This is a genomic window from Nostoc sp. (assembly GCF_036917415.1).
Taxonomy (GTDB): domain Bacteria; phylum Cyanobacteriota; class Cyanobacteriia; order Cyanobacteriales; family Nostocaceae; genus Nostoc.
Genome location: NZ_JBALDJ010000104.1, coordinates 1 through 43,933 on the forward strand (window position 1 = coordinate 1; position 43,933 = coordinate 43,933).

Genomic DNA, 43,933 nt, shown 5'->3' on the forward strand with positions numbered 1-43,933 from the left:
TGTAGGGTTTCGGCATATGTACAGCGATCGCGCTCCCAGCAAAAGGAAAGAAACTATTTCTAGTTTATGCCCAAACCGCCTTGGCGGTTGCTATAGATAATTTAGATATTAATCCAGTATTTATACCGAATTAGACTACGACCCCTTCCAACTCCTCATCTGTCAATTCATATAATTGCCGCAACTTATCTAATTTATCATCATCAGCTTCCCAAAAACCCCGTCCATGCGCCTCCAACATTCTCCCTAAAATATTGCGAAAAGCTTCAGGATTTGCTTTACGTAATTTATCCGCCATCTCTGCGTCTAACGCATAAGTATCTGCCGCTTGGTCATAAACCCAATCATCAGTAAAATCGGCAGTACCACCCCAACCAATCAACGCCGTCATCCGTTGGGAAATTTCAAAAGCACCACCAGAACCTTGATTCGCCATCGCTTGCGCCCATTTGGGATTTACCAACTTAGTGCGGTATTCCATTCGCAGCAAATCATCTAAATTGCGCGGTGTAGTATCCTTCGAGAAACTTTCTACAAAACTGGTTGTAACCTTCTTCCCGCCTTGTTTTTCTGCCGCCCTTTTCAAACCGCCCGTATTAGCGTAATATTCTTGAATATCGGTTAAACCATATTCTACCGAATCGATTTCTTGAACAATGCGATCGCTAGTTTTTAACAACGTATTCAAAACTTCTGGTCTAGCTTGACCTTTATCTTCTCTCCCGTAGCTAAACACATTGCGACTTTGCCAAGTATTGCCTAACTCCTCACCAGATTCCCAATTTCCATCCACAACCCTATCATTCACCAAAGAACCAAAATCACCTGCCGGATTAGAAAACAATCTCGCCGATGCATTTTCCACCCCTTGGGCTTTTAAAGCTAAAGCGTGTTTCCTAATAAAATTTTGATCTTCCGGTTCATCAGCATCAGCCGCCCGTTGAAATAAATCATCTAATAATTCGATGATATTGACAAAACTATCCCGGAAAATCCCAGACAAATTACCCAACACATCAATGCGGGGATGTCCAACCTCCGCCAAAGACTTTAATTTATAACGAACAATTCTACCAGTTCCTTCCTTAACAGGTTCAGCCCCCACCAATTCCAACAAAATCCCCAAAGATTCGCCCTTAGTTTTAATCGCATCCAATCCCCATAACATCACCGCCACCGTTTCAGGATATTTCCCATATTCATCCAAATGCTGCACAATAATTTTTTGAGCAATTTCTCGTCCCCGTTCATAAGCCGCAGGTGAAGGCATTCGATAAGGATCTAAAGCATGAATATTCCTCCCAGTCGGCAAAACACCAGCCCCATCCCGTAACAAATCCCCACCAGGCGCAGGCGGAATATACTCCCCATTCAATCCCCTTAACAAATTCGTTAACTCATCCGTAGATTGCATCAACAAATCCGTGATTTGCTTTTCCTCCTCTTCTCTGTGTTCTCTGCGCCTCTGCGGTTCGTCTCCAAAATAAGCCTCCAAATAAGACCCCAACTCCTCCTCATTCGGCTTTTCCCCCAACGTATGCAACCCCGAAGAAAACAACCGATTTTCTAAAACCTGCAAATATTCATACAACTCCACCAAATAATCATCAAAAGCATGACCGCTAAACATCCGCACATTTTCGGGAGTAAACGCAATCCCCAACTTCTTAGCATCCTCAAACGGACAATCAGCATCCAACCCAGAGTCCACAACTTTTTTACAAATCCCTTCCTTCAAAACATAATTCTTTTGCGGGTCTTCCCGATACTCCGAAATCAAATCTCGCAACGCCACCAACTCCTTATACAAACCTGCGCGTCCATAAGGCGGTACATTATGAGAAATTAACACACCATAACCGCGACGTTTTGCCAACATCGATTCAGACGGATTATTCGCCGCATATATATATAGATTAGGCAAATTTCCTAACAGAATATCCGACCAAGAATAACCTGTATTACCTAACGGAGAACCAGGCAACCATTCCACCGTCCCATGCATTCCAAAGTGAACTACAGCATCAGCTTGAAACTCATTTTGTAACCATTTATAATAAGCAGCATATTGCGGATGTGGCGTTAAATCCCGTTCAAACATTAAACGCATCGGGTCGCCTTGTATCCCCAAAGGTGGTTGCACACCTATCCACACATTGCCTAATTGCACACCGCCAATTTGAAAATCATCGCCATAAGTTTTAATTCCAGTTCCCGTGAGAGATTTCCATTGTTTTTCAATACGGGAAGTTTGCAGATATCCCAGCCATTTTTCTAAGGTACGGACGTTAATAGACGCGGGGATATTTTTTGTATCATCAATTTCATCCGCCTCTTTCACCCAGCGAATCAATTCTTCCCCATCTTCTGGTAAATCTCCCACGGTATAACCTTGTTCTTTGAGTGCGTGGAGAAACTTCAGCAAACTACGCGGCACATTTAATAATGCAGCTGTCCCCGCAGCACCATAACCTGGAGGAAACCCATATAAAACGATCGCAATCTTGCGTTCTGATGCAGGTTTTTGCCGCAAAGCCACCCAAGTTTTTACCCTACCAATTAATCGCTGCACCCGTTCGGGAACCAGATAAATATTTTCACCCACCAAACCACCGAGAGGAACAGTATCAATAGCCCCATCCAATTCTGGTAATGCGTACAACACCACACTTTGCAATCCGCCGACACCTTGGCGCGTCCACGAGGAAATATCTTGAATTAATAATGGTGCAGCAACAATATAAGGTACATTCTTAGCAGTGAGGATGCGCTTTGCTACTTCTATTTGACGGCCTGCTTCCATTGAACCAGCCGGGCCACCCACCAGAGGAAAGCCAATTGTCGAAACGATCGCATCTACTTTTACTGCTTCACTTGATAGTGAGGGAATTTCTATATTACCTAGTTGTCGTTGCTGAATTTCATAGTCGGTTGTCATTAAATCTCGTACCGCCACGTGTCCTTCTACGCCGTTGATGAAGATGGGTAAAGGAGTCAACCCGGCTGTTTCAAAACTGCGAATTAGTTGGGGAATGTAGGGTTGTTTGGTGATGACGTGTTTGCGGTAGAGGAGAATTCCGATAACAGGTTTTGTGGCTTTAGATCCCCCCAACCCCCCTTGAAAAGGGGGGCTAATATTCCCCCCTTTATAAGGGGGGCTAGAGGGGATCTTCTGATACCATTCCAGGTATGCTTTTGGTGATTCAAAAAACCCTTGATAGTCGGGATGGAGTAATCCGATGTTGGGGGTTTCGACTAGCGGGGGAATGTCGCCGACTTTTAAACCTAAGTATTTTTCTGCCAGTGTCCAGAATAATGAAGCGACGTTTTCTGGGCCGCCAGCATTCCAATAACCATAGATAATTAACCAGTTGCGTAAGTCTTGGACTTTTTGCACGGGGACATATTTCAGTAGTTTGGGACCAATTTTTAAGAAGCTGATATAACCAGCAAGTTTGTCTTCTTCTCGTCCGTTGCTAAATTTGTCAAGGATGAATTTAACTGGTTTGGGCATTCCTTTGGGTTTGTCGCCAATAGCAAAGTCACCCAACTTGGTTAAACTCATCAATTCCAAGGCTGACTCAAAGACTAGGCGGATGGGAATTTGACAAATGCGATCGCGCAACCACACAACCTGGTCATAATCAAATAGTAGGCTACCGAAAAACACATCAGCGCTATCAAGTGCTGCTTCTACCTCGGTGCGTTTGTTGGTAAGATCGCGATCGCTAAATACCCGAATATCCAACTCAGGACAGCGAGAGTTAGCCAAAAAGGCTGCTTTTCTATACAAGTCAGCGTTGAATGATTCAAACCCAGCAACCAAGACGATGCGTTTCATGCCTGTAAGCTACGAAATATTTCTTTACTTAAATTTTAAACGTGCTTTCAGGCTGATTGTTAAATATCTACCCACAGATTTCAGTCAGTAGTTCCTTGAAGGGGTTAGAACTTCACTATCACCATTGCCTTTTGGATATTTTGATTTCAAAAAAGTTGTGATGTGTTGAGTCAAATTAAGTGCATCATTGAACTCTTTTGATTCCTGTAGCGCTTCGTATAGTGAACGGATTTCTTGTGGTGACAGGTTTGTGAATGTACGCAACTCGGTAATATCTAATCTCCGGTTAAACTCATTAGCAGTATGCCGCCATTGATGTAGAAGCGAAAACAACTCTCTATCTTGACGTTCTGCAAAGACATCAGATGCGATCGCGGTTTCGGTAACAGATATAATTAATCGCGGAAAGACTATTGGTCGTCCCGGCTTATGCGAGTTGGGGTTGAAGCGGCTATCAGATAGAATTACCTCATTCGATCTGCACTCATTCAGTAAGGCACGCAGAAATTCTATCCTCTTTTCGTTAGCTGATGCCCATCGTTCGCCAAAAATCCCGGTAATTGTTGCTAATAATCCCAACCCTGTCAGTAGTGGTTCAAAAGTTCCTGCCTGAGTCCACCAGACGCCAGCTAGAATAAATCCCAGAAGTAGAGGGAAAAACGTGATAAAGGTCACTAGGTTTTTTATACTCATATCACATCTTACCGTTTAGACCATATATCATCTGCTACAGAAGAATTCTTGTTAATTCCTGAAGATTCAGGGGCAATTAAGATTAAATCCATGCCAAATCCATTCTTTAAACGTGGTTCTAATACTGTGTATAGCCTATCAACAAGCACCAGGTTACAGTCTGATATAGTTTTATCGATGCCATTAGAAGTATATTTCCGAGTCAGATATAAACGAATCGTATCTTGGTCTTCAAAATTCATTACCGATCGGTCAGGTAACATAACTTCAATTTTATTTCCAGTTAGATTGCGATAGAGGATTTTTATTAAAATTCCTCTATCAGCTTCTACAGTCCCGTCAAAAAATACACTATCTAAGTTGATATGTAAGTCAGTATTTTGCAGCAAGGCGCTGGTGACAAACTCTTTAAACGATCTAGTTTTTGCGTATTCTTTCGCCGCATTTTGTGCCGCTTCTTCGCTTAATTCCTCAGTAATAGCTACTTCTAAGAGTAGCCTATCTTCACGTCGCATTAGCTTAGAAATAGTTCGCAATAGTTCTGTGTCTTGTTGAAAATTAGCTAATGTGTTCCCCAATAACGAAAATAGCACGGGACTGTTATTGATAACTCTATCTAGTAGTTTTCGTAACTCGTCAACATTTCTCTCAATTGAGAAGTCAACTTGAATTGGCAACACATGGCTACCTTGCAATTGCGATCCTCTTGTTGCCCGTTGTACACCTAACCTTAACATCTCCGAACTCATATCAACTGGAAAGTAGAGGAAATCGGGATTTGCGTTAAACAATAAACTTAAAATGTGTTGGTCTTTTTCACCCGTGCCTACACCCAAACTTACATAATGATATTTCTGATCTTTGATATTATTAGCATTAATTTGATGCCATCGATATCTAAAAGACTCTATACTCTCTTTCATCACGAGATAGAATCGATCGTTACAGGCATGATCCCAGGCGATCGTTGGGCCTATTCCCCAATAGGAAAAACCCGACAAAATCTCTTTTCCATCGCCTGTTGCAGAAAATTCTCCTCTCAATTCCTGCGTGAGTTCTGCAAGTTTGTTAGATTGATCTTCCCCTATAAAACACAGAGTCCAGCCTAAGCTGGGTTCATTGATGGAATTCTCCAGTAGCTTCACAAAATTTAAAGATCCCATGTTGAGCCTCGTTTATTGAGCAGTTTATCTGATAAATCTCGCACAAATGTCTAGAAGCGATCGCGTATTCATTAATACTGTAAAGCATTATGTGTTAAGCTGCTCAGGGTTAACAGGAAGCCAAGGGTAGAGTCTGTCAAGGGTTTACGACCTTATAAACCCAGGTTCACATCAGGGAGTGCGTTTGGTTTCGGGATTTGGGCATCTAATTAAGTACTTTTGTCATGGCTTTCCACTTTTACAAAGCGTTATTATCTAAAGAATGGAGGCAATTACTAAATTTCAATTTATTGCAAAAATTTACTGGTTATTCTCGATATTGATAACTTATAATAGTTGTGTTTTTGGTTACAGTATGACTTTGAATTAGGGGATTTTACCAAATAAAAGTTCCTGTTCAAGTTTGCACAAAAACTTATTTGGTCTAATAGCGTAGTAATGCTGAAAATAATGCAACCATTGCTAACAAGTATTTAAACAAAGCTATTAACCAAACTTTGTCTATATAATTATAAGAGTTTTGAACGAGTGTAAAAACAAGTAAATTGAGGATTAAATAATGAAATTCGGAATTGATAGCGGGCACAATTGTCCACCAGACACAGGAGCTAGAGGAATCAAATTTGAGGATAATTTAACTCTAGATGTAGGTAATAGAGTTATAGCCAAGTTAAGAGCTTTAGGAAATGAAGTCGTAGTATGTAAACCAAGTAGTGCTAGTACAGTACGTGAATCACTCTCAAAAAGATGTTCTACAGCTAATGCGAGTAAAGTAGATATTTACGTCTCGATTCATTTTAACTCCTTTAACGGGCAAGCTAATGGCACAGAAGTATTTGCAACTAGCGATACAGGTAGAAAAATCGCTAAACCTGTATTAGATGAAATCGTCAAGTTAGGATTTTTTAATCGCGGTGTTAAGAGTGGTTCCCACTTGTTTGTTCTAAAAAATACCGATATGCCTGCGATTCTTGTAGAAGGTTGCTTTGTCGATTCGCAAAAAGATATGAATCTTTTTAATCCTGAAGCAATGGCTAATGCAATTGTCAAAGGCTTAACTGGTAAAGTGGCAAGTGTTCCTGTTAACCCTGTACCAGATGAAGAAGATAATGTAGATACCACGATTCTCAGACTGCAAAAAGCCTTAAATCTACTAAAAATAACTGATAAAAATGGTAAGGCGTTAGTGGAAGATGGCTTCACAGGGGCTAACACCAAATCTGCTGTAGAAAAATTTCAGACTATTGTTGGGGTTCAGTCGACTGGAATTGCTAACGAAGCTACATGGAATGCCATAAATCTAATTTTGGCAAAACGAATACTTAGACCAAACCATGCTGGTAATGCAGTTGTCAAATACTTGCAATACCGTTTAGGTGTTGATAATGATGGTGTCTACGGACCGCAAACAGAGGTTGTAATTAAGAACTTTCAAAAGCAAAATGGTTTAGATGCTGATGGAATTATTGGACCTGCTAGCTGGCAGAAATTAATTGGTTAGGCTGATGGGGACTAGAGATTAGAGACTGGGGTAGTAGGAGTGCTGAGTAAAGAAGTTGGAAATCTAACTTCTTTACTCAGAACTCGGAACGGGCTAAACCCTAGCTATCCGCTAACAGAAATGTTTTGCTTAATGAATAAGTGAAGAGGTTAATTTTAGCAAACTTACAATTATATTTTTGTCTATAACATCTTTGGCAAGCACATAAACTGTCAATCAGTCTGGCACAATTTCTAATTCTTAAATCATTGCCTATGTGCTAAATAATCCCAATAAAAAATGATTAGTAATAGTGGGTTAATGTGTCTTTTCGTCCCCGTATACAGCAGTTTGCAACTAAGTGAGGTACAAAACCGAGGACTCAAAAATTAAATTATTCTTCTGCCTCCTGCCTCAAAACTAGTGACTTTGTACTTCATCCAAACGAAAACTGCTGTATCCGCGTTTTTACATCTTTGTAGCGATTTGAACTATGCAACTTACAAGCGTATCAGCTTATTTAATATTAGCATTCTCACAATCCATCTGCACCACACAATTTCTTCCTTGTGCTTTTGCCTGGTAGAGTACTTGGTCAGCAGCAGCAATTAAGATTGCAGGAGATAATTGGCTATGAGGAGTGATGGTTGCCACACCAAGACTTAGGGTAATAAATTCACTGACCTGAGAATGGGAATGAGGCATTTGTAATGCACTAATATTGGTCTGAATATCTCTTGCAACTGCAATGGCCCCTTCAATATCAGTATTCGGCAAAATAACTGCAAACTCTTCTCCGCCATAACGAGCAACTAAATCAGCGGAATGTTTAACTGTCTGAGAGATTGCCTTAGCAACCTGTCTAAGTGCATCATCTCCTGCCAGATGTCCATGCGTATCGTTGTAAAGCTTAAAGTAATCGACATCACACAAAATCAAAGATAGGGAGCCTTGCTCTCGTGCCAACCGTTGCCACTGCGTGTTTAATGTGTCATCAAAGCAGCGGCGATTTGCCACTTGGGTTAGACCATCAAAACAGGCAAGGCGCTGTAATTCCTGGTTTGCTTGTTGTAATTGGTGGTAAAGTTCTGATTGCTGAATAGCGATCGCAGCTTGACCTGCCAACTGGTTAAACAAGTTAATCTCCGATTGCTGCCATTGTCTGGGATGACGGCATTGGTGAGCAATCAATAGTCCCCACAAACAACCTTGCTGCAAAATTGGTACGACAAGGTTTGCCCGGATTTGCAGACTCCGAAGGAGGTCAACATGACATGGTGATAGACCCGCATTTTCAATGTTTTCGATCGCTCTGCTGTTACCTTGTTGATAGTAAGCTGCACGCGTGGATTGAAAGCAGGTATCCATGACGTGAAATCCCAAAATCGACATACACCCTTCTGCTAAGGATTCTACAGCGACTAACCCACTCCAGTCTGGCTTAAACTGATACATCACCACTCGGTCTACCTCAAACAGTTGTCGCACTTCGGCTGCTGTGGTTTGCAAAATCTCGTCTAACTCCAAGGATTGGCGAATGCGCTGCGTCACAGATGCGACAATTCGCTCAGGTTCGCTTTGGTGTTGGACACGCTGCTCAACTAGCTGAGAATGTGTCGATGCTACAGTTAGCGCAATCTGCTCAAAGTAAGGGGTTGTAGTGACAGGCACTGCATTGGGTTGACCAATCAAATAGCCTTGAGCAAAATTTGCACCTCGTTCTCGCAACCAATTCAGTTCCTCAATGCACTCAATTCCTTCAGCAACGGTCTGGATGTTTAACTTTTGAGTAATCTCTAGAAGTTTCTCGGTAATTGAAGCTTTGTAAAGGTCTTGATGTACATCTCGAATTAATTCCATATCCAGCTTGATAAAGTCTGGACGTAACTGATGCAGCAAGTTTAGGCTGGAATAGCCAGAACCAAGGTCATCAAGAGCGACTAAAAACCCAGCATCCCGGTAGTATTTAAGCACTGTCTTCAGGTGGGTTAAATCTTGAGGATTGTCTGATTCTACAACTTCAAAAACAACGCGATCGTGCGAAATTCCGGCAGTATCAATTGCTTCTACCGTACTACGTAGGCAAAAAACTGGGTCATAAAGTGACGTTGGTGCAAAATTGATGAAGATGTGCCCACTCACTTGATAGCGGCTGAATTGAGTGATTGTGCTAAGGCGAGCAATTTGGTCGAGTTGTGGTATAAGTCCGGCTTCGGTTGCTAACTCCAGAATTGGTGTCGGTAGCACTAAATTGCCTTGTTCATCCAGCCCTCGCAAGAGCGATTCATATCCAAAAATTTGCGAGGTATCGTTAATTGAGACAATTGGTTGGAAGTAACTGGTGAATCGTTCTGTTGCCAGCATTTCAACCAGCCAGTCGGATTGGTTCAACTTAATGAAGCGTTGTAATGAGGCTATGTCACTAAAATCATGGAGTTGTGGTTGGAAAGTGCCTTCAATGAAAAGGACTTGCGTCTCTTTTAATTCTCTTGGTGCAAGTAGTTTGGCCAGGTTACGAGCAATTTCTAGGGACTGCCCGGGTCTACACTCCAAACTCAAACCTGGTCGCTCCTGCATCAGTTCATACTTAAGGGCAAACTGCTGTAGGTAGGAGGTGACTTTTATCAGGGTATGTGAAACGGGGAACCAGAGAAAGAGCCTACCTGCTTCCTTAGTCCGGCAGCGTGCAGTATTGCGACAAGCACAGGTTTTGGAGATAGGACATATTTGGCTCATAGCTAAATAATTTGCTCAATCCGATTTATTCTATTATTCCCACTATTTTTACTGTAAAAGATAAACTACACTTCAAATACATGAAGATTTGATGAGTTAAGTATACTGAATAATTTAGCTGAGTAAGTGACTTTGCAACACATACCAAAATTTATACTAAAACCCCAAGTAATTGCCGATATGTTTTGTGCAATCAAGCAACAGAACGAGGAGTCCGCTCAACAATTTAAGTTACGAAACCAAGGCAAAATTAGCCAGATTGGAAACAACTATTAGCGAGATTAATTTAGAGTAAATATATCTTTTTGAAGAATGAATTTAATTCAATAAAAAGCAAAATATTTGAAACAAGTTATTAACAATTCAAAATTCAAAATTCAAAATTCAAAATTAAAGACAATTTCAGACGGGGATTTAAACCCCGACTGAAACTAGGGCTACCTGTAGAGGTAGGGGTCTTAAACCCTTTTATTTACGATAAATTAAGCTATGAATCAAAGAGCTTTCACCCTAAATCCCTCTCCCAATTTTGGAAGAAGGGGTTGGGGGATGTAGCAAGATCCCGCAGGGTGGGCAAATTTTGCATTCGTGCAAGTGGTCTATTGAATGGTTTGGGGAAAATAAATAATAAATATCTAATACCAATTCAATTAATGATTGCAACACATCTTTGGGTAAAGACGCGATTCATCGCGTCTCTACAAACGATCTATTTGTCGCATTCTTTTTTCAAATTGATATAATGTTGGTATTTCTTCCACGTATAAATTTATCAATTCCTCGTGTAGAGATATTTACGCAGTTTATGCACCGCAACTGAACACTCAGACATTCCTACTTCGACCAATTAGAGTTGCAATTGCCTTGACTAACTCATCTGGTTCGACGGGTTTGGACAGATGCTTTTGAAACCCTGATTCAAGCGCTTGTTGCTGATTGATTTCTCCGGCATAAGCAGTTAAAGCGATCGCCGGAATTTGTTTGGCTTGGTTTGCCTGCAATGCTTTAACTTGGCGCATCAACATATAGCCATCTGTCTCTGGCATCCCAATATCACTGAGCAGCATATCTGGTTCTGACTCTGCCAAAATTTGCAATGCTTCTTTTGCTGATGTCACTGCTGTCACCATTGCTCCAGCCTGTTCTAGTAAAAATGTGTGGAAGTCACGGGTATCATCGTCATCATCTACAACTAAGATTTGGATGCCTGCAAGGATTTCAGTCGGAGAAGAAGGATTTAATGCCGCAATATCTATGTGTTGTTTTGGAGTTAAATCTTTTTTAATTAGTGGTATCCTGACTCTAAAAGTAGCTCCTTGCCCTTCACCTAAACTTTCTGCCCAAATCGTGCCGCCATGTAATTCTACCAAATGACGGACAATTGCTAACCCTAACCCCAAGCCACCAAATTTTCGGGTTATTGTACTATCAGCCTGACGAAAATATTCAAACACATAAGGCAGAAAGTCAGGGCTGATTCCCTTACCTGTGTCACTGACGGTAATCTGAGCTTGAGTGTCAACGCGCTCTAGTTGAATATCAATTTTTCCTCCTGAAGGAGTGAATTTAACGGCATTCGATAAGAGATTCCAGATAACTTGTTGTAAACGACCGGAATCACCCAAAACTTGCCCGAAAGAAGCATCCAGCAGCGTCTGAATTTGAATATTTTTAGCTTCTGCTGCCAAACGGACTGTTTCCAATCCCCCCTCAATCACAAGTACTAGGTTGACAGGTAACATCTTCAGGTTGAGCTTGCCTTGTAAGATCCGAGAGACATCGAGCAAATCTTCAATTAGTTGAGCTTGTAATTGAGCATTCCGCTCGATAGTTGCGATCGCTTTCTTCAGCGCAGTTGGTTCAAACTCACGAGTTTGCAAGAGTCTCGCCCAACCAAGAATCGGATTGAGAGGCGATCGCAATTCATGGGAAAGTACCGCCAAAAACTCATCTTTAATCCGGTTGGCTCTTTCAGCTTCAGTTCTAGCAACTTGCTCAAGTTCTAGGAGGCGATCGCGTTCGGCTTCTGCGACTTTGCGTTCGGTAATGTCAATTACTGAGCCGATGTAACCTTTAAACTCACCGTCTACCCCAAACCACGGATTAGCGGCATCGATGCAAGAGCGATATTCACCGTCTTTGCGCCGCAAGCGGTACTCCAAACGGAAGGCCGAGCAGCTTTGATTAGCTTCCAGAAAAACATTCCTGGCGTCATTATAGTCTTCTGGATGCACAGCATTTAACCAGCCAAATCCCAGACCCATTTCCTCGGTCTGACCTGTAAAATCGTACCAGCTTTGACTAAGGTAGGTGCAGTAGCTATTGGTGTCTGTCACCCAAACCATGAAGGGAGCATTGTCAGCCATGTTGCGGAACTTTTCTTCGCTTTCCCGAAGTGCTTTCTCTGCCTGTTTGCGATCGCTGATGTCTGTAACAAAAATGCTTACTCCTTCAGCAAAGGGGTAGATGCGATTTTCAAACCAGCGCTGCCAAGCTGGATAAAAGTATTCAAACTGAACAACGGTGTTTTGTGCGATCGCCCGATGAACCTCGGTATCAAACTCGCTTTTAACCACATCTGGAAAAACTTCCCAAACGATCCTACCTAGCAACTCTTCCTTTGGGATGCCAACAACTTCTGCGACTCGATCGTTGACAAAGGTATAACGCCACTCTCGATCCAACACAAAGAACTGGTCTTGAATGCCAGCTATGACAGTCTCTAGGTGTGCTTTGGCGACCTCAGCTTCAATTCGCAACCCTTGCTCGCGTTCCATTGCCTCTTGGCGGAGACGAGCCATTTTTAGGGCTGCCTCTACCCGCGCCAACAATTCACGGGCAGAGAAAGGTTTAATCAGATAATCATCGGCTCCCGCTTCTAACCCTTCCACCCGTGCCTCTTCCCCCGCTCGTGCCGACAACAGGATGATGGGAACTTTTTGCGTCAGCGGATCGGCTCGTAATGCTTGCAGCAGTCCAAAGCCATCTAATCCAGGCATCATTACATCTGTCAGTACCAAATCTGGGACACGTCCACGAGCAGAATCTAAAGCAGCTAAACCGTCCGGCACTGATTCCACCTCATACTGCTGACTTAATAATCGCTTAACATAATCGCGCATATCTGCGTTGTCATCAGCCAGAAGAATCCGGGGAATTGGGGATTGGGGAAGGTGGGGCCCCCTCTGGGGATAAGGGGTAATGGGGATTGGGGATTGGGAAAACTCTTTCCTTGTCCTTTCCCCAGTTTCCCATTTTCCCATTTCCCTTTCCCCAGTTCCTAGTCCCCAGTCCCCAGTCCCCTCTTGTGGTAGCCACCGCAGGGCTTCTTCTAGATAGGGTGTTGCCCCTAATGCGGTTGAAGCTAAAGTTCGCGGGGCCCTAATCCGGTCTGGAGGTAAATGAGCATATCCTGTTGGAATTGACACAGTAAAGCAACTGCCTACTCCGAGAAGACTGGTAACATCAACTCTTCCACCATGCATTTGCACCAATTCTTGCACCAGTGACAATCCAATTCCTGACCCTTCAAAAGTGCGTCCTTGCGCCCCTTTGACGCGGTGGAATCGTTCAAAAAGGTGGGGGATTTCTGCGGCTGGGATACCGATGCCTGTGTCTTTGACTGCAAACTCAATATGGTCATTTAACCACTGCAAACTGACCGCAATTTCTCCAGTCATCGTGAACTTGAAGGCATTCGAGAGCAGGTTAAGAACAATTTTTTCCCACATCTCTCGATCTACATACACTGGTGCTGGCAGGGAAGGACAATTGACTGATAACTGCATCCCTGCCCGTTCTACTGCTGAACGAAATACACTAGCTAGTTCTGCGGTGAAGGTGGTAAGGTTGGTGGGTTCATAAGAAGCTTGAACCCTTCCAGCTTCAATGCGTGAAAAATCTAGCAAGCTGTTGACCAGTTTCAGCAGCCGGAGTCCGTTGCGTTGCACCATTTCTAGCTGCTCTCGTTCTTTGGCTGGAAGCAGGGTGGCACAAGTGGTTAAGGTGTCTTCTAATGGCCCCAACATCAGGGTGAGTGGGGTACGGAACTCGTGGCTGACGTTGCTAAAAAAGACAGTTTTCGCGCGATCGATTTCTGCCAAGGCTTCAGCGCGTTTGCGTTCTTCCTCGTAGGCTTGGGCGTTAGCGATGCTGGCTGCAATTTGAGCCGCAACTAAATCAATGAATCCTTTATAATTGTCATCGAATAGCCTGAAGGGGTTCAAACCAGCGATTAATATACCAGCTTTTCCGGTTTGACCAGATGCGGCGATGGGTACTGCGATCGCTTGATGGGGCGATCGCTGCCAAACACCACAGGGTAGACTACTAAAAGACACTTCCAAATCAGAAATTACTTTTGGCCGATGCGTTTTGATCGCTTCCGCAAAGGGCCAAACGCAATCAGCATCGAGAGCCACTGTTTTTGGAACTGCTACGTGATTTTGCCCAATACGGCACGTTCCAGCCAGAAAAACTTCCTGCTTATCGGGATCGACCAGATAAATCATTGCGAAAGGGAGATCGTAAGGATTGCTCTCCAGACAACTCGCACTTAGCGTACAGGCTTCATCGAATGTCCGCGCGTCTGCCGTCCTCGCCGCGAGTTCGCGCAAAAGTGCCAACTGACGCTCACTGATAATCCGCTGCGTATCGTCTGTGTTGGCGCAAATGATCCCACCTGTGTTGCCCTGGTCATTAGGAACCGGGCTGTATGAAAAAGTATAATAGGTTTCCTCTGGATAGCCGTTGCGCTCCATAATTAGCAGCAGGGCTTCGTCGTAAGTACCCTCATTCTTCAGCATCGCTGATTCGGCTCGAGGTCTAACCTGATCCCAAATTTCCCGCCACACGTATGAAGCTGGCTGCCCAAGCGCTTCTGGATGTTTGCCGCCAATAATAGCTTTGTAAGCGTCATTGTAAAGGTTAATTAGTTCCTCGCCCCACCAAACAAACATGGGTTGACGGGAAGTTAGCATAATCCGCACGGCAGTCTTCAAACTCTGTGGCCACTGCTGTGTTGGGCCAAGGGACGTTTTTGACCAATCGTATTCTCGCATCCTGGCACCCATTTCACCCCCACCGATAAGGAAATTTACGTCGGCGTTGCTTGCTAACGTTGACTCGTTCTTCATTAATTCCTCTCGATTGGTCATGTGTTGGTTATAGGCTACATCGGTGGTTGTCTGTTAGGAAAAATCCTCTATAAATCAGACCTTTACACTTCTAAACATTCATTTTAAAGGATATTCAAAGGCATATACAGCGTGAGATGCCAATGCTGTGACTTTTCAAAACATTGAAATTGCCTTTTCGTGGCAAGTTTCTACTTTTGCTATTTTTATTGTCTCCTTTATATCATCGATATTTCAAGCTACCAAGGGCGATTCTCATTAGACAATCCATAATGTTGCAACGGCGATCGCTAGCCACAAGCGTTTGGCACGCTGTAGGTCAAGCAAACGGGTTTTAATGGGTCGCGCTAAAATTCCCCTGCCGACGAAACTTTGAAGGAGGGGAATTAAAGCATTCTAAGTTAGGACTTACGCATTGACGCAAAATACAAAGTATGAAGGGCTTGAAAAACCACATCTGTCGTAGGGACACAGCAATGCTCATTGGTGTCAACTTAAGAAAAAATCTGCTTTGAGAGGACGTTTTGCCCTCATCCCTTAACCCCTTCTCCCAACTTGGGAGAAGGGGAACTAGAGAATTTGCTCCCCTCTCCCAATTTTGGGAGAGGGGTTGGGGGTGAGGGTCATATCATGTCCGGTGAAAGACTTATCATTAAGACCGCAGGGGGCAGGGAGCAGGGAGCAGGGAGCAGGGGGAAAGAGGGTTTTAAGATTTCTGCATAGATTACGGGAATAATAACTAATTAACCGGACATGATATCAAACCTGGAAACGCCAAATCTAGCTTATACGTTAAGTTGACACCTATGAGCAATGCTGTGCCCTTAGAGCGCGGGTTTATCGATCGTCAAAGAACAATTAATAAAGATCTGAAACGACCTATTTTTGTGAATACATACCATGATTAATTTGTACAGAGCGTAATATCATGTCCGCTTGATTAGTTATTATTCCAGGCATCTATGCAAAAATCTTAAAACCCTCTTTCCCCCTGCTCCCTGCTCCCTGCCCCCTGCTCCCTGCCCCCTGCTCCCTGCCCCCTGCTCCCTGCCCCCTGCCCCCTGCTCCCTGCCCCCTGCGCTCTTAATGATAAGTCTTTTACCGAACATGATATAAGTCCTATAAGTATTTAAATCGTTTCTGTAAACATACTGGTTCGGGCAAACTCTTCTTCTTCAGGGGTGAAAAGTGGAGGTTTATCCACAAGGCTAGGTTTAAAGTAGTATGTTTCTTGGAGAAACTGTCCGCTAATGACAGCTTCCTCTAAATCTTTGATGTGGTTCTGTGCAACTATACACGCTTCCTTGAGATTGTTTGTATCGCCCTTCTCCAGCAGCTTTGGTAATTCCGTTTTTACCCCTGTCAGCCGTGCCAATGGCTTAAGAATTCCATAGATGTTGTAGATGCGAGCAGTTTCTATGCTGGTGTATTTAAGTGCATTGGCTCTTGCTAACTCAGAGTCAAGGCTGGGCCAAAAACGGGTGGTGTAGAACGCTTTCTCATCCTTGTGATACCATTCTTCCGATCGCGCAATGGAGGAGGAAACGGTGTTATGCAGTTTCCAGAAGAATAACCGCAGGGAGGAACCATCTACGACGGTGGATAATTTTGCCTCTAGTGACACCTCAAAGTCAGTCAGGTTGGGATCGCGCCCAAGCACCAGGTATTCTACAGGATACATATCCACTTCCTTATTTTGGACAACGTACATATTCAGGTGGTGGCGGCAGTAGGGACAGGGGTACATTGTGGCAAAAAGTTGGAAGAAATCTTTGAAGATTGCTATTGCAGCTTTTTGCTGTACATTGGTTTTGGTACAGACAATCTCAGCTGTGGTATGGAAGAAGCGCCACACTGCCGGGCCAATGTAGTAGGGGAAGCTGACTCGCATTTGGGAATCCTTCACCTCAGTCCGATCTAGATAGACATCAATAAATGCTACATACTGTGATAGCGCACCTGATTCTCGCCCAAACTCTAAGCGTTCGCGGCGTTTTTGCACTCCATTCAGGTAGTGATGCGTTAACCGCCATGCTTGTTTGAGTATCAATTTCTGTTTGGGAGTGCAATCGGGAAAATTTTCGGCAACATCCGCCCCGTAGCGGTTAAATTCTCCTGAGTTTTTTGTACACTGATACCATTCATCCAAAGCCGCCTCGTCGGGTACGGTGTTACTTTGGATATCTGCTGTGGTAGAGACGCTAAACGCTGCCAACAACTTGGGCATAAAGTCTTCATACCAGTATGCTACTGGCATGATTGCACCATCTATTTCCTCGGTTGCTTGCGAGAGGATGACGCGGTTCCACTTGTTCAAATAGTCTTTTGGATTTGCCTGAGATTTAGTTGGTGGTGGAGCCATTTCTTCGTTCAGTTCTATTCCCCTCAGACGATTGAGTTCGTTAATGGCCAGCACACCTTCGACGATATCACCCAAACTGAGACTTTTCTTTTTGATCGTAATTGCAAACTCGACTCCAGCAGCAAACTTTTCTTTGACATTGGCAAATTTACTCCGCGCCTCTAAAATCGCTTGCTGTTCTGCCAACATTTCGGGTGTCTTTGCCACTGTTTGCCAGTTTTTGATCCGCTCCTGCAATCGGGCATATTCATCGGCAATCGATTTAACCACTGCATCCAGGACGGGGTAGCAATCCTCGGATACTATACCTAATGCTTTGTACAGTGCGATCGCTTGTTTGACAAACTCCACAAAATCAGTAATTCTGTATGGCAAGTTTTTCACCCGCAAGTGAGTTTCGTGATTTGCGGAGAAACTCTCACGAAAACTGCGGTAGGCTGCTCCTTGAATTAAACGAAACAGACCAATCTGCATTTGTAAGGGAGACGTACCGCTTTTTTTCTGATTCGGTGAGTTTGGGTGTTGTACTAACTGTTCTCTTAGCTGTGCTAACTCTGGAGTTGTTGCTTCTTGTATCGGTTGGGTAGTAGCTGCTGTCTTATTAGAAGTAGCAACTGTCTTGAGCGAACTGTTAAGGAAAATCGGTGAGTCTTGATAACCAGTTTTGCTTTCTGACTCCTCCGGTACTAGCTGACAGAATTCCTCAAAGTCAATTGAGCCATCGCCATCATGATCTACTTCCTGCAACATCTCTTTCAACTCAGCGTCTGTCAGCCCAAACTGAGTCATAACTGTCCGCAACTCGACGGCAGTAATTTCACCGCTACCGTCCTCATCAAAGGCACTGAAGGCTAACTTGAGGCGGCTTTGGCGATCGCCTACTTTCGCGATCATCAGCGTTTTAAATTCTTCAAAGTCAATAGTGCCTGACAAGTCAACGTCAATCTCCTTAATCAAGTCACGCAGTCCCGTTTCCGTGGGATTTTGCCCTAGCGATCGCATTACCTCCCCCAGTTCCTCGGTTGAGATCGCTCCGTTGCCGTCTACGTCTAATACTTTGAAAGCTTGCCACAATTTTTCTATTTCTTGTTCATCAATCATGGTTTTGTTCCAATACTATATGTGCCACTAATAAATTTATTACCATGTTTTCTAACAGCTATTTCAATACTGCGTAGTTATATTTAAGAAAATAAAAAGTATCAGGAACGACTGAAGTTCGTCTCAACGATACTTGTAGTTGCCTTGTAAATTTGTCGGCTGCTTATTGTTGCAATAAATGCAGCTTTACGGGTTTAATTGCAAATGCTCCTAGATAAACTAAGTAAGTCAGCGAAAATAAATCAAACTATATTAAGTAATATAAAAAATCTGAAGATTATTTTATAGTAAGTGTTTCAGCCATGATTTGTTCGCGTAGCGTCTCGCAAAGAGGACTAAAATCATCATTACAAACCTTTAATTATTTACGCTGCTATACTTCTCAAAAGTTTTATATATCCCCTTATCAAAACTCTTTTGCCTTATTTCCAGTGTTGGAAAGAGGGCAAATTTATATTTTGCTGAACACTCCATGCACAATCCCATTAATAAAAACTAGGTCTTTTGCAAAAAATATTTTGTCGTATCTTAAAATATCTACCTACTGTAAATGTCAGTTCAGCGCTTGGTAGATTGTTAGTCGTGAAGATGATGCCACATATCGTTGACGAAGCTCAAACGTTCATCTACAAAGCTCAAACGTTCATCCACAAAGCTCAAACGTTCATCCACAAAGTTCAAACGTTCATCGATAAAGCTCAGAGGTTTATCCTAGAGCATAATTTACTAGATGCAAAAGTCCTATACTCGATTGGGCATAACCACAGCCAACAACAAATATCTCTGTGTTTAATGCCCGATGCCCGATGCCCCATGCCCAATTCCCAATCCCTTGTATTTGCGATCGCAAACTTACTTAAACTAAATATATACCTTTAGCAGAGGTAAATTCAAAAGCTATGTTCGATATTTAATTAAAAAGTAAGTATCAAGAACAACTAAACTCAGTTTTCACCCTACTTGCGATCGCTTTGTAAATTTGTCATTTGCTTATTCTTACAACAAATCTGGCTTTACGGGATTGATTGCAAATGCCCCTAGATAAAGGATCAAAAGTTTTCTGTCTCCGCTTATAAAAGCTCCTTTGCCTTTGCCTCATTTCAACTCTTAGAAATGAGGCAATTTTCTATGTTGCCATACACCCACGCATAATTTGTCATCGGGAATAGAGGCAAAGTGTTAGTGCTGAAATATATTTAGCCTATCTTAGTACTATTTATTACAAGTTGAGTTACATTTACGAACTTGCGCTTTCAATTTAATGTAAGGCGAATTTTTTGCAACCTTTGAGAAAGGCTCTACTTTCAAGATAACTAGCTTTTCTCCTTTTTTAAGTTTAACGATTGTTTTTCCAGATAAAGATTTTTCCTTTATTAGATTGACTTCATGTTTAACAGTTACGATTGTTCCTGGTGATGGAATGACAGGAGGCTCAATACTAGGAAATTGTTTAGGATTTAATGGTTGAAGAACTAGTTTTTGTCCAACAGATAAACTATCTGAGGTTTTATTAACCATACCTATCCATATCCAGCCAGTAGGATTTACTGATTTTGTTGAGTTTACAGTTGGTTTAGGTACTAATAAAGAAATATCTAATATATTAAGCTTTTGATAAATGAAGCTTATAAATATACCACCTACTACAAAGAAAATAACTAGTTTCACAGGGATGTTGCTGACTCTATTCCGGCGACGATACCTAGATGGTCTAAACAAGTAAGAAAGGATTACCGTTCCCACAGATATAAAAGCTTTTAGGACATGCTTTGCAACATCTATGATTGCCCGAAGCGAACGCAGAAGTTTTTTAATAAGAAATGTAGAATCAGTAAGTTCCTCGGCTACTTCTCGAATACCTGTAGCAATATTTGCAAAAGCTTTATCATAGGGTTTCCATTCAGTTATAGGTCTTCCACCCTCGGGTAAAACTTTGACTTTGGGAAATGCGACCTTCCAATAATTATCAACTGGACGAAGCAGAATAGTAATCACACGAGATGTTTTAGCTCTATGCTGTTCCATAGCTTGTTTCGCCAAAACATCCCAGTGATAATCTGAAGCAGTAAATTCTGAACTAATTAGCACCAAAATTATATCCGCCTTCTTTAAATTTGTATCAATCTCACTTTCCCATTCCTTGCCTGGGCTAATCATGCCTTTATGCCAATTGTTAATCACACCTTGCCGCTCTAAAGTGCTGAGGTGTTCCTCTAGTTTTTGCCGCATTTTTTCATCTTGTGCAGAGTCGGAGCAGCAATAAAAAACTTTGACAACTTTGGTATTCGGCATTAGTTTCAGCACCTATTAGTATGAAATAATTATTATTTTTTCATACTATTTTTTATTTAATTTTTTGATATTTTATTCAGTCCCAATTATGAAGTTTAAACAGTGATTATTTACGAATTTACTGCCAATTCTTTTGTAACTAACCGAATACCTTCAGCAACACTTAAAAATGCATCATTATGATTTCCCCACTTCTTAACAGGTTTACCGCTTTTGGGCAGTGCTTGAAGCCTTCCAAAGGGTGCGCTCTTCCAATCAACAGAGTCAAGAATTATGGGGATAACTCTAGCTTCTTTGGCTTCATGCCTTTCCATTGCCCGTTTTACTTCAACATCCCAGCAATAATCTGAAGCGATAAAATTTGCACTTATAAGCAGCAAAATTATTTGAGATGAATCTAAATGAGTGTCTATCTCATTGTGCCATTCTTTTCCTGCTCCAATTTTGCGATCGTGCCATTCTGTAATCACTCCTTGTCGCCTTAAAAGAGTGAGGTGGTTTTCTAGTTTGTCGCGAAGTTTTTCATCTTCATGAGCATAAGAATAAAACACTTCAATAGCTTGATCAGGTTGCAATAACATAAGTTGCTTTACGACTCGAATCTCTGAAAGTAGGATTAAATCTTTATCAAAGTTGTCTGCTAAAACTTGCAGCTTTTATTTTAAGGTAGAAGGGATCACAAGATTGATTTGAATTTATAGACTAGTTCTTTATAAGACTTTACCATATAGGACTACTAAAGTAATAGCACTTGTTCATCTATTCAAACTCTTTACCGACACTATTTTATCAGCTTCATCTACTGTTATTTGCGCCAGCCCAAACTGTTCAATAACAGCTGCATTTGTCGTCAAATGCCTACTCACTTCAGCCACTCGATACTGACTTTCTTGTGAAGCTAAAGCAGCTGGCAATAATAACTGATCTGCTAAATGTTCATCCACTGGTGCGCCAGTATAATGAAACTCAAGCAGTTGCTGACAAGCAATCTCTGCAACAGTTTCCGCCGACAACCGCAAACGCCCAAATCCACCAAAGCCAGTTAAGCTATTCTGATATTCAGCAGTGAGGAAAATACCCGCCCCAGGTGCCACACCTCTTTCTCGCAAGGTCTGTACAGTAACTTTCAAATTAGCTGACCGTAACAAATTCTCTGCACGATTCGCCATCCGTTGCGGAATATGGGAAGGCAATTCCGTCACCACTGCTAGTCCCCGCACCTGTTGTAAATCTCCTCGTTCCAACAAGTTGATTCCGCTGAGTTTACCACCGCCATCCACCTGTAACTCTACCTCTCCCCCACCTTGGGGATACCATCCCCAAGCGCCTAACTTGACTTGGGCTTCTACACCCATGCGTTGCAGTATGGGCAGATAAACTTGCTCTATGTACGTCGCTGTCGGACTAAAGTTCACATGAGTTCCACCCTTTAGTGTCACCAGGGAATTGCCAGATGCTAGTGCCAAAGGTAAGAGAATTGTTTGTAAAACTAGAGCGATCGCACCCGCAGAACCACCAAGTTGTGCTTTACTAACATCAAAGGTATAAATTCCAGCTTGCACAGCACTACCTGGGATGAATTCCAGCAGCATTGAACCCAAAGTATCACCCCGTAGTTGGGCATTACAAATTCTCGCCGCCGCCCGAACTGCTGTTAAATGTTGTGCTGCTAATCCTGGCTTTTTGCGTCCAGCGCGAATGCCTGTAATTCGTATGGGTTCACCGGTGATGGCGGCTAGACTTAAGGAAGTGCGAAGAACTTGTCCGCCTCCCTCTCCGTAGGAACCGTCAATTTCAATCATGGGCGATTTTGGGATGTTGGATTTTGGGTTATCCCCACGGCAGTTAAAATCAAACCACAAATTATAAACGCCCAGCAACTAGCTTTTTGGAGGTAGGTTACACAAATATACAGAGAAATTTCTGATATGTGTTTCTGTAGTTTGCTAATTTTGAATTTGCAATTGAATAACCTTGCTTTTGCCAGGGTTCATCAACCTATAAGGATCGACTATTTCTTTAAATTTTAACTGCTCGGAATCGATAACTTTTCTGCCGCCGTCTTCAATAATATACGTATGAGGATTGGCAATACTCACACCCTGTTCTTCGTGATAGCGGATAATTTCATTGAGGCGTTCTTCTGTGGTGTAGCGCACAAGTTGCAATGCACCAGGAACTACGACACCATTCACCCGAAAAAATTCTAAATGCATCATTACCTCATCGCCGAAGTAATTATACATCTGCTCTACTAGTCGTAAACTGCGATCACTAGGAAAGAGACTTTGTAAATATGTAATACCAGTATCTACACTCCGGGCAAGTAAGGTAGTGTGGTTCCAGCTAAATTCTGCTAAATGTGTACCTTTGGCTGCTTCCTCGGCTGGTTTTTTATATGTAATTTGTCCGCCGTATTGCTGCACCAAAGCCGGTAAAAATTCCAAACTTGGCTCGGAAATTATCAAAAAGACTGAGTGAGTCCCTTCAGGAATATACTCTTGTAGGGCGTGAAAGTACTGAGAAATTGGGGATGCAAAGACAGAAATCAACTTCTTAATCATGCCATCAGCATTGCCAAGAGCCTGACCAAACTTTGCTGCTGTCATAAAGTCGTCAAATGTGACAATTACTTCTGCCCAAGGATAAGCTGGCCCTAAAGGAATTTCGACTTCAGTGATGATGCCATTAATCCCCCAAGCGTGATTTACCTTTTGGACATCATCGCCGCGTAATGCGATCGCACGGGGTTCATCTTCTACAGTTACTACTCGCAGTGCTAAGATATTACCGCGATCGGCTAATAACCCATATTGGATCGAGCCAATACCGCCACTTCCCCCAGCAATAAATCTGCCAATTGTAGCTGTGCGGTACGTGGAGGGTGCCATACGAATTTCCCAGCCGATTTCTCGTGTTTTTTTATCCAAAGCCGCCAACTTCACCCCAGCTTCTACCCGCGCTACTCCCGGTTTTACCCAAAGAATCTCTTGCAACCGCGTCATATCTAAAATTACACCACCGTGCAACGGTACACATTGCCCATAATTCCCAGTTCCCGCACCTCGCACAGTTACAGGTATACGATATTTTGCACAGGCGGCTGCAACTTTTAAAACCTCTGCTTCATTAGCGGGACGCACTACAATATCCCCAACTTTTCCCTCTAGTTTCGACACTAACACGGGGCTAAAAGTGTGATAATCCTGGGATAATTTTGCGACTTTAGTAGAGTCAGTAATAGTTTCTATGCCTTCTAGAGAATTAATCAGAGCATCTAATTTTGTCGTCATATATATCCTTTTTTTTAACTCAGAAAAACGCCAAAGGTTTACACAGATAATTAACTCCTCTGCGAACCTTTGCGTTTCCCTCAGCGCCCCTCTGCGTTTTAAAATCTTAACTCTCATCTTTCACAGAACTTTCATGCCACTTACTCAAAAAGTCAGATATGCGCACTCAAGCAGACAAAAATCAATACTTGGTTTCCTGTGTCTGTGCGTCAATAATTACACTCCAGTCATCGTTTTTCACAGCAGCTTCAAGTTGACGCTGACGTTCGGCTTCACTCGCATCTATTGTTTCTAACTCTTTAGAAAGGGTTGTATCAGCCATTGCTTTCCGCAGTTTTAGCTTTTTCTCCTCGTAGGCTTGAAGTTGGGCTTCTGACATTACCGCCTTAGTCGCTTCACCTACCGTACTAGCCCACATTCCACAATCATTTGCATTACCAGGTGGCGTACTTTCGAGTTCTGCTATCCACGCATCTCGCAAATCTTCCATTTCTTGACGTTTGGGAAACTTGAATGCTTGCACACGTACAAAAGCACACTTTTGCTCACCATTTTGGCGAAGATGGCTGTTTAGAGAAAGCAACACATTCCGAGAATAGCCAATGTACTGCGTGCGGCGTTCTGCATCTAATACTGCATAAACTCCGGCAATTTTAGCGTTCTGAGCAGCTACACTCCAAGCTTCAAAGTCAATGATTTCAGTACCATTGTTTGCCAGATCAGGAGTTATACTCACTTCAATGGCGGCGTGTTCGTTGTCAGAACTATACAAAAAATCATGCAGTCCACGGTGGTTTATGGGGACATTTTGATGTTCAATTGGCGGATTGTGCTGAGTTTCCATTGCAGTTGATCTCCGAGTTATTAATTAGCGATGTCTACGATGAGCTTTTCTACGAGAGGCTACACCAATACTTACGCAAGCAAATATATGCCCTTAAAATATTGAAGCTTAAATCTACTCACATCTCCAAATCCTTGTTCTGAAAAAGCAAAAACAACTATTAAACTTCTTATGAATCAATTGATACCTAAAAATTGGATTTTCATCAAACAGCGGCTTACCCCTTATTTATTTTTACTACCCGCCTTAGTTCTTTTAGGCTTAACTGTCTTTTGGCCTGCACTACAAGCGTTTTACCTCAGCTTTACCAGCTATGAAGACATTGCCCAGCCGCCACAATGGATAGGTTTCGCCAACTTTCTCAAGCTTTGGAAAGATGCAGTTTTTTGGAAAACCTTGGAAAACACTTTTTTATATCTTGTAGGTGTAGTACCAATTTTAGTAATAGCTCCCTTAGTACTGGCAATTTTGGTAAATCAGAAACTGCAGGGAATGAATTGGTTTAGAGCAGCGTACTACACTCCAGTGGTAATTTCAATGGTGGTTGCGGGAATAGCTTGGAAATGGCTGTATGCAGAAAACGGATTACTCAATCAGTTATTTAAAGCTTTAGGTCTTTTTCCAGAAGGTATTCCTTGGCTAACTAGCCCAGCAAAAATTTTTGGCATTGTACCAATTTCTCTTGCCAGCGTCATGGCTGTCACCGTGTGGAAAGGATTAGGCTACTACATGGTGATTTATCTAGCGGGGTTGCAATCAATTCCTGCTGATGTGTACGAAGCCGCAGCTATTGATGGCTCTGATGGTATTAGCAAACATTGGGATATTACCATACCTTTAATGAAGCCATATCTAGCATTAGTAGCGGTAATTTCAGCTATTTCTGCAACCAAAGTGTTTGAAGAAGTCTACATTATGACTCAAGGAGGCCCACTCAGTAGCTCAAAAACAATTGTTTATTATTTATATGAGCAAGCCTTCAACAATTTGGAACTTAGCTATGCTTGCACGATTGGGCTAGTGCTATTTTTAATAATTTTAGGCTTGTCAATTTTGCGATTAGCTATTAAACAGCAGTGAGACGATAATATCACAATTTAATATTACCTTAATTCAAATATATTAAATTTAGAAAAATCATCTTCTCTCAGCCCCAATAATCTGAAAATATTCAAATATCGAGAGTGCATGAAAACAGACACGATTTTTTACACCTTATTCCAAACTCTTCCAGGTGTGTTATTTGAACTTTTGGAACAATCGCAAGCTTTAGCATTACACTACCAATTTACCTCAGTAGAAATCAAAGAACTAGCACGTCGTATCGATGGCTTATTCTTACCCAAACCTGAATTCACAGAAGACACAATCTATTTTGTTGAGGTACAGTTTCAGCGCGATGATGATATTTACTGGCGAATAATCACAGAAGCTTTCCTCTATATCAATCAATATAAACCTCAACGTCGCTGGCAAGCAGTATTAATTTTTGCTCAACGCAGTCTCGACCCAGGTATACCATTCATTTATCAAACATCATTAGCTCCACAGCAAATTCGTATAATTTATTTAGACGAATTAGATAATATACCATCATCTTCGATTGGACTAGGTGTAATTAAGTTAGTAGTTGCAGCAGAAGATCAAGCCGTACAGCAAGCGAAAAACTTGATAAAACAAGTACAACAAACGGATGAAGCTAACCGTAGCAATCTTTTAGAATTAGTAGAGAGAATGCTTATCTACAAATTTGTAAACAAAAGTCAGCAGGAGTTAGAAGCGATGTTTGGATTAACCGATTGGAGACAAACTAAATTTTACCAGGAAGTCAAGGAAGAAACAAAGCAAGAAGTAAAAGAGGAGGTTCGCGAAGAAACAAAGCTGGAGACTGTACCCCGTCTGCTTAGGTTTGGTTTAAGTATAGAGCAAATTGCTGAAGCATTAGAATTGGATGTTAAACAGGTACAACAAGCTATTGATAAGCAAGGAAAAGGGGGAACGGAAAGTAATTCGTAATTTAAGAGATTTCTTTAAAACCGTGTTTGATATTCCACGACTGCACGACTGTCATCAGTTAAGTTAGTGGAAGCACGCACACGAAATTCATTGTTTATCCGATAATTAATACCCCATTGGAAGGGATCGTTTGTTGTCAAAATTTTAATACTGGAAACGGATATTTGGGAAGAAATGTCAACCCCAGCCTCCGCTGCTAATTCTAAAGTTGAATTGCTTCTTCCAGCTTCAGGATTATCAGAAATAATGGTAGGAAATATCCGCAGTTCACTTAAGCCAAAGGTACTCCCAATCTGGTTAAAAGCTGACTGAAAATTATTGAATACAGCCGATCCGGCGATATTAATTAGACCCAAAGTACTGTCTGCACGTCCTTGGGTGTCTACAAATCCACCTCCCAAAAGAGCAACAATTTCGGTTTGACTACGTGATGGACTACTTGTTAATTCTAAATTTTCATTCAATTTGCTAGCTAAACCTTTGATAGTGGCTTCGACTCGAACACCCTCTAACGCTGATAAACCTGTGGAATTTACCCGGCCGAAGTCATTACTTTGAGTTACATCCAGTACTTTGGCAAATAGCCGAATATCTAAGTTGGGGTCGCGGGGTTGAGAAGGACTAAAAGTTGCAGTGTGTTTATAGCCACGAGCAAGGTTAAATTGGGTAGTAAATAAATTTACCCCTCCTTTTTCTAACTGGATGGTGCCATCGGGTATAGGCTGATTGATTGAGCCGTTAACTATAAGATTACCAGTGGCGCGGAAGTTGAGAATAGGGTCACGGGTAATTTGGACGTTTTTACCTAGTTCCAAATCTAAATTATTAAATCTGGCGTTAGTATTTCCCGTGCCATTTCCAATTTCAGATTTACTCTGCTTATTGGCTTTTGTGGGTGATACGCCAATACTACCATTCTCAGATGTCGTGGCATTGGTAGATTCTGCCAGCAATACTTTACCATCAAATAAATTTACTCTACCGCCAATTATGGGATTAAGGGCAGAACCAGTAATCTGCAAATTGCCACTAGCGCCTCCTTGGTAAAGTCCTTTAAGATTCAACGCTAGCTGCTGGAGATTAACAGTTAGGGGATTTTTGATAGTTACGTTCTCATTGTTGAAAATGGGAATTTCACCAGCAGCTTCTACCGTCCCACGGCTAAATCTACCTTGAAGATTTTCTACTAAGATACTGTCAAAATTAAACAGTACTCTACCTGTGACACCTCTGAGCTTACGTGGCAAAGCCTGGGCTGAAAAAGTAGCATTATTAATAGTAGCAATTCCATCTACTTGGGGTTTTTGTAATGTTCCCCGCACTTTCAGGTCTACTTCTCCTTCACCTTTCTCAAATACCACTTGATTAGTCAATGCGTTTAACAGTGCTAATCCCTCGTTTTCCAACTTCATATCTAAACTGATTTGATCGCTGTCTGGTGCGACGGAAGCAAAAGGCAATTTATAAGGGATACTGCCAGTAATATCAACGGGTTTTGGCCCAGCAACCGCTACAGTACTACCAAAGTTTAAGCGTCCGTTGGCATAGCTGAAACTTGCTATTGCTGACTCTATTTTCTTCTGATTTAGTATTCCTTCTGTGATTTGCAATTCCCCTCTAGCTTGGGGATTAGCAATACTACCTGCTAAAGCTGCTGTAGCGTTAAGATTACCCGTGATTCCAACTGGTAGTTTGACAACATTATTTAGTAGTTGTACTGGAAAATTATTCACCCGCAGCTGACCAGATTGTTCATCACCGCCAACGTTACCTGTGAACGCAATCAGTTTGTTTTGAGACTGGATTCGTAATGGTCGCAAACTCAAAACACCATTTTCAAAGTTGCCTTCAGCAATCACTTGATCGGCAGTATAAAAACGATTTTGTTCTTCCTTTTTACCCCAGGCAAAGTTTTGTCCATTCAAATTAAAATCCACTGATAATCCATTGGCTGTAGCTGTATTTACAGCCACTTCCCCATTGAAAGTCCCCTTTAAGTCTGCCAAATCTGGTATAGGAGTGGAATTAAGTCGCTGTTCTTCCTGTTCTGCCACCAATGCTTCAATTTCAGAAAACCGTTGGATTTGGGTTAATAAGGGTTCATTTGGCGTTCCTTGGGGGTTGGTAGTCAGATCCGCTGCTGTGCCGTAGATTTCTGCTGAACCACCTGGCAAATTTTGTAAATCAAATACCTGTGCTACAGCTAGAACATCTTGGATCTCACCATGCTTGACGTTCAGTTTACCTTGTAATTTAGGCCCTTTAGGGCTTTGAGCAAAAGTACCGACAAGGGCGTAGCTACTTTTTCCTTTGGCAAATTCGCTACTACTGAGTGTGGCTTTACCGTCACCGTAGCGGAATTGAGCAGCTATTCGATCGCCTTTAATCCGGCCAATTTGGGGATTAGCGATCGCTAAATTCCCCGTTGTTGCCAATGTCTGCTGATTAAACAGCAAATCCCCAGTTAACAATCCAGCTATCTTACCAGCACCCAGTCGAGTAATGGGTGGCGGAGTCAAATTCAATATTTGTAGGGGGAAATTTGCAAGTTTCAGTGCCCAATCATTCCCTTGGACATGACCTGTGGCTGATGCTTGCTGCCATTTGACTAAGAAAGATTTCGGGCGATTATTGGCATCTAAATTAAAGGATAAGCGATCGCTATTACCCGCCAAGTTCAAACTCAAACCGCGTCCCTGTGCTGAATCGATGTTTCCAGTTAACAACGGCTCAAAAGCAATATCTTGAACAATCAAGTCTCGTAAATTAATTTGCCCTACTACATTTGGCAAGGGCAGCTTACCAGTGATTTGACCATTAAAATCTACTCTCCCCGCCACAGCAACTTGATTAGGAAGATCGATCGGTAACTGTTTTAAGTTGTAATTCTGCGCCTGGACGTTGAGATTTAGGGCAGTAATTTCCGGTATACCTGCCTTTGTAGCATTGGCTAATATGTTACCAGTCACACTTAAACCGGGAGCAGTTGCTCGCTCAATGGTCAGTCTTTCACCACTCCAAGCGATCGCAGCACTCAAGGGTTGCTCAAGACCAGGGATACCTTGAGATAATTGCACCTGTCCAGCAGCACGCACATCAGCTAATTTGGACGATCCTAACGTGCCAGCTAATTGCAATCGACCGCCAAACTTACCCCGCAATTGCTGATTTAACCGATTTAATTCCACACCAGCAGCATCAACTACAGCTTGATAGCGACTATTAGCCAATTGGATATTAGAGGCTGCGATCGTTCCACCTGCAACATCCAGCCGTCCCTGACCGTTAGCTTGGATAGTTTGTGGTTGGAAGGATTCAACAGAACCCGCCACGTTTGCTTGACCAGTTAACGTCCCTCGAAACTGCGGTGGTACTGCTGCTAACTGCTGTAAAGGTACATTAGTTGCCTGAACTTGCGCCTGATATACACCATTACCCACTTGGATATTAGAGGCTGTAATAGTTCCACCCGCAACATTTACCCGCGCCTGACCGTTGGCTTGGATAGTTTGCGGTTTAAAAGAATCAACAGAACCTGTCACATTTACTTGACCAGTTAACGTCCCTCGAAATTGCGGTGGTACTGCTGCCAACTGCCGCACAGGTACATTAGTTGCCTGAACTTGTGCCTGGTATACACCATTAGCCACTTGGATATTAGAAGCTGTAATAGTTCCACCCGCAACATTTACCCGCGCCTGACCGTTGGCTTGAATAGTTTGTGGTTTAAAAGAATCAACAGAACCCGCTACGTCGAACTGACCAGTTAACGCCCCTTGAAACTGCTTTGGCACTGTTGCCAACTGTCGCACAGGCACATTTTTAGCCTGAACTTGTGCCTGGTATACACCATTCGCCACTTGAATATTAGAGGCTGTAACCGTACCGCCACCAATAGCAAGGCGGCCCTCACCACTGCCCCGGAAGGTTTTCAGGCTGAAATCATCTCTGCTACCTGCAATTTGGAACGTTCCCGCCAAAGGATTATTTAAAGCTGGGGGAGACTGTTTCAATATTTGTCCCAACCGTACACCATTAGCTACAAGTTGAGCCGAGAAGCTTTGGTCTTGTAGTTGGATATTAGAAACTGCAACTGTGCCGCCACCAATTTGAACTCCTGCACCATCACTGCGAATTGTGGCAATTTTAAATGGTGCTGTGCTGCCTGAGAGAATGAGACGACCATTGAACTGTGCCCCAGCCAAGGAGACATTTTGCAGTTGACTTTTGTTTACAAAGGGTTCTAATTTTACCCCAGAGGCAACAGCCACAGCTTGCCAACGCTCATTGGCATAACTACCAGTTGCCCTGACAGTACCACCACTGAGATTCAGAGCCACATTACGGAAAGAGACGGTGCGATTTGGAGCGATTGCAACTTCGCCTGTTCCGGGGTAAGTTCCATTGGGAGCTTGAAACTGTACCACAGTTTGGACATTGGTAGGAGCGCCAGTTAGTTGAGCTGTACCTAAGACATTGCCGATTTGAAAAGCGGGTGTTATTTCGTAGACTTTGGCGATCGCATCTCCTGGAACATTCTTGGCAGCGAAATTTAAATCCAGTTGCGGACTTTTACCAAGTTGAATTGTACCAGCACCCGTAATCTCACCACCAACTTTAGCTTTACCTTGAATATCTTTTAGGGTAATTAAAGAGGAACTAGTAGCAAGCTCAAACTTACTACTGATACTATTAAAATCAACTTTATCAATTCGGGCAGTTTGAATCGTGGCAACTGAGCCAGAGAGAATTGGCTCTTTTGTCGATCCAGTAATTTGCAAAGAAGCTTGTACTTGTCCAGCGATCGGTACAGGTAATTTTACCTTGAGAGTCTCCTGGGCATTCGCCAAACTCACCGCATTTACACGCGCTGCCAACTTCAAGCCTGCTTTGGTGTCGATGATTCCCGTAGCCACTAAAGGAATTTTGCCGTAGTTGCTAGTAACATTATTTAACTGCAACTCCGTTCCTTGGAAGTGGAGGTTTCCTTGGCTATTGCTCAACAGTTGCGGGACTTTGGGTATTTGCAGCGTTACCCCTTGTACAGTAGCGTTGCCAAACAACAAAGTTTGCTGTCCTGGTGTCAACCGAACCAACAAGTCGCCATTGGCTCGACCCGCCTGTAAGTTCACTGGTAACTTAATCAACCGAGTAATATTCTCAGCCAAAAAATCTTGTGCTTGCACCTGGAAGTTCCCTGCTAGCACCTTGGAGCGTGTCTCTCCCTGAATGGAAATATTACCACCACTGTCTGCTTGACCCCCGACTTCAAACCGTATCAACTGGTTGTTTGCTAAAAGTTGAGCAGAGCCGTTGAGTTGAGAAAATAGCACAGGCAAGTGCTGAGTATTGTTAGTGGTAGCAGGGCGTTTAGCCAATTCTGAATTAGAAGCTTGGTATTCTCCTTTGCCCCCCTGCTCCTCTGCCCCTCTGCTCCCCTGCCCCCCTGCCCCCCTGCCCCCCTGCCCCTCTGCTCCCTCATTTACCCCTACTCTCTTCTGCGGCATCAATGCCAGCTTGGCATTGCGAAACCGCAGATTTTCCAAATCGGTTTTAATGGCGGCCCCTACACCTGACGACGCTATAGTAGTGGAAACCCAGCGTCCTTGGTCATCTTGTTCAATGTAAATATCTGGGTTGACTAAGGTAACATCTAGCTTTAAATGGTGGTTAAAGATTAGTTGCAACAGATCAAAACCCACCTCTACAGATTCGACTGTGGCCCGATCTGGATCTGTGGGTGTGGGTGGGATAGTTGAAGCCCCAAACTGCACTCCCGTCAACGAAAATTGTGTAACTCTTCCCAGCTTTACCGGACGGTTGAGTGTAGTAGTGAGACTTTGTTGTGCCAAGGGTGTTAACTCTGTTTGAACAAAAGTCCACAACCGCCAAATACCGACAATAACTCCTAACAGTAAAAGTCCGCCCAAGGCAATGCTACCCCGACTCAACACCAGCAACCACAGACGCTTGCGATTAGGAGAAAGGTAGTAAGGATCTCGATCGGAATATTTAGTCATTTGCTTTCACTGTATTAATTGCCGGATGTCGCTGGCACACACAAGCATTAACTGGCACATTGGTTCGCTATGCCATTTCCAGGATACGCCAACTAAACCCAAGACCTCATTGGTTGAGTTACGGTATTTGCTCGATCCAATACTTATGCTTAATAATATTGGCGTTTTCAGGAAAATCTGAATAGAGTGAAAATTGTTCTTATGACTTTCCTTGAGGCACAATCTCGAACTTTAATATGAATAAACCTTAAAAAGGACAGATGATTACACCAATGCGTAAAATGATAATCATAATGTGTTTTAATAATTACAAGGTTATTCAATAACTAAATTACTAGATTTTACTAGAGGTTTACTAGATGTACTCAAAGCGTTCAAATACCAAGGGTTCTAATCGACTAGCTGATGTAAACATAAGTATTGACAAAGGTTCTCTACGTTTACAATTCAGCACAAGAGTAAGTCAGGAGTTCTACAGCAAGCGTCAAGCATATAAAGGATTAGGTAGGGCAGATACACCAGAAAATAGACAGTGGGCTAACGGCATAGCTAGACGAATACAAGCTGATATTGACCATCCAGACGGAGGACTATTCGACCCTACCCTTGCTAAGTACTTGGATATCAAGCCGATGCTAGCTACCGTCATTCAATTGCCAGGAGTTAAAACACTTCCAAAATTGGGTGACTTGTGGGAAAAATTTATGAATTATAAATTAAACACTCAGCAAATAACTGAATCAACTCACAGAACACTTTACCAAACTACTTATACAAACTTGCTTGCACCTTATCTCGATAAAGATTTCGGAGAAGAAACAGCAAATTTAATCATTAGTTCGCTGAACACAAAAAAAACTGGTAAATATTTAACTAAAACTTTGTATGGAACTTTGTCTACTCTTTCTCAATGGGCAATTAATAACAATTTAGGAGTGAATAGAGATTACTTTAGCGAAGTGAAAGACTCTTACAGAGTTCCTAAAAAATCAAAACAATTGCAAGAGGAAGAAGATTACAAAGCTTACAGTATAGAAGAACGAGACTTAATAATTCAAGCTTTCTACTTATCTGAGAAGGATGGTGAGAAAAAGATAGCGCCATTAATAGAGTTTTTGTTTCTTACTGGGTGCAGGCATGGTGAAGCGTTTGCTTTAAAATGGAAAGATATTAAGTTTGAAACTGGATGGATAGTTTTTGACGAAAGTTATTCTTATTCGCTAAAAAAATCTAAAACCACAAAAACGGAAGTAATCAGATGGTTTAAAATGAAAAACATGAATAGATTGATTAATTTATTAATCAATCTAAAAGGAGAAAGTAAGCAACCAGATGAATTAGTTTTTAGCAATAAAGGCACGTATTACGATTCACCTAAAATTAGAGTTGGTTGGAATCATAACAATCACAAAAACCAGCAAGGCAAATTTTATGAATATCCTGGGGTTGTTACTAGACTTGCGGAAAGGGGATTAATTCATGGCTACCTTAAGCCTTATTCAACCCGTCATACTTTTATTAGTATTCAAGCCAATAATGGCGCTGACTTAGGATTGTTGGCAGATAGTTGTGGGAATAGCGTAGATAATCTCATTAAATACTACCTTCAACCTGATAAAGAAAGAGTGTTAAGAGACATTTAAAAATGCGAATAGAGAGATGATCTACAAAGTTGTTAGATAATGGAATCTAATAACTCATAAATCCCCTAGCAGTAAGCACTTCAGGGGATTTTTTGTGTATGCCATTGACCAAAATAATCGATTAATGATTAAAATCAGTTTTATTTTTAAAAGCAATATTGCTAAAAGCTATATATACCAATGGTTTCAGGAAAATCAAAGTCACTCCAGGGCACTAAATAGCACACATCCCTTGACATTCATCAGCAAATAGGTCATTTTCACCTTTAAATTGCACTTCTCTCAACGGCACACACGACCGATGCAAGTAACACTTTGAAGTGCTTGCATCACGCCATAGCATTGTTTCCCTAATTTTTTCATCTACCAAACAAGCATTTTCAAATTCATCAGGACTATCACGCTTAAGCTCCAACCAATTAGCATCACTTTGATACGGGCACATAAAGCATCGTGACTTAGTTGGCGTCCACTTCCACCTTAAGCAATAATCAACACATCTATCTCTATCCCAACCTAATTCTACAAGTGGATATCGAGTAACAAAAGCAGTGCCTTCACTAATTTTAATTCTCTCCGGTTCATCAATTGATATGCCGAGCCATTGAGAAATTGTTGGAACCATTAGCTTTACATTAGTCAACTTAAAAGCTTCTCTGCAAGCTTTTTGAATAGCACGAATTTTATACTCACTTGTACATTGTCGTTTTGCCATTCCGATATTACCGTCAATTTGTTTAATAAAAAACGGAAACAAAGGATTGAAATCGCCACTAGTATATTGTCTCTCTAAAATATTCCCATTACTTACAACCTCAATCTTAAAAGCTATGCTTTTAAAAGATTGCATATATTCAACTGCTTTATAAGTATTTTGAGTTTCCGCCCCAGTATCAGCGAAGTAAACCTTATCCGGTAACTCTCCCATTACCTCTAATAATCTCCAAGGTTCATATATTAACATTAGATAAATCGCTGATGATTGAACACCACCACCAAAAGACAAAGCGCAATATGGTAATTTACCTAACATTTTCAACCTCAGAAAAGTCTAAATAATATTCTTTTCCTACCTCAAAATAATTCACATTATTAGAATCATCAATCATCAATTCAATTTTTCCGGTTGGTGTAATTTTCCAAAACTTTCTATCCTCTTCATCCTGTCCCATTGCTGGATGTAATTCCACTTTAACACTAGGGATACCAGCGTATCGCGTTAAGCTAGTCACTTCAAACTTACATCTCATTCCCTTACCTCTAAAGTTATCCAATAAGTTATCTAACAACTTTCAACTAATCTTGTCTATTTCTAATTACAAAAGATTCATGTTTTCTCAAGAATCCTTGTACTTCTTTCACATCTATTTTCAACTCTTTTAATTCATTATCCCATCGCTCACACTTATGGTCGATTTTTTGATCCATTTGTCCAAATAAAAACTGTACAGCCTCCTTTCTATTTTCAAAATTCATCAAATGAACACCTAACATTTTATCATGTGCATTAAACTCTGTTTGCAAAAGTTTAACTTGCTGAATCACTTTTTCGTGTCCTTCTGTACTACAATGATTTTTCAAGTCATCTTTTAAATCTCTAATATCTGAAGCAATTTTATTGAAATTAGATACCAACTTAATCCCTACTCCTGCAAGTAGTGAAACACTAACTAATATTCCTAAAAAAATGCCAGTTGATTCCAAACTTATTGCAATAGATGGTGATTGTGGAGTAGCAGCAATAATTTTTATATTATTATTCACTTAATCTCCTCCATCGAAAATATCTTCTAATACCAACTCAAAGAAATTAGTACTATCAGCTTTTGCTTGTTCATTTTCAGTGTCAGCAACAACAGGAACAGGTATTTCTAAACCTGGTTTGTAATGTACTACTTTACCCTCTTTATCTTTAACAGGATGTCCATATTCATCTTTCGGGTCTTCTTGTGCAATCTCACGCTTTAAATCAGCAACGCTACTGTTAATACCTCCGAGTGCTTCTTTGATTGCTATCGGTATAGCCACAACCATTGCAATAGCTTGAGCTTTTTCCTCTGCAATAGTTAAATATTCAAAAAACTTACCTTTAAGATTAGGTTGAGGATTCATAAATTTGTAAGCTTTTTCTCCAACAGCGCCCCACTTTTTAAGAGCATTTCCAATTGCTGCTACATTACCAGCTACTACTTCCAAGCCTGCGGTAATTACTGCACCTAAATTAGAAATACTATTAAAAACATTGCTTGTCGCTTGATAAATTCTATTAGCTTTTTGCCAATCTTCACTTAATGTTTTATAGTTTTCTTCGCCAATGGCATCTGCAATTACTAAATGAACAAGTTTACCAAGTGATTCACTAAAATTTATAGGTGTACCATCCAAGCCTTTAGGCAAAATAAACCCTGTGACTTGGTTAATGATTGCAATTAAAGTTTGACCTAAATTATTGCTTAACATCAATGCATTGTGTATTGTTGCTGCAAAAGTCATCACATTGACTACTTTATCTAAATAACTATTTTGAGCAATGCTTGTAACTAATCCGCTAATTCCGCCTGTAACTTGTTGACCTAATTTGTTATTAATAACAGTTAGTAATGCTGTATTCGCACCACCAATGACAGAACTTGAAATACTCGCAACAGAAGCTAAACCACTTGTGATACTAGCTTTTATTCCTGCAATTGCACCGCCTAAAATACTTCTTGTTTCTTGATGTTGTTGAATTATTAACGCTCTCAAACTTGCTTCTTGTGTTGAATTCATGCCATCTACTCCGTTCTTTCCTGGTAAACCGTTTCTACCATTTAAACCATTCTGCCCGTCCCGTCCATCTCTACCAGGAACCCCAGGCACTTGAATGATTGTTACAACTCCGTCTTTTCCGGGAATTCCTTGCACCCCTTTCTCTCCTCTTAGTCCAGGAATACCCGGACGTAACCTTAATAATTGGATCAAAGAAAGTGCAGTAAGACCTATGCCGAGAGCTTGCCCACCTTTTTCTAAAGCAGTTCCCGCTAAATTACCAGCTTTTCCTGCCAATGATGTTGCCTTATTCGCTGTTATTTGTGATTCTGTAGCTTTTTGAAATGCAATAGTAGCATTTTCATTTGCAATCGCTGCATTTCTTACCGCGCCATCAGCAGTTAATTGTGCTTGTTTTGCATTATTGTTTGCTGTTTGTGCAAAGTTTTCAGCACGAGTCGCTGTTACTTGCGCTGCTTTAGCTTGAAATTTTGCAGCTTCACCAATGCCTTTGGCATCAAGTGCAACGTTCTTGACTTCGGCGATCAGCGCTTCATTGCGTCCGATGCGGTTTTGTAATCCAAGTAATTTACCAAGAATGCCTGATACACTAGCGCTCAAAAACTGTAACTCACGCTCTACCGCGTCAATACGTCCACCCAACACATTTAGTGTCGCAAGCTGTTCTATTAGCGTCGCAATTGCGCCAATAATTTGAAATATCTCCAGTATCCTACCCGCTAATCGCCCAGTAGCAGCTAACGCTTCACTGCTAATTCCTACTGCTTTTGCAGCATTTGTTATTGCTGTGGCTGTTTTTGCTTCCAGCACTCCTATAGCTCGTCCCAACCCATCAATGCGACTCCCGATACCATTAACTACACCGCGCAATCCAGAAACCTCAACAGATGTATTTAAAGAAACTTTGACTGCTTCTGATGCTGTAACTACTGCTGACTTTGAACTACCAACTGCTTCCACTGACCTATTGACAGCGTTACCCGCTTTAAAATCTGCTTGATTTGCTATTCCTGCTGCTAATCTAGAATCTAATGCTGCTTGTCTTGAAATGTCGAGTGAATTAGCAGCTTTTCTTTCAGCAGTAAAAGCTTTATTTTGAGCATTATAAGCTTCATCTAAAGCTTTATTTGCTATATTCGCGGATGTACCTGCATGACTAAAAGCATTTTTAGCATCTATATCAGCTTGACTTGCCACAGAGATGGATCTATTTGCCTTTATCTGCGCAACTTCCGCCTCTCCTCTAGCCTTAATAGTTTCCTGATTACTGTAATTAGCCGTATTTTTAGCACTATTCGCAGTACCATTAGCTGTATTAGCTGTGCTATTTGCATTGTTAGCAATTTTTAACGCTGTATTGGCTGTACCAGCAGAATTATTAATCACCGCTTGCATTTGTCGCAAAGTAGACTCAAATGTTGTTGTTTTATATGCAATATTATTTGTAGTAATTGTTGCAGCTTCAAGCTTATAAGTAATTTCATTAATCTTAGGGTTTAAAACATTTTGAACAATTGTTTTAACTTGCGATTCTGATAATGTTTTTAATCCCACTATTTCTGCTCTTAATGCTGCAATCTCAGCCGCTAAACTTTCGCAAGTACTAACCATAATTTTTTACTCTTAAATTATTTGTAATATCTCTAATACTTCTAGCTGTAGCATTGCAGTTTAAACAACAATAACCAGGGTATTCAGATATTTCACATTTACAAAATCCTTCTGGACAATCATCACCACAAGCTACAGTATATTTAATAGGACATTCACTAGTTTTGCTAAAAATACGTCCCATAGAATCTATTATTTGAATTGTGCATTTGTCAGTATTTCCTTTTAGTCCTATACCAACAGTTCCGCCATTCCATTGTCTCTCAAAATTGCTATAACCCAATTCAGGAATTGACATTATATGAGCGTTAGTGCATACATCTAAGCGTGCTGTTTCTATTAAAGTTAGCGTTTGATTTGGAGTTGCAGTTCCTACCAACAACTCATAATAAGTTGATGGACAATCAGGGTAACTTGGAGCAATAAATACAATTCCATAAAGCCATATTTCAACACTTGTCCAGTCATTTGGAACTTTAACACTTTTCCCGCATTTCAATAAATTATTGCTACCAGGAGTTATTGTAGTTACATTTACGCCTGATTCAGATTGATAAATTTGTTTTTGTTGACTATTAAACTGAAATTCGACTGTTGATTTTTGATTAACACAATAACTAATTGTTGTCATATTTTTTTTATATTTAATAAAGCGTAAATCTCAGGTGAGCCATCACTCACGCTACCACCAAAATTATATTGGCTAATGACACTTGCTGGTTTTGCCCAGTACTGTATTGCTAAATATTTATTTTCTTCTATAGTAAATTTTCCTTTTATCGGCATTTGTAAAGCCGCTCCATTAGTAGAAGCTTGAAAGTAAGCGTTTATTCCATACAAAAAAGTTACATCGTCGGTTGTGTTTTGAAGTCGTAATTTAATATCAGACATTGCATAAAAAGTAAAATCACCTTCTAACTCATAAGTTCCAGACGGTAATTTAAATAAATTATTTTTAAGCACAACTAAACCTGTATCATCATATTGAATAGTATTAATTATTCGTGTAGACCATTGAGAAGTAACAGCAAAACCACCATTTGTCCCTGATGGCTTTTTGTCTAGTAATTGAATAAACGCTGAGTTAGAGCTATTGTTAAAAACACCTTTTAAAAAGTTTTTTCTAGTGATATGGTTAGTTACTCCATCTGCTTGCTGAATAGGAAGAATATCGTTATTATTCGGCTCTAACTTTTCAATCCCTAAATCTTTAATCTGCGACATAGTTGAAAATTATAATTTGATTAAGCAAGTAATAAAAATTTCCTCTTTTAATCTGAGAAGGATTCCAAACAACCAATTTCAAAAACTCAAAGGAATTAGAATTATCAAATTCAATTGGTTGCTTGTTTTCATCTGTTATTACATTATTATTTTCGTCTGTAATATCTCCTTTAAAATTAGATAATGCAGTTAATAAGATTGCTATTAGAAGACTTTCAGTAGTGTTATTCACTACCGGAATTAGCTTAACTAAAGAAGCTTTAGTGATTACTAAAGCGTGTTCATTTTGAAAAGCTCCATCACCAAATATTTGACTAAGAGAAAGAGTATTCATTTAATAATTGTTTGGATCAATAATCGAAGCATCGTCTGGTCTAGCCAAACTAACAGTTAATTGGTCAACTCGATAACCGTCATTGTTAGTGCCTCTAAATACAAACTGTGCGAATCCTCCCTCAACATAAAGACTTTGGTCTATGTTTGTATCAAAAGTAGTTCTCATTAGTCCATCTTTAGCCTTTAACAAAATTCCAGTAAGCAAACTTTCAGCCGTATTTGTAGCTGATGGAGTTAGACGCGGTAAATTGACTTTTAAAATTGTAATCGTAGTAGCGTCTTGAGTTGTACCAGTTCCAAAAACTTGCACTAAAGTTGGTTCTGCCATGTTTTCCTTGTTTATTGATAGTTATCAGAGAAATTATCTAATAACTTTGAATATCCTTCCTTTTATAGTGTAAGTATAATATATAAAATATTACATTTACAATATTAATCAAATGACTACTATAGCTCCAGCCCCACCACCGGACGATAAATTACCTGATAACTTTAATCCCTTTGAACATTTACAAAAAATTTACATCCCTCAACACAATGTACTTGTAAAAAATTATTTTAGTGATTTAGGTAATGATTGGAAGCCTAATATTGCAAGTCCTAGAAGTGCCTTAAGAGTTGCTTGCACAATGGTTGATAGCGATAATCAACTGATGATGAGCTTAAGACATCATCTATTATTTGACTTGTTAGGTTATGGAAGAAAAAATTTATTAGTTTATTATGGTTCCCAAGAAGCTATAGAACCTCCGGTTATTGGACATCCTAAAATAGTATTTTATTTTTCACAAGATTCTGAAGCTGTTGCTGTTGGACAGGCTCGTAAAGCAGATGCCGAGTATAGTGTTAGATTAATGGAATTAGAAAATACATCTATTAATTTAAAAACTAAATTAATAGAAATAGCTAAAGAAATAAAAACACAATTTGTAGAATCCAAACGAGGGATAATTTTAACTAAAGGAAAATTAGGAGTAATTTACAAAGACCCTAAAAATGGTTTTGCAAATGGTCGTAGAATACTCGCCAATACTGAAGGTGACGCTGTTGATATTTATAAAAGAATTTGCAATGTTGTGGACGTACCTTTTGATGAAGAAAAAATAACTTTAAGTACTCCTAAAAAAAATAGTACTGTCGGTGAAGTTACTAAAACTCAAGTTGTTTTAGGTAAAACCAAAAAAGTAAAAGCTTATCGTAGGGTAAGCAATGTTCGTTTTCGTTATGCATATTGTTTAATTCCCGGCGAACCACAACCATTGTTTTTGGTTGATACTACTTTTCGTTATCGGGCATTAGTTGATATCTAACAAAATAAATAAAATCGGAAACATATAAACTTTCCTCAGAAAAATAAGGTGTAAATGCTTGCTATGGTTGAGAAGTAATTAATAAGACTTAAAAAATATGTCACGTCGCAAAAGTGCGGTTGAACTAGAAGAATTAGCCAAAATTAAGCGTGCTCAAGCTGCTGCAAAATTAGCAGAAAAGCAAGCAAATCCTAAACCGTACACTCCAAAATTAGATACAGATTACATACAAGCTTATTATCGCGACCCTCTTGATATAACTCGTGTATTTAAAGTAAAAATTCCTGAAGGAACTGTAACCCTGTGGGGTGGACTTATTGCCGCTGGATTAACTGCTGCTGCCCCTGCCAATACTGCTGTGATTGAAATTACTAAAGGAAGTAAGCTACCAATTGTTAAGGTGCGCTGGTTTTATGGTGATGATACCGCTATTGTAGTTCCGGCAACTACCGCACATGGTCGGTGGATAAAGTTTTACGATAAAAAAAACGGGCAAGCTCATCACCAAATACCATTTGTAGAAACAGGTGCAACACCTGATTTAGCAACCACAATCACAGCTTTCTATTCCAAGTTAAATACCCAAGGAGAGACAGATAAAATAATCGGTACGCGAGGAAGGGCGGATTTAGTAATCGGATACGGTAATCAATATGTGACTCTAGCAAGAGTATCGGTGTAATTATCAACATGGTTGCAACAATTGTCGATCAGTTGGGAACATGGGAACAGTTAGGAGAAGTCACACTTTCAAATGAGTGGCAATTGTTCCCATTTTCTACCTTAAGTGAAATTTTCAGGATTAAAACCACTATTTTAAATCAGCAAGACTGGGACAAATTAAAAATCAGGAGTGGTGCTTACATTAGTTTTTTCTATTCAGACAGTAGTCAGTCTCCAAATATTTATATTCCAGTGTCTACCCATTCTATTATTCGAGAACTTCCAGTACCTAAAGAATTTCAAGATTCAGTTTCTATTAGTCGAGCTATCGCTTGTATTTTTTCACATAGATTAATTAATCGTTATTCTTTAAGTTCTTTTGCGCAATGGAAACTTAAACTTGAAGCGCTAGCTTAAACAGTAAAATTTAAAACTTTTATTCTTCCATCACAAGCATTGAGTTCTTTACACTCAATGCTTTTTCTATTAGCTCGGTATATAAGGCAATAATGCAAACATACTCTTCGTAAAACTACACATAAACTTCATACAAAATTCGTAATTTACGTACATATACGCATTTGTAACGGACTATTACAATTACTTGCGTAATCGCTTGTCAAAAAAAACAAGTACTATGCTGAATTTATTGAAGAACTACCGCAAAAACAAGGACAAAAAATGAAAGTTGCTAAAAATGATGGAAGAAAAGCACTAGTATCTCAGTTAAGACACGTAGGGTTAGAGTTGAACTCACTCGCTACTGAGGTAGAACAATTAGGACAACTACCTAAAGTAGAATCACGGATAAAAGATTTGCCAGCAATGATTAGCATCATGAAAAATGCTGCATGGGAATTGCAACAAAATAGGTTTGAAAAAGCTTTAGAAATATTAGAGGAAATCAACTCTGGCATTGGACAAGAGAAACTTGACGAGTTACAAGTTTCCTGACCTAATCTTTATAGTTATTAGAGAAGTTCTCTAATAACTATTCACACAAAGGATAGAGACATGGAAGAAAAGTGTATTTACTGGACTAATCTTTACGGTAATCCTTATCGCTTTGGATTACACCCGTCAATGCTAACCCCCGAAGGTTATCAGTTAAAGCTGAACACAAAAATCAGGGGACAAAGCAAGCGCGAAACTAGCGCGGTGATTGTAACTTTTGACGAAAATTATGTAATCAGTTTTCTTTCACAAACGCTAGGAAAGTTACAGTTAGGGAATTACAATGAATGGCAGAAAATTATCTCCAAAGCCTATTTGCAGTGCAAGCAACGGAAGGAGCAAGTACAACAGTAAGCCGTTCTGGATTAATCCGACTACTGGAGAAATTTTTCCGGCTGGTTCTACCCTTTCTGTAACTCAAAAAAAGAAACTGCAATTTTGGGACAG

General features: G+C 40.8%; 30 protein-coding genes. 10 read left to right on the top strand and 20 right to left on the bottom strand.

Going from position 1 to position 43,933, the window contains the following annotated elements:
• Window positions 1–130: 130 nt before the first annotated feature.
• The 3 genes from bchH to V7K41_RS22485 form a co-directional block, all read right to left on the bottom strand.
• Window positions 131–3,841 (bottom strand): magnesium chelatase subunit H, encoded by a 3,711-nt coding sequence (gene bchH / locus V7K41_RS22475; protein WP_334851769.1) that lies wholly within the window; start codon window positions 3,839–3,841, stop codon window positions 131–133.
• A gap of 84 nt (window positions 3,842–3,925) precedes the next feature.
• Window positions 3,926–4,534 carry a hypothetical protein gene (locus V7K41_RS22480; protein ID WP_334851771.1) on the bottom strand — a complete coding sequence of 203 codons (609 nt, stop codon included), beginning with the start codon at window positions 4,532–4,534 and terminating at the stop codon, window positions 3,926–3,928.
• Window positions 4,535–4,542: 8 nt separating this feature from the next.
• The gene (locus V7K41_RS22485) at window positions 4,543–5,697 is read right to left on the bottom strand and encodes an L-histidine N(alpha)-methyltransferase (protein ID WP_334851773.1); all 1,155 of its coding nucleotides are present in this window, start codon (window positions 5,695–5,697) and stop codon (window positions 4,543–4,545) included.
• Window positions 5,698–6,256: 559 nt separating this feature from the next.
• On the opposite strand from V7K41_RS22485, the gene V7K41_RS22490 reads away from it, so the two are divergent.
• Window positions 6,257–7,198 (top strand): N-acetylmuramoyl-L-alanine amidase, encoded by a 942-nt coding sequence (locus V7K41_RS22490; protein WP_334851775.1) that lies wholly within the window; start codon window positions 6,257–6,259, stop codon window positions 7,196–7,198.
• 495 nt (window positions 7,199–7,693) lie between these two features.
• Here V7K41_RS22490 and V7K41_RS22495 read toward each other — a convergent pair whose 3' ends face one another.
• The 3 genes from V7K41_RS22495 to V7K41_RS22505 form a co-directional block, all read right to left on the bottom strand.
• Window positions 7,694–9,913: an EAL domain-containing protein gene (locus V7K41_RS22495; RefSeq protein WP_334851777.1), complete on the bottom strand. Its 2,220-nt coding sequence runs from the start codon at window positions 9,911–9,913 to the stop codon at window positions 7,694–7,696.
• Window positions 9,914–10,737: 824 nt separating this feature from the next.
• Window positions 10,738–15,048 carry an ATP-binding protein gene (locus tag V7K41_RS22500; protein WP_334851778.1) on the bottom strand — a complete coding sequence of 1,437 codons (4,311 nt, stop codon included), beginning with the start codon at window positions 15,046–15,048 and terminating at the stop codon, window positions 10,738–10,740.
• Between the two features lie 1,129 nt (window positions 15,049–16,177).
• Window positions 16,178–18,511: an EF-hand domain-containing protein gene (locus V7K41_RS22505; RefSeq protein WP_334851780.1), complete on the bottom strand. Its 2,334-nt coding sequence runs from the start codon at window positions 18,509–18,511 to the stop codon at window positions 16,178–16,180.
• A 588-nt stretch (window positions 18,512–19,099) separates the two neighbouring features.
• On the opposite strand from V7K41_RS22505, the gene V7K41_RS22510 reads away from it, so the two are divergent.
• A complete protein-coding gene (locus V7K41_RS22510; protein WP_334851782.1) occupies window positions 19,100–19,390 on the top strand; it encodes a hypothetical protein in 291 nt (96 codons plus the stop codon).
• Window positions 19,391–19,723: 333 nt separating this feature from the next.
• Here the strand turns inward: V7K41_RS22510 and V7K41_RS22515 are convergent, their stop codons facing one another.
• The 5 genes from V7K41_RS22515 to V7K41_RS22535 all read right to left on the bottom strand — a co-directional run bounded on the left by V7K41_RS22515 (window position 19,724) and on the right by V7K41_RS22535 (window position 24,940).
• Entirely contained in the window at window positions 19,724–20,803 is a 1,080-nt protein-coding gene (locus V7K41_RS22515; protein ID WP_334851784.1) for a toll/interleukin-1 receptor domain-containing protein, read from the bottom strand.
• Between the two features lie 110 nt (window positions 20,804–20,913).
• On the bottom strand, window positions 20,914–21,384 hold the full coding sequence (locus V7K41_RS22520; protein WP_334851785.1) for a toll/interleukin-1 receptor domain-containing protein: 471 nt from the start codon (window positions 21,382–21,384) through the stop codon (window positions 20,914–20,916).
• Between the two features lie 174 nt (window positions 21,385–21,558).
• A complete protein-coding gene (rtcA, locus tag V7K41_RS22525; RefSeq protein WP_334851787.1) occupies window positions 21,559–22,605 on the bottom strand; it encodes an RNA 3'-terminal phosphate cyclase in 1,047 nt (348 codons plus the stop codon).
• Window positions 22,606–22,749: 144 nt separating this feature from the next.
• Complete coding sequence (locus V7K41_RS22530; RefSeq protein WP_334851788.1) at window positions 22,750–24,096, bottom strand: FAD-binding oxidoreductase; 1,347 nt, start codon at window positions 24,094–24,096, stop codon at window positions 22,750–22,752.
• Between the two features lie 181 nt (window positions 24,097–24,277).
• Entirely contained in the window at window positions 24,278–24,940 is a 663-nt protein-coding gene (locus V7K41_RS22535) for a GIY-YIG nuclease family protein (protein WP_334851790.1), read from the bottom strand.
• A 171-nt stretch (window positions 24,941–25,111) separates the two neighbouring features.
• On the opposite strand from V7K41_RS22535, the gene V7K41_RS22540 reads away from it, so the two are divergent.
• Together V7K41_RS22540 and V7K41_RS22545 are read left to right on the top strand one after the other, a co-directional pair.
• Entirely contained in the window at window positions 25,112–26,020 is a 909-nt protein-coding gene (locus V7K41_RS22540; RefSeq protein ID WP_334851792.1) for a carbohydrate ABC transporter permease, read from the top strand.
• Window positions 26,021–26,128: 108 nt separating this feature from the next.
• Window positions 26,129–26,956, top strand: coding sequence for an Rpn family recombination-promoting nuclease/putative transposase (locus tag V7K41_RS22545; protein ID WP_334851794.1), 828 nt, complete (start codon window positions 26,129–26,131; stop codon window positions 26,954–26,956).
• A gap of 14 nt (window positions 26,957–26,970) precedes the next feature.
• On the opposite strand, the gene V7K41_RS22550 is transcribed toward V7K41_RS22545, so the two are convergent.
• Window positions 26,971–32,976 (bottom strand): translocation/assembly module TamB domain-containing protein, encoded by a 6,006-nt coding sequence (locus V7K41_RS22550; RefSeq protein WP_334851795.1) that lies wholly within the window; start codon window positions 32,974–32,976, stop codon window positions 26,971–26,973.
• A 359-nt stretch (window positions 32,977–33,335) separates the two neighbouring features.
• On the opposite strand from V7K41_RS22550, the gene V7K41_RS22555 reads away from it, so the two are divergent.
• Window positions 33,336–34,619 (top strand): tyrosine-type recombinase/integrase, encoded by a 1,284-nt coding sequence (locus tag V7K41_RS22555; RefSeq protein WP_334851797.1) that lies wholly within the window; start codon window positions 33,336–33,338, stop codon window positions 34,617–34,619.
• 214 nt (window positions 34,620–34,833) lie between these two features.
• Here the strand turns inward: V7K41_RS22555 and V7K41_RS22560 are convergent, their stop codons facing one another.
• Genes V7K41_RS22560 through V7K41_RS22595 form a run of 8 tightly spaced genes read right to left on the bottom strand, consistent with a single transcriptional unit; the run spans window position 34,834 to window position 40,887 of the window.
• Window positions 34,834–35,652: a hypothetical protein gene (locus V7K41_RS22560; RefSeq protein ID WP_334851799.1), complete on the bottom strand. Its 819-nt coding sequence runs from the start codon at window positions 35,650–35,652 to the stop codon at window positions 34,834–34,836.
• Window positions 35,642–35,869, bottom strand: coding sequence for a hypothetical protein (locus V7K41_RS22565; RefSeq protein WP_334851801.1), 228 nt, complete (start codon window positions 35,867–35,869; stop codon window positions 35,642–35,644). The genes V7K41_RS22560 and V7K41_RS22565 overlap by 11 nt, the downstream gene beginning before the upstream one ends.
• 46 nt (window positions 35,870–35,915) lie before the next feature.
• The gene (locus tag V7K41_RS22570) at window positions 35,916–36,383 is read right to left on the bottom strand and encodes a hypothetical protein (protein ID WP_334851803.1); all 468 of its coding nucleotides are present in this window, start codon (window positions 36,381–36,383) and stop codon (window positions 35,916–35,918) included.
• Entirely contained in the window at window positions 36,384–38,942 is a 2,559-nt protein-coding gene (locus V7K41_RS22575) for a hypothetical protein (protein ID WP_334851804.1), read from the bottom strand.
• A 49-nt stretch (window positions 38,943–38,991) separates the two neighbouring features.
• Window positions 38,992–39,630, bottom strand: coding sequence for a hypothetical protein (locus V7K41_RS22580; RefSeq protein ID WP_334851806.1), 639 nt, complete (start codon window positions 39,628–39,630; stop codon window positions 38,992–38,994).
• Complete coding sequence (locus tag V7K41_RS22585; RefSeq protein ID WP_334851807.1) at window positions 39,627–40,223, bottom strand: hypothetical protein; 597 nt, start codon at window positions 40,221–40,223, stop codon at window positions 39,627–39,629. Before V7K41_RS22585 ends, V7K41_RS22580 begins: the two co-directional genes overlap by 4 nt.
• Window positions 40,210–40,557, bottom strand: coding sequence for a hypothetical protein (locus V7K41_RS22590; RefSeq protein ID WP_334851809.1), 348 nt, complete (start codon window positions 40,555–40,557; stop codon window positions 40,210–40,212). Before V7K41_RS22590 ends, V7K41_RS22585 begins: the two co-directional genes overlap by 14 nt.
• On the bottom strand, window positions 40,558–40,887 hold the full coding sequence (locus V7K41_RS22595; protein ID WP_334851811.1) for a hypothetical protein: 330 nt from the start codon (window positions 40,885–40,887) through the stop codon (window positions 40,558–40,560).
• Between the two features lie 112 nt (window positions 40,888–40,999).
• Here V7K41_RS22595 and V7K41_RS22600 point away from each other — a divergent pair, with 112 nt between their 5' ends.
• From V7K41_RS22600 to V7K41_RS22620, 5 genes are all read left to right on the top strand, one after another.
• Window positions 41,000–41,869 carry a hypothetical protein gene (locus V7K41_RS22600; protein ID WP_334851813.1) on the top strand — a complete coding sequence of 290 codons (870 nt, stop codon included), beginning with the start codon at window positions 41,000–41,002 and terminating at the stop codon, window positions 41,867–41,869.
• A 97-nt stretch (window positions 41,870–41,966) separates the two neighbouring features.
• The gene (locus tag V7K41_RS22605; RefSeq protein WP_334851815.1) at window positions 41,967–42,551 is read left to right on the top strand and encodes a hypothetical protein; all 585 of its coding nucleotides are present in this window, start codon (window positions 41,967–41,969) and stop codon (window positions 42,549–42,551) included.
• 8 nt (window positions 42,552–42,559) lie between these two features.
• The gene (locus V7K41_RS22610) at window positions 42,560–42,949 is read left to right on the top strand and encodes a hypothetical protein (RefSeq protein WP_334851816.1); all 390 of its coding nucleotides are present in this window, start codon (window positions 42,560–42,562) and stop codon (window positions 42,947–42,949) included.
• A gap of 264 nt (window positions 42,950–43,213) precedes the next feature.
• Window positions 43,214–43,486: a hypothetical protein gene (locus V7K41_RS22615; RefSeq protein WP_334851818.1), complete on the top strand. Its 273-nt coding sequence runs from the start codon at window positions 43,214–43,216 to the stop codon at window positions 43,484–43,486.
• 60 nt (window positions 43,487–43,546) lie between these two features.
• Entirely contained in the window at window positions 43,547–43,840 is a 294-nt protein-coding gene (locus V7K41_RS22620) for a hypothetical protein (RefSeq protein ID WP_334851820.1), read from the top strand.
• Window positions 43,841–43,933: the final 93 nt, after the last annotated feature.

What these genes read in the sequence shown, in the direction of transcription:
- V7K41_RS22605 (WP_334851815.1), top strand. Translation starts at nt 41,967, where the DNA reads ATGTCACGTCGCAAAAGTGCGGTTGAACTAGAAGAATTAGCCAAAATT.
- V7K41_RS22530 (WP_334851788.1), bottom strand. Translation starts at nt 24,096, where the DNA reads ATGACGACAAAATTAGATGCTCTGATTAATTCTCTAGAAGGCATAGAA.
- V7K41_RS22610 (WP_334851816.1), top strand. Translation starts at nt 42,560, where the DNA reads ATGGTTGCAACAATTGTCGATCAGTTGGGAACATGGGAACAGTTAGGA.
- V7K41_RS22505 (WP_334851780.1), bottom strand. Translation starts at nt 18,511, where the DNA reads ATGATTGATGAACAAGAAATAGAAAAATTGTGGCAAGCTTTCAAAGTA.
- V7K41_RS22545 (WP_334851794.1), top strand. Translation starts at nt 26,129, where the DNA reads ATGAAAACAGACACGATTTTTTACACCTTATTCCAAACTCTTCCAGGT.
- V7K41_RS22555 (WP_334851797.1), top strand. Translation starts at nt 33,336, where the DNA reads ATGTACTCAAAGCGTTCAAATACCAAGGGTTCTAATCGACTAGCTGAT.
- V7K41_RS22615 (WP_334851818.1), top strand. Translation starts at nt 43,214, where the DNA reads ATGAAAGTTGCTAAAAATGATGGAAGAAAAGCACTAGTATCTCAGTTA.
- V7K41_RS22590 (WP_334851809.1), bottom strand. Translation starts at nt 40,557, where the DNA reads ATGAATACTCTTTCTCTTAGTCAAATATTTGGTGATGGAGCTTTTCAA.
- V7K41_RS22595 (WP_334851811.1), bottom strand. Translation starts at nt 40,887, where the DNA reads ATGGCAGAACCAACTTTAGTGCAAGTTTTTGGAACTGGTACAACTCAA.
- V7K41_RS22510 (WP_334851782.1), top strand. Translation starts at nt 19,100, where the DNA reads ATGATGCCACATATCGTTGACGAAGCTCAAACGTTCATCTACAAAGCT.
- V7K41_RS22560 (WP_334851799.1), bottom strand. Translation starts at nt 35,652, where the DNA reads ATGTTAGGTAAATTACCATATTGCGCTTTGTCTTTTGGTGGTGGTGTT.
- V7K41_RS22580 (WP_334851806.1), bottom strand. Translation starts at nt 39,630, where the DNA reads ATGACAACAATTAGTTATTGTGTTAATCAAAAATCAACAGTCGAATTT.
- V7K41_RS22520 (WP_334851785.1), bottom strand. Translation starts at nt 21,384, where the DNA reads ATGTTATTGCAACCTGATCAAGCTATTGAAGTGTTTTATTCTTATGCT.
- V7K41_RS22485 (WP_334851773.1), bottom strand. Translation starts at nt 5,697, where the DNA reads ATGGGATCTTTAAATTTTGTGAAGCTACTGGAGAATTCCATCAATGAA.
- V7K41_RS22480 (WP_334851771.1), bottom strand. Translation starts at nt 4,534, where the DNA reads ATGAGTATAAAAAACCTAGTGACCTTTATCACGTTTTTCCCTCTACTT.
- V7K41_RS22540 (WP_334851792.1), top strand. Translation starts at nt 25,112, where the DNA reads ATGAATCAATTGATACCTAAAAATTGGATTTTCATCAAACAGCGGCTT.
- V7K41_RS22495 (WP_334851777.1), bottom strand. Translation starts at nt 9,913, where the DNA reads ATGAGCCAAATATGTCCTATCTCCAAAACCTGTGCTTGTCGCAATACT.
- V7K41_RS22585 (WP_334851807.1), bottom strand. Translation starts at nt 40,223, where the DNA reads ATGTCGCAGATTAAAGATTTAGGGATTGAAAAGTTAGAGCCGAATAAT.
- bchH (WP_334851769.1), bottom strand. Translation starts at nt 3,841, where the DNA reads ATGAAACGCATCGTCTTGGTTGCTGGGTTTGAATCATTCAACGCTGAC.
- rtcA (WP_334851787.1), bottom strand. Translation starts at nt 22,605, where the DNA reads ATGATTGAAATTGACGGTTCCTACGGAGAGGGAGGCGGACAAGTTCTT.
- V7K41_RS22500 (WP_334851778.1), bottom strand. Translation starts at nt 15,048, where the DNA reads ATGAAGAACGAGTCAACGTTAGCAAGCAACGCCGACGTAAATTTCCTT.
- V7K41_RS22620 (WP_334851820.1), top strand. Translation starts at nt 43,547, where the DNA reads ATGGAAGAAAAGTGTATTTACTGGACTAATCTTTACGGTAATCCTTAT.
- V7K41_RS22535 (WP_334851790.1), bottom strand. Translation starts at nt 24,940, where the DNA reads ATGGAAACTCAGCACAATCCGCCAATTGAACATCAAAATGTCCCCATA.
- V7K41_RS22490 (WP_334851775.1), top strand. Translation starts at nt 6,257, where the DNA reads ATGAAATTCGGAATTGATAGCGGGCACAATTGTCCACCAGACACAGGA.
- V7K41_RS22550 (WP_334851795.1), bottom strand. Translation starts at nt 32,976, where the DNA reads ATGACTAAATATTCCGATCGAGATCCTTACTACCTTTCTCCTAATCGC.
- V7K41_RS22600 (WP_334851813.1), top strand. Translation starts at nt 41,000, where the DNA reads ATGACTACTATAGCTCCAGCCCCACCACCGGACGATAAATTACCTGAT.
- V7K41_RS22515 (WP_334851784.1), bottom strand. Translation starts at nt 20,803, where the DNA reads ATGCCGAATACCAAAGTTGTCAAAGTTTTTTATTGCTGCTCCGACTCT.
- V7K41_RS22565 (WP_334851801.1), bottom strand. Translation starts at nt 35,869, where the DNA reads ATGAGATGTAAGTTTGAAGTGACTAGCTTAACGCGATACGCTGGTATC.